Consider the following 56943-nt stretch of genomic DNA (forward strand, 5'->3'; position numbering starts at 1 on the left):
CTATTGTCTTGTCGTCAGAATAGCCCTTCCCGGGCAAATATTGGAGACCGGCGTGGCCGTAATCGTACCTTTCGAAACTCCCGGCGCGTCGATCGAAGAGCTGGTTGCCCTTGTCGCCCCTGACATGGAGCGCGTCAATGCGACCATACTGTCGCGGACCGGCTCCGAGGTGACCATGATCCCGGAGGTGGCCAACCACCTCATCTCCTCCGGCGGCAAGCGCCTGCGGCCGATGCTCACCCTCGCCATGGCCAACCTCGCCGGTTACACCGGGGACGGCCATATCAAGCTCGCCGCCTCCGTCGAGTTCATGCATACAGCAACCCTGCTGCACGACGACGTCGTCGACGAGAGCGAGATGCGGCGCGGCAAATTGTCGGCGCGCATGCTCTGGGGCAACGAGGCGAGCGTGCTGGTCGGCGACTTTCTGCTGGGACAAGCTTTCCGCATGATGGTCGAGGTCGGCTCGCTGCGCGCGCTCGACATCCTCTCGGCAGCGGCCGCAACCATCGCCGAAGGCGAGGTGATGCAACTCGCGGCCGCCAAGAACACCGCGACCACCGAGGACGAATATCTCGCCGTGATCCGCGCCAAGACCGCAGAATTGTTCGCGGCCGCCTGCGAGGTTGGGCCGGTACTCGCCAACCGTCCGAAGGCCGAGCAGACCGCCTGCCGCTCGGTCGGCATGAATCTCGGCATCGCCTTCCAGCTCGTCGATGACGTGCTCGACTATGGCGGCAAGAGCGCCAAGCTCGGCAAGAACACCGGCGACGATTTCCGCGAAGGCAAGATCACGCTGCCCGTGGTGCTCGCCTTCCGCCGCGGCAACGACACCGAGCGCGCCTTCTGGATCCGGGCGCTGGAGCGCGGCGAGATCGGCGACACCGATCTCGATCACGCCATCGGGCTGATGAACAAGCACCGCGCGCTCGAGGACACGCTGAGCCGCGCCCAGCACTACGGCGCCATGGCCGTGGATGCGCTGGCGCTGTTCCCGCCCTCGCCGATGAAGAGCGCGCTGGAGCAGGTCGTGGCGTTCTGCCTGGCGCGGTCGCATTAGGCGCGACGGCCTGACGCTCCTATTGATTCAGCACCACCGTTAGCCCCGTCATCCTGAGGCGCGATGCATGGGACGCAACGCGTCCCATGGAGAGCCTCGAAGGATGGACGGCCGAGCTGCAGCCGGGCCCTCACCCTTCGAGGCTCGCTCAGCGGCGCAGTTGCGCCGCCGAGCCCGGACCTCAGGATGACGACGATATGTAGGAGCTTGCTGTATCGACATCGTCATTGCGAGCGTAGCGAAGCACTCCAGAATCCCTCCACAGAGACTGACTGGACTGCTTCGCTGCGCTCGCAATGACGGAGCAAGGTTCGTAGGCGTCAGTCTCCAATCCACATTCGAAATCACGGACGCGGCTTCGCGTTCCAGGTCACTTCTTACCCGCACCTGCTGCAGGCCAGTCAGTTACTTGCATTTTGCAAGTTACTCACCTACCTTCCCGGCCATGCAGCCCAAATCCCCCTCCATCCTGGAATGCCCGGTCGGCCGCGCCGTGGAGACGGTCGGCGAGTGGTGGAGCATTTTGATCCTGCGGGACGCGTTTCAGGGCGCAACAAAGTTCGACGAGTTTTCGCGAGGCCTCGGGATCGCGCCGAACATCCTGTCGCGGCGCCTTGCCCATCTCACCGAGAGCGGGATGTTCGTGCGCCGTCGCTATCATGAGCGGCCGCCGCGCTACGAATATGTGCTGACGGACAAAGCCCGGGATTTCTTTCCCGTGGTCGTGGCGCTGCTGGCCTGGGGCAACAAGCATCTCGCGCCGGAAGGCGAATCCGTCGTGCTGGCAAGCCGAGACGATCGCCGCCCACTCGATCCGGTCGTGGTCGATGCCGCCGACAAGCGTCCGATCACGCTCGCCACTGCCACCGTCATCGCAGGGCCCCGCGCCAGCCGCGGTATGCGCAAGCGGCTCGTTTCGCTCAAGGCCATGAACCCGGCCGTTGCGCCGGTGGGAGACTGACATGCGTCGCATCGTGGTGACGGGACTGGGGGCGGTGTCACCGCTCGGCTGCGGCGTCGAACTTGCCTGGCGGCGGCTCCTCGCCGGCCAAAGCGGACTGCGCGCGCTGCCTGAATGGGCGCAGGCGCTCCCCGCACGCATCGCCGGTCTCGTGCCCGACAAGACCGACGACGCGGAGGGCGGCTTCGACCCAGCGCAGGCCGCCGCGCCAAAGGACCAGCGCAAGATGGACCGCTTCATCCTGTTCGCGCTGCTCGCCGCCGCCGAGGCGATCGCGCAGGCCAAATGGACGCCGCAGGACACGGCGGCGCTGGAGCGGACCGCAACGATCATCGCTTCCGGCGTCGGCGGATTCCCGGCGATGGCGGAGGCGGTGCGCATCACCGAGCAACGCGGCGCGCGCCGCCTCTCGCCATTCACGATCCCTTCGTTCCTCGCCAATCTCGCGGCGGGCCAAGTCTCGATCAAATACGGTTACAAGGGAGCGCTGGGCGCGCCGGTCACTGCATGCGCCGCAGGCGTTCAGGCAATCGGCGATGCCGCGCGCATGATCCGCGCGGGTGAAGCCGACATCGCGATCTGCGGCGGCGCGGAGGCCTGCATCGATATCGTCAGCCTCGGCGGCTTCGCAGCGGCGCGCGCGCTGTCGAGTGGGTTCAACGACGAGCCCGCACGCGCCTCGCGCCCGTTCGATCGCGACCGCGACGGTTTTGTCATGGGCGAAGGCGCAGGCATTGTGGTGATCGAAGCGCTGGAGCATGCGCTGGCGCGAGGCGCATCGCCGATGGCAGAAGTCGTCGGATACGGTACCACCGCGGACGCCTATCACATGACATCGGGTCCGCCGGACGGCGACGGCGCGAGGCGTGCCATGGAGATCGCGCTCCGGCAGGCGCGGCTCGCGCCCGCTGACGTGCAGCATCTGAACGCACATGCAACATCGACGCCCGCCGGCGACGAGAGCGAGCTTGGCGCGATCGCCGGGCTGTTCGGCCGCAATCGAACCATCGCTGTGAGCGCGACCAAATCGGCCACCGGCCACCTGCTCGGAGCCGCCGGTGGCCTGGAGGCGATCTTCACCGTCCTCGCCTTGCGCGACCAGATCGCGCCGCCGACGCTCAATCTCGAAAATCCCGATACGGGCGCGGACGGTATCGACATCGTCTCCGGCACCGCTCGACCGATGCCAATGCAGCACGCCATCTCCAACGGTTTCGGCTTCGGCGGGGTGAATGCCAGCGTGATCTTCCGCCGGTTCGATTAGACGAGAGGGCTTGCAATCGCCGCAAGCTTCGCTACGAAAACAGGATGAGCGACACGAATTTCTGGCTGTTCCTCGCCGCCGCCATCGTCATTGCGCTCGTTCCCGGCCCGGGCATCTTCTATGTCGCGGCGCGGACCTTGTCGGAAGGGCGGACAAGCGGATTTGCCTCGACGGCCGGCACGGCTCTGGGCGGCATGGTTCATGTGGTCGCGGGCAGCCTCGGCATCTCCGCCATCATCCTTGCGAGCGCCGAGCTCTTTGCCGCCGTGAAGTTCGCGGGCGCGCTCTATCTGGTCTGGCTCGGCATCCGGACCTTTTGCAGTGCCGGCCGGCTCCAGACGCTGGAGGCGGAGCCCGTCGGCGACAAGCGCGCCTTCCGCGACGGCGTGCTGGTCGAGGCACTGAACCCGAAGACAGCGGCGTTCTTCCTGGCCTTCATCCCGCAGTTTCTCGAACCGTCCGCCGCCAGCCCCACGCTGCAATTCATCCTGCTCGGCGCGATCTCGGTGACGCTGAACACGCTCGCCGATGTCGTCGTCGTGCTGATGGCCTCCCTCACCCGCGCGCAACTGATCGGCCGGCCGCGACTCGTGCAGCGCTTGACGCAAGGCTCCGGCGTTTTCATCGCAGGTCTCGGCCTCTCCCTCGCGCTGGCGCGGCGGCCGGTGCAAAGCTAGCGAGCCGCAGGGCCGTGGCATGATGCTCGCTCCAAAAAGTCGCTTCTACGAGTCTCACGGCCTGCGGCTGCATTGTGCCGACTGGGGCAATGAGGGAGCGCCAGTCGTCATCCTGGTCCATGGCGGCCGCGATCATTGCCGGAGCTGGGACGTCATCGCGCGCGCGTTGCAGCCGCATTTTCACGTGCTCGCGCCAGACCTTCGCGGCCACGGCGATTCCGACTGGACCAAAGGCGGCAGCTACGCGCTGACGGAATACGTCTACGATCTGACCCATCTCGTCCGTGCCATCGCCGCGCCAGAGGTTATCCTCGTCGGCCATTCGATGGGCGGGATGGTGAGCCTGATCTATTCGGCATCGTTTCCGGAGCAGGTATCTGCGCTGGTGATTCTCGACGGCGTGACCGTCCTGCCGGATGCGCAAAAGGCTCCGACGCACGAGCGCATCACCAAATGGGTCGGCCAGCTCGACAAATTGCATGACCGCGCACCGCGCTCCTATCGCACGATCGAGGACGCTGCGGCGCAGATGAGAACCTACAACAAACGCCTGTCGCGCGAGCTGGCGCTGCACCTTGCAACGCACGGGGTGCGGCAAAACGAGGATGGCAGCTATCGCTGGAAGTTCGATCCCTACCAGCGCGTCACAGCGCCGCAGCGGCTCTGGCCGGATGATCACGTCGAACTGTGGGGGCGCATCACCTGCCCCACGCTGCTCTTGAACGCGGACGAGAGTTTTCTCGCCGCCTCGAAAGCGGCGGGCCTGGAGCGCTACTTCCGACAAGCGCGCATCGAAATGATCTCCGGGGCCGGACACTGGCTGCATCACGACCGACCGAAAGAGGTGCTTGGCGCGATCCGGCGGTTTCTCGGGGTGGCGGATGAAGGCGGAGGCTTGGCTCAGCCTCAGTAGGGTTTGCAAAGGCGCGACAGCGCCGTGCCCACCATGCATCCAGATCGGGGGACGGAAGTGGTGGGCCCGCTTTCGCTTTGCCCACCTTACGGCGGCAGAGCTTAACTCAACGTCCCCGCATGCACCCACCAGGTGGGGTGGTCGCGGCGGATCGTCTCGGCTGCGGCATGCGCCTCGGCAGGTCCGCCGAAGATCGCAAAGCAGGTGGCGCCCGAACCCGACATGCGGGCGAGCTTGACGCCGGCACAGGCGCGCAAGGAATCCAGCACGTCACCGATCACCGGCTCGATGCGCATTGCGGGGGCCTCGAGATCGTTGGCGACGGTCGCAAGCACGTCGACCCAGTCTGCGGTCGAGGCGCCCTCCTCCGGCCAGGCCGGCGCTTCGAGGACGTCGGTGGCACCGACCAAAAGCTCGCCGTTGCGCAGGCCCAGCGCCTGGAACACGTCCTTGGTCGCCACCGGCACGCGCGGGTTCACCATCACACTGGGCATGCTCGGCAGCATCAGCGGCAGGAGCTGCTCGCCAACGCCGGTCATGTCGCAGGCGCGCGAGAGCAGACACACCGGCACATCTGCGCCGGTCGCAAGTGCGACCTCCTGCAAGCGGGGATCATCGAGCGACAGATCGTTGAGGCGCGCGAGCAGCCGCAAGGCGGCCGCGGCATCCGCCGAGCCGCCGCCGATACCGGCTGCGACGGGAAGCACCTTGTCGAGCGCGAAGGCGCCGAGCTTCAGGTTCGGTACGGCCTCAGTGAGAAGCCTTGCCGCCTTGAGCACGAGATTGTCGGCGGTGTCGCCACAGGCTGCAGCCAACGGACCCGCGGTGGTGAGCTTCAGCTCTTCGCCCGGCTCGAGCGTAAGACGATCGGCGCAATCGGCGAATGCGACCACGCTTTCGAGATCATGATAGCCGTCGGTGCGACGGCCGACGACGCGAAGGCTCAAATTGACCTTCGCGCGCCCCTCTTCAATCAACGCCGGCATCGGCGACCAACCCCCAACTCTATTCTTGCGCATGATCTTATCGGAAAACCGCTACACACTTTTCCGGATCATGCGCGCCCCGATCAACCGCCCTTGCCGTCGTCCTTCTTCTTCTCTGCCTGCGCGGCCGAAGAATTCGAATTGTCGTCGGTCAGACCGTTGGCGATCTTGGCTTCGATCTTCGGCAGATCATCCGGCTCGGGCTTCAGATCGCGCGCATGCGACCACTGGAATTTGGCTTCCAAAGCGCGGCCGATGCGCCAGTAGGCGTCGCCGAGATGGTCGTTGATGGTGGGATCCTCGGGCTTCAGGTCGATCGCACGCTCGAGGTTCTTCACCGCCTCCTCGTAGTTGCCGATGCGGTAATAGGCCCAGCCGAGCGAGTCGACGATATAGCCGTCGTCGGGCCGCTGCTCGACGGCGCGCTTGATCATCTTCATGCCGTCGTCGAGATTGACGCCCTGGTCGATCCAAGAATAGCCGAGATAGTTGAGGACATGCGGCTGGTCGGGCTGGAGCTCGAGCGCCTTCTTCATGTCGGCTTCCGCCTTGCCCCACTGCTTGGAGCGCTCCTCGCAGATGCCGCGATAGTAGTACCAGACGCTGTTGGACTTGTCGGCGCCGGCCGGTAGCACCTCGATGCCTTGCGAATAGGTCGCACCGCAATCACCGAACTTCTTGCGGCCGCGCTCGATATTGCCGAGCGCCATGATGGCTTCGAGATCCTTCGGATCTTCCAGGACCACGGATTTGAGGATTTTGATCGCCTCGTCGGTCTTGTCGGCGGAGTCGAGATCGACCGCGAGCTGGATCTGCGCGTTGCGCTTCAACGGCGAGCTCGCCGGCACGCGCTCATAGACCTTGATCGCCATCTGCGGCCGCTTCACCGATTCATAGAGGTCGGCGAGCGAGAGCAGGGCGAGCGGATGGCTCGGCTGGAGATAGAGCGCGAGCTGGAGATAGACCAGCGCGAGGTCCTCGCCGCCGCGACGGGTCAGCGTGGCGCCGATGCCGTAGAGCGCTTCGGCCGCACCTGCTTGCGCAGAATCGATCAGCGGCGGCATCTTCTTGCCGGCACGGGTCTCGCGCAGGCCCTCCTGGATCAGCGGATGACGGGCGAGCTTCTTGTCGAAGGCCTCGTAGACCGTGGTCGCGGCGGCCGCATCCTTGTTGCGCGACAGCCAGCGCGCATAGGCTTCCGTGATGCGCAGCATGGAATCGTCGAGCTTGTAGGCGCGCTCGAAGCGGGTTCCGGCGTCCTTCTCCTTGCCCGCGAGCTCGAGGATCATGCCGGCATGGAGGTCCTTGAACAGCGGATACCATTCCGGGCCGGTCAGCTTGTCGATGCTGGCGACGGCGGCCTTCGAGTCACCCGCGCCATAGGCGGCCCAGCCGGACAACAGCGTCGCGACCAGATCGGTGATCGGCCCGCGGATCGACTGGTTGATGTTGCTCTGGGCGGTCGCATATTTCTTCATCTTCAGGTCGTGCACGCCGACCACGAGGCGCGCGACCCGGTTCGACTTGTCGATCGTCAGGATGCGCTCGGCGAGCTTGACGGCTTCGTCGATGTCGCCATCCGCGACGGAGGAGATGAAGGCGCGGTCGAGCAGCTCGTTGTTCTTGGGATCGGTGCGCAGCGCCGAGCGGTAGAAGGCGGCCGCGGACGAGGCGTCACGTTCGACGCTGGCGTGGCGCGCAGCGAGATAGCTGCCTGCGCCGGTGAGCGACTTCAAATCATTCCGGGTCGGAAACTGCACCGCCGTGTCGGCCGGATGATCCGGCGTCTGCGCCAGGACCGCACCGGGGACCGCGACGATCGCAGAGCCAGCAAGGGCGATGGCAGCAGCAGTCCAGCGGTTGAAACGATTTGAAAACATCAGGGCTCGCCTTAAGTTTGGAAAGTCGGGGTCGTCTCGCTTGCAAACGCGACCGGTGGCATCGGGACCCGGAACCGTCATGGCCGGGAACAATGCCGCTTTTGGCGCCCAATCGCAAGGATTCGGCGGGGTTTTCGGAAGCCGATTCGGCGCTCGCCCTTACCGGCCCTGTCCGCCCCAAGATCCTGCCCAAGACGCTTTTACTATGGCCTTATCGTGGCCGCGGACGGTGATCCGCGGCCAGTGCCCCTCACGCAATCGTGCGGCAGTTTGCCCGAATCCTACATGGCCTCGTAGTTCGGCCCGCCGCCGCCCTCCGGCGGAACCCAGGTGATGTTGCCATTCGGATCCTTCACGTCGCAGGTCTTGCAGTGGACGCAATTCTGGGCGTTGATCTGGAAGCGCGGAGCCGCGCCCTCCTCCACCCATTCATAGACGCCGGCCGGGCAGTAACGGTTCGAGGGACCGGCAAAGACGTCGTGCTCCGAGGTCTTCTGAAGGTTCATGTCCGCAACCTTCAGATGAACCGGTTGGTCCTCTTCGTGGTTGGTGTTGGACAGGAAGACCGACGACAGCTTGTCGAAGGAAATCTTGCCGTCCGGCTTCGGATAGTTCTTCGGTGCGTGGATCTTCGCCGGATCGAGCGTGGCGCGGTCGGGCTTGGCGTGCGACTGCGTGCCGAACAGCGAGACACCGAACAGCGTGTTGCACCACATGTCGAAGCCGCCGAGCGCGACACCGAGCACGGTGCCGAACTTCGACCATAGCGGCTTGACGTTGCGCACCAGGAACAAGTCCTTGCCGACCGAGGACGAGCGCCACGCGTTCTCGTATTCAACCAGTTCGTCATTGGCGCGGCCCGCGGCGAGCGCGGCCGCGACATGCTCGGCGGCGAGCATGCCCGAGCCCATCGCGTTGTGCACGCCCTTGATGCGCGGCACGTTGACGAAGCCCGCGGCACAGCCGATCAGCGCGCCGCCGGGAAAGCTGAGCTTCGGCACGGACTGGTAGCCGCCTTCGGTGATGGCGCGCGCACCATAGGCGAGCCGCTTGCCCCCTTCAAAGGTGCCGCGGATCGAGGGATGGGTCTTGAAGCGCTGGAACTCGTCGAACGGCGACAGATACGGATCGTCGTAGTTGAGATGCACGACGAAGCCGACAGCGACGAGATTGTCGTCGTAATGATATAGGAACGAGCCGCCGCCGGTCTTCATGTCGAGCGGCCAGCCGAAGGAATGCTGGATCATCCCCTTCTGATGTTTGGCGGGATCGATCTGCCAGACTTCCTTCAGGCCAATGCCGAATTTCGCCGGCTCGCTCTTCGCGTCCAGCGCGAACTTGGCGATGAGTTGCTTGGTCAGGCTGCCGCGCGCGCCCTCAGCGAACAGCGTGTACTTGCCGAGCAATTCCATGCCGCGGGTAAAGGAGTCCTTCGGCTTGCCGTCCCTGCCGATGCCCATGTCGCCGGTGGCGATGCCCTTCACCGTACCGTTCTCGTCATAGAGCACTTCGGCGGCTGCAAAGCCGGGATAGATCTCGACGCCGAGCGCTTCGGCTTTCCGCGCCAGCCAGCGGCAGACATTGCCGAGCGAGCCGATGTAGCAATGATGATTGTTCATCAGCGGCGGCATCACGAAGTTCGGCAGCTTGATCGCGCCGCCCGCCGTCATCCAGTAGAAGCGGTCGTCCTTGACCTCTGTTTTCAGCGAGCAGTCGGGATCATTCCGCCAGTCGGGAATCAGCTTGTCGAGGCCGGCCGGATCAATCACCGCACCCGAAAGAATATGCGCGCCGACTTCCGAGCCCTTCTCCACCACGACGATGTTGAGATCGGCGTTGAGCTGCTTCAGCCGGATCGCGGCCGACAGGCCCGAGGGGCCGGCGCCGACGATGACGACGTCGAATTCCATGGATTCGCGCGGGGGAAGTTCTTCGGTGCTCATCTGATCTCAGCCCTTGAGACGGTCCTTGGTCGTTTGCGCCCCCTTGTTTCCGATTTTTCCGGGCAGGACAACCTCGGAAATGCGTTTCGCTGGGATGCAAGGGCCCCTAAACTGACCTAAATGTCATAAGTTGCCATGATCAACGAACCCGCCCCCACCGTCCGCGAGCTGCTGGCCTTCTATCTGGAGGCCGGCGTCGACTGCGCGCTTGCCGAGGAACCGATCGATCGGCTCGCCGAACCGGAGGCGCCGCCCCCGGCCGCGCGCGCGGTTCAACCGGTCGAGGCGCCGCGGCCCGTCGCAGCGCCCGCCGTGATGCGCGGCGAGGCTGCGCCCGCGCCTGACGTTGCGATTGCGTCAGCGCGCGAAGCGGCGCGGACGGCGCCGACGCTGGAAGCGCTGCGCGAGCTGATGCAGAATTTCGACGGCTGCGCGCTGAAGAACACCGCGACGCAGCTGGTGTTCGCCGACGGCAACCCGGAAGCGCGCATCATGTTCGTCGGCGAGGCGCCGGGTCGTGATGAGGACATCGAAGGCCTTCCCTTTGTCGGGCGCTCGGGAAAGCTGCTCGACCGCATGATCGGCGCGATCGGGCTCGACCGCAGCAAGGCCTATATCGCCAACGTCATTCCGTGGCGGCCGCCCGGCAACCGCACGCCGACGCCGCAGGAGACGCAAACCTGCCTGCCCTTCATCCAACGCCAGATCGAGCTCGTGAATCCCGACGTGCTGGTGACGCTCGGCAATCCCTCGACGCAGACGCTGCTCTCAACGCGCGAAGGCATCATGCGCACCCGCGGGCGCTGGTTCGACTACGACACGGGCGGACGCGTCATCCGCGCATTGCCGACGTTCCATCCGGCCTATCTGCTGCGCTCGCCGTCCTACAAGCGCCTGGCCTGGCAGGATCTGCGCACGATCGCGAAGGTGCTGGCGACGTCGTGAGGGTCGCCATGCCCCCTCCCCGTCATTGCGAGCGCAGCGAAGCAATCCAGACTATCACCGCGGTGGGATTCTGGATTGCTTCGTCGCTTCGCTCCTCGCAATGACGACGGAGAGAGTACGAGAGCACCTCACGTCCCCTTCGGACGCACGATGGCCCAGCCGATACGCAGGAGCGGCTGGCGGCCGTTCACCAGCCACTCGAAGGCGCGCGGCACTTCGGGCACGATGCCGGGGAAGCGTTTCGCAATCTCCGGCGGCGGGGTTCCGGCGGTATCGGAGGCGCGCCAGACCACGACGCCGCCGGTCTCGCTGAACCTGGCCGGCGTGAACCAGGGCGTGCGCTGCGGCTCGGCGTCGATGAGGAGATGCGGCCGTCCGGAATGCAGCGCGATCAGGCTCGCAAGCTGCGTCTCGCCGGCGACTGCGCGCAGACGCTGGTTGGTACGCCGGGCAAAGCTGTCGTCGAAAAAGTCCGAGATCGCACGCGCCGGCATCGAGGTCGCCATCTCGCCGGTCCCGGTCCAGGGCATCAGGAGAACCGCGAGCACGACGCCCGCGGCGGGCGCGGCGACGGCGGCCGCCCACACCATGCGCAGCACGCGGGCGCGGCGCATCGCGATGAGGTCGCCGGCGGCGACGATCACGGCAAGGCCCGACATCAGCAGCACGACGCCTGCCCCGCCAGCGACGCTATCGAGCCCGAACACGCCGGAGATCAGCACAGCGCCAAGCCCGGGCGCCAGCGCGAAGAAGTAGACGAAGTGACGCGCCAGCGGCTCGACCGGCGGCCGGTAGATGATGGGCGCGTCCTCAGTTTTACCGGCGAACCAGCTGGTGTTGAGGAAGGTCAGCACCGGGATCGCGACCGCGCCGAGCACGAGGCCGCCGAACAGCCAGGCCGTGTTGATCGCATGTGCCTTCAAATCCTGGACCTGCGGCAAGGCCGGCATGGACAGCGTCTCGGCACGCATCAGCCAGATCGCATAGGGCAGCACCAGCACGGCAACGACGATGAGCGCATAGATCGGATCGAGCACGCGCAGCGTCCTGCGGCCGCCTTCGGTCGCAACCGCGAAGATGGCGAGCAGCAGCAACAGGCCGATGGCGGCCGGCGTCGTCAGCAGCAGCAGACCGGCAGCGATCGACCAGGCGAACCATGCGTTGCCGCGGCGCTGGCCGATCAACTGCCAGGAGTGCAGCAGGAGCAGCGCCCACAGCGGGCGCGCCAGCACCATCGGACCGAAGTCGAGCGCGGGCGATGAGAACGCCAGCACCGTCATGGTCAGGAGCACGGCAAGCACCGCCTGCTGGGTGCCGACCACGGCGCGCGCCAGATGATAGAGCGCAATGAAGGTCGCGATCTCGCACAGCTCGGCCAGCACATAGACGCCGGTCATGTGGCTGCCGGCGGCGCGGTAGGCGATGTCGGCGAGCCAAGAGGCGAGCGGCGGCCCGAGTTCGGTGCCGACTTGATATTCGCGGCCGAAGGCAAGGAGCGTGGCGAGATTGCCGGGCGGGCCGCGGTAGAAGACCAGCGCCACGAACAGCCACATCGCGGCCTGCAGCAGCACCACGATCCACACCACCAGCCGTGGCCGGGCACGGATCAGCTCGATGACCAGGGAGGTAAACCGCATGCAACGTCCGAAATGATGCAGCCAACCCGTTCAAGCCGGCGCGTCCATGTTTGATAAAGCGCGCTGCGCGCCGTGGCAACCAGCTCGTCTGCCTCTCCCCGTTCTTACGGGGAGCGGTGAAGGGGGAGTGAAACCCGCTGCTAAAGCGCGATGAGATCAGGATGAATCGTCATCGCGCTTTAGGTTGTTGTTTGCGCATGATCTCCGCGCAAACGCGTTCCGCGTTTGTCGCGAGGGGAAACCGCTTCGCACTTTTCCGGATCATGCTTTAGAGATTGGTCGAAACGTCGACCTGTACCTCTGCCTCAACCTGCACAACCACCTCATCCACCGCCGTGAACAGGTCGCGCTTGGGTTCGACCGTCCAGGGCATGTGCTTCTCGCGCGCGGCGACGACGGGGGCGAAGAAGCTGCGGTGATGGATGGAGGGACCGAGGCGATCCAGCGCATCCAGGTGCTCTGGCACCGCGTAGCCCTTGTGCTGCTCGAAACCGTAGCCCGGACAATCACCCGCCAGCGCGCACATCAGCCGATCGCGCGTGACCTTGGCGACAATCGAGGCCGCCGCGATCGAGAGCACCAGGCCGTCCCCGCCGATCACCGCCTCGCAGTCGCAGGACGTATCGAGCTTGTCGCGGCCGTCGACGAAGACGTGGCGGGGCGCCTCGGGAAGCGCCACCACTGCGCGCTTCAGCGCCCAGAGCGAGGCGCGCAATATATTGTCGCGGTCGATGCGCGCCGGCGAGGCGACGGCGACAGAGACCTGCGCGGTTGCGCAGATCTTGTCGAACAGCTTTTCGCGCTCCTCGGCCGTCAGGCGCTTGGAATCGTCGATGCCGCGCGGGATCCGGTTCGGGTCGAGGATCACGGCGGCCGCGACCACAGGTCCCGCCAGCGGCCCCCGCCCCGCCTCGTCGCAGCCGGCGACCGGCCATACGCCGCGCTTGATCAGCGCGCGCTCGCGGCGAAAGCTCGGCGGCGCGATCGCGATGACGCCCTTGACGGTGCCCTTGGGCTCCTTCGCGGCCGCTTTGGGCTCTTTCTTCGCGGCGTCCTTGGCCGGCTTGCTGGCGGATTTGTCCCGAATCATGGCCGGGATCGTGCGCACGCGGCTCAGGCCGGCGCAACCGGGAACTCGGGATAATTCCCGTTATTCAGACGCCAGCCCATCCTCCGTCATTTGCGAGGAGCGACGAAGCAATCCGGACTGTCGCTGCAGATGCATTTCTGGATTGCTTCGCTGCGCTCGCAATGACGATGTGGAGGCATTTTGCGCCTTCGCCCTAGAACAGGCTCAGCTGCTCGCCGCCGCGCTTCGGCTTGGCGAAGTGGTCCGTTGTCAGCTTGGAGCGGCGCTTGTTCAGGCCGAGGCGCTCGCAGGCGATCTCGAAGCGGCGGCCGATGGTCCAGGCCATGGGACCCGTGCCCTTCATCCGCTCGCCCCATTTCGAGTCGTAGTCGCGACCGCCGCGCATGTCGCGGATCAGGGTGAAGACGTGGCGATAGCGATCCGGATAGTTCGCCATCAGCCATTCGCGGAAGAGGTCGCGGACCTCGAGCGGCAGCCGCAGCAGCACGTAGGAAGCTTCCTTGACGCCCGCATGCGCGGCCGCGTCCAAGATCCGTTCGATCTCGGAATCGTTCAGCGCAGGGATCACGGGAGCGACCATCACGGTCGTGGGGATACCGGCCTCCGTAAGCTGCTTCAGCGCCTCCAGCCGCTTGGGCGGTGTCGAGGCGCGCGGCTCCATGGTGCGCGCCAGCTTTGGATCGAGCGTCGTGACCGAGATCGCGACCTTGGCAAGGTTGCGGCTGGCCATGCGCGAGAGGATATCGATGTCACGCGTTACCAGCGCCGATTTCGTCACGATGCCGACGGGATGACCCGCGCGCTCCAGCACCTCCAGGATGCCGCGCATGATCTTCCGCTCGCGCTCGATCGGCTGATAGGGATCGGTGTTGGTGCCGATCGCGATCATCCGCGGCTCATAGCCGGTCGCGGCGAGTTCCTTCTCCAGGAGCGCCGGCGCCTCGGGCTTGGCAAACAGCTTTGACTCGAAGTCGAGCCCCGGCGAGAGCCCGAGATAGGCGTGGGTCGGCCGCGCGAAGCAGTAGACGCAGCCATGCTCGCAGCCGCGATAGGGATTGATGGAACGGTCGAAGCCGATGTCGGGGGAGTCGTTGCGGGTGATCACTTTGCGAGAGGTATCGACCGCCACCGTGGTCTTGAACGGCGGCAATTCCTCCAGGCTCTGCCAGCCGTCGTCAAAGGCAACGCGCGCCTCGGCCTCATAACGGCCGCTGGCGTTGGACTGGGCGCCCCGCCCGCGCCTGCGCTCGCGGTCGATCGCGACGGCAAGCTCAGGAAAGGCGGAAGGCGCACCCGCCGGCTCGGAGGGCGCCGTGACCGGCGGGTGCTTGAGGGCATGAGAGGATGCTCGACTCATGAAGCCAAGATAACACGCAAAAGGAACAAATCAAGAACATCAATTCAAAAACCGCAAAACAACCCCATGCAAAGTAGCCGCCCAAACTTCGCGCGCGGAATTTTGACCTCCCGCAAAGGGTGCCGGCCGCAATGACGTTTGATGCCGAGCGTTGGCAACGGATCGATCGCAGCGGAACCGTGTTGGTGACGATCGACGCAACAGGGTCAGCTTTATCATGACAAGCAAACAACAAGAGCGCGCCAGCGCGGGCGATATCGACCTGCTCGATCGCTACTGGCGCGCCGCAAACTACTTATCCGTCGGGCAAATCTACCTTTTGGACAATCCACTGCTGCGCGAGCCGCTGCGGCCCGAGCACATCAAGCCGCGCCTGCTCGGCCATTGGGGCACGACACCCGGGCTGAACTTCATTTATGCCCATCTCAACCGCGCGATCCGCACACTCGATCTCAGCGTGCTCTATATCTGCGGTCCCGGTCATGGCGGCCCGGGCATGGTCGCCAATACCTATCTCGAAGGCAGCTATAGCGAGATCTATCCAGACATCGGGCGCGACACGGACGGATTGCGCAAGCTGTTCAGGCAGTTCTCCTTCCCCGGCGGCATTCCGAGCCACGCGGCGCCGGAGACGCCGGGCTCGATCCATGAGGGCGGCGAGCTCGGCTACGCGCTGGTCCACGCCTATGGCGCGGCGCTCGACAATCCCGATCTGATCGTCGCCTGCGTCGTCGGTGACGGCGAAGCCGAGACCGGGCCGCTCGCGGCGTCCTGGCATTCGAACAAGTTCGTCAATCCCGCGCACGATGGCGCGGTGCTGCCGATCCTGCATCTCAACGGCTACAAGATCGCCAACCCTACCGTGCTCGGACGGATGCGCGACGAGGAGCTCCGCGATCTCTTCCGCGGGTTTGGCCACGAGCCGCTGTTCGTCGAGGGTGACGATCCCAAGACGATGCACCGGATCATGGCGGACGCACTCGACGTGGCGCTGGCAAGCATCCGCTCGATCCAGCAGCATGCGCGCGAAACAAGGACCACGATCGAGCGGCCGCGCTGGCCGATGATCGTGCTGCGCTCACCGAAGGGCTGGACCGGCCCCAAGGAGGTCGACGGGCTGAAGGTCGAAGGTTTCTGGCGCGCCCATCAGGTGCCGGTCGCCAATTGCCGGGAAAATCCCGCGCATTTGAAGGTGCTCGAAGGCTGGATGAAAAGCTACGCGCCGGAGGAGCTGTTCGATCGCAACGGCGCGCTCATTCCCGAGCTTCAGGCGCTCGCGCCGGAAGGCGATCGCCGCATGGGCGCCAATCCGCATGGTAATGGCGGGCTGTTGAAGCGCGAGCTGAAGCTGCCCGATTTCCGCAGCTTCGCCATCGAGGTGAAGGAGCCGGGCAAGACGGTCGCGGAGGCGACGCGCGAGCTCGGCAAATTCCTGCGCGACGTCGTCAGGCTGAATGCGGATGCGCGCAACTTCCGCATCATGGGTCCGGACGAGACCGCATCAAACCGGCTCGACCCCGTGTTCGAGGCAACCGAACGGGTCTGGATGGAGCCGACCGAACCTTATGATGTTCACCTCGCCCAGGATGGCCGCGTCATGGAGGTGCTGAGCGAGCATCTCTGCCAGGGTTGGCTCGAGGGCTATCTGCTCACCGGACGCCACGGCTTCTTCTCCTGCTACGAGGCCTTCATCCATATCGTCGACTCCATGTTCAACCAGCACGCCAAATGGCTGAAAGTGTCGCGCGAGCTGACGTGGCGTCGGCCAATCGCCTCGCTCAATTATCTCCTGACCTCGCATGTCTGGCGCCAGGACCATAACGGCTTCAGCCATCAGGACCCCGGCTTCGTCGATCTCGTCACCAACAAGAAGGCCGACATCGTCCGCGTCTATTTCCCGCCGGACGCCAACACGCTGCTGTGGGTTGCCGATCACTGTCTGCGCACCTACGACCGCATCAACGTCATCGTTGCCGGCAAGCAGCCCGCGCCGCAATGGCTCGCCATGCAGGACGCGGCGACGCATTGCGACGCCGGCATCGGAATCTGGACCTGGGCCGGCACGGAAGCTGCCGACGGCGAGCCCAACGTCGTGATGGCCTGCGCCGGCGACGTGCCGACGGTGGAGACGCTCGCCGCGGTCGATCTCTTGCGCAAGGCGCTACCGGATCTGAAGATCCGCGTCGTCAACGTCGTCGACCTCATGACGCTGCAACCGAAGGAGCAGCATCCGCACGGCCTCAGCGACCGCGATTTCGACTCGCTGTTCACGCGCGACAAGCCGGTGATCTTCGCCTATCACGGCTACCCCTATCTCATTCATCGCCTCACCTACAGCCGCGCCAACCACGCCGGCATGCATGTGCGCGGCTTTGACGAGGAAGGCACGACGACGACGCCGTTCGACATGGTCGTGCTCAACGAGCTCGACCGTTTCCATCTCGCGATCGAGGCGATCGAGCGTGTGCCGCGCCTCGCGACGAAGGCGGCAGACGTCAAGCAGCAGTTCCGAGATGCTCTGCTCAAGCATTCGGCTTTCGTGCGCGAGCACGGCGAGGACATGCCGGAGATCCGCAACTGGGTGTGGCCGAACAGTCGGGGCGTGACGACGTGACCCGAAGCAGTCGTCACGCGGTTCAAAGATCAAGGCCCTGGCGAATGTCCCGGCGCCGTCGGCGCGGTAATGATTGCTATCTGCAAAACCTGCAAGGTAAGGTAGAGTGACAGGCTCATCCAGAAATGAGCCGGGTGGGAGGAATCGCATCATGAATTTACGCAGTGCTCTTTGCGCCGCCTGCTTGGCTGGCCTCGTCGCCGGCAGCCCGGCAATGGCTGGAACCAACGACATCCTGATCGGCCTTGACAGCAAGATCACCTATGGTCCCGAGGGCCAGGTGAATGGCGCTCCGGGCAACGATGCTGTGCTGGTTTTGGACATTTCCAATCCCGCCAAACCCAGGATTCGCGCGAGCCTACCGCTGGCGAACTCTCTGCTGGGCCCGCCCACGAACCTGCAAATCACACCAGACGGCAAGCTGGGCCTGGTCGCCAATTCCGTGGTTCACGTCCAGGAGGGGAGCTCCTGGAAAACGGTCCCGGATGACAAGCTGTACGTGATTGACCTCACCGCAGATCCGCCGAAGTTGATCGACACGGTTACTGTCGGGCGGCAGCCCTCCGGTCTATCGATCTCAAGGAAGGGCGATCTAGCATTGATTGCCAACCGAGACGGCAAGAGTGTCTCTGTCGTCTCCATCCAGGGTTCAACGGTCAAAGCCGTCGGCGAGGTACCGGTGGAGCAGCAGGCTGCGGCTGTTGTCATCGCACCCGACGGCAAGCGCGCCTTCGTCTGCCTCAACCTCGCGAACAAAATCGGCGTTTTGACGATCGATGGACAAGACGTGACCTACGACAAGTCGATGGACATTCCATCGGCATTCAATCCCTACAACATCGACATCACGCCAGACGGCAAGTACGTCATCGCATCGAACACCGGCGCACTGAGAGACAACGCAGATACCGTGGTGACCATCGAAGCGACAGGTCCACATCCCCACGTCGTCGATGTGATGAGCCCCGGCATCGGACCGGAAGGCTTCGCCGTCGCGCCCGACGGGAAGACCGCAGCCACCCCGCTGCTGCTCGGCACCGCGGCCAAGGATAGCGACTGGTTCAAGACCAAAGCCGGCGAGCTCGTGCTGATGTCGATCGGCACCGGCGGCAAGCTGACGGTGACTGCGCGCGCACCGCTCGGCGGCCTGCCAGAGGGCATCGTTTACAGCCCGAACAGCGATTACCTCTATGTGGGCAACTACATCGACCAGGATTTGCAGGTGTTTGCCCTCGCCGATGGAAAGTTGACCGAGGCAGGTCCGATGCTGAAGCTGCCAGGGCAGCCGGCGTCCATGCGCGCGCCAGCACGGTAGAGCGTTGCGTTCCGATTCCGCGGACTCAGTCCACGGAATTGGTTTCCGATTGCGGCAGCAACCACGCCGGCACAGATGTGCGCGGCGTTGCCGAGGAAGGCACGACGACCACGCCGTTCGACATGGTCGTGCTCGACGAGCTCGATCGGTTTCGTCTCGCGATCGAGGCGATCGAGCGCGTGCCCGGACTCGCGGTGCAACGGCCGAGCCGCTCAGTCCCGAGTCCTTCGGCGCCCCTCATTTCTGTCCGACGCGGATCCGTGCCGTAGCGCCCGCAGGGCGCCAATGAAGAGCAGTGCGGCGACTGGCCAATGAAACCAGATTCTGTGCAGGCCGGTGAAAACATTGATCAGAATCAGAAAGCCTGAAACTGTGAGAATTGCTGCAACGGGGCGAGGCAGGGTCGCTAACCGATCCGAGATCGAGCTCATCCAGGTGGATGGCTCGTATCGATCGCGAATCCGTTGAGCGCCAGCTTCCGAGGCTGCAACTGCTCCAACTTGGGTAGCAGGGCTTCCACTACCACCAGTTCGGCCACCCACGGTCACTCGATACGTGGTTACGGGGGCCACGTTCTTCATCTGTTGCTGGCCGAGACAGTCAAAGCCAAGAGATAGTTTGTTGTGCACTTGATCGTAGACGGAAGCGGAGATCACGACGCCACCGGGCTCGGCGAGTTCTTGCAGCCGCGCCGCGATGTTGACCCCGTCGCCAAAAATGTCGGAACCATCCACCATCACATCGCCTAGATTGACGCCGATGCGAAACCGCATCTGGGGCGCGTGAGGTGGTGGGGCCGAATTCTGACTGGAAACCTCCTGCTGAATCTCGACCGCACATTGCACGGCCTCGACCACGCTGGCGAACTCGGCGATCACGGCATCGCCCCAAGTATTCACGATTCGCCCGTCGTGGCGCTCCACCAATCCTGCAATGGCAGTGCGGCAGCGGCGCAGCATCTCCAGCGTTCCCGCTTCGTCTGCTCCCATCAGGCGAGAATAGCCGTGCACATCCGCGCACAGGACAGTGGTCAGCCGCCGTTTCACCTTGTCATCAGTCATCGACCATATGGTACCTCACTGACCGCCGAATGCACCAGGCATCGTCTGGCGCGACAGCGGTTAGATGGCCGTGCATGGCCATCGCGTCATTTGCTGCGCCTGCACAAAAGTCCATCGCTATTGGAGCAAAGCAGACACGACCGAATATTATTACGTGCCCCCTAGTCTAGTGAGTTCCAGCAAAGATCTGGATACAGCCGATCACGACCTCGATCACGATCAGCACCACCACGGCCACCTCCAGCCGCAGCGATCGCTGCGTGTCGATGATGTCGGTCAGCGCGTTGGCGGTCTCGGAGATGGCCTTGAGCTTGCGCTCGAGCGTGTCGAGACGCTCCTTCAATTCATACTCGTCCTCGAGCCGCGAATAGAGGCGATCGAGCCCGGGCTTCTCCCAGAGCACGTCGGGCTTCTCCGCGACGGCAACGCGGCCCGCGACGCGCTGCTGCACGAGCAGCGCGTTGCCGATCAGTTGCAGGATTCCCTTGCGACGGCGCGGCGTGCGGCCGTGCTGGGCAAGCTCGCGCGCAAACGGCTCGATGACGTCGAAGACGGCGGCGACGCGGCGCTCGTCGCGGGCGAGCGCCGTACTCTTGGCGAGCGCATCTGCGATCAGGAGGAGCCGGTCCTCGGAGAATTTACTGAGAAAGATCGGTCCGCCCGGCTGGATCACCTCGGCGTTTTCGTCGTTGCAGAGTTGCGCCTGCGCGGTCTCCTCCTCGTAGGGGCTGAACTCGCCGATCACGCGCGGCTTCAATGTGTCGATCAGGACCTTCTCTTCCGAGGGCAATAGTCCGATCAGCACCACGACGCCGTAGCGGAAGATCACGGCGAGTCCGGCATGGACGCGGAATGCGACCGGCGTCGACGACACCAGCGTTCCGATCTCCAGGCCCGCCGCATTGATGCGGTCGCCCAGCATCAGGGCGCGAATCCGCAAGGCAGGCGCGGCGTCCGCCTTGGGCGATGTTGCGGCCGTGCCAACAGTCAGTTGATCGGCGTTCACACAAATATCCTAGCTGGCACTACGGTCAGGCGATAGGCAACTGCGCTGGAGTCATCGAAGACCTCCAGAACGCGATCGCAGATCGTGCAGCGAAATTCGCCGCATTCACGTTTGAGCGATGATAGCGTGATCCGGCGGAATCCGGCGCCGCATTTCGGGCAGATCAGGTCACCTTTTTGCATGATTGCTCGTCCAGGCCTGACAGGACCGCGCGCGACAAGGGCGGCCATTCTTGAGAGCGATGCGAACGGTCGCACTGCCCCGAAAATGTCCACGATGAAATCAGGTCGCATGCGGCGCGCGGCTGCTGAAACATTCCGCAATAATACGGCCGGCGTGCGACGGGCTTGGCTGCGGCCGGCTGCACGGTTTACCATCCCGCGACACCGCAGCACCAACGCACCGGCAAATCGTTGCGTCCGGCACCACGGCACGGTTATACGCTATAACAATTGCGCTTTTTCCACAGCTTGAGACAATTGAAGCCTCAACATGTTGAGCGTCATCATACCGACGGAAGGCATCGAGCAGCCGACGGTCGCAACTCTGGCCGCGCTGGTCCCGGGTGCTGCTGCCGGCCTGATCAAGGAAGTCCTGCTCGTCGACGGCACGCGTAACGGCGTGATCGAGCGCGTCGCCGACGTCGCGGGCTGCCGCTTCATCGGTTACGAAGGCTCCTCGCAGGGCGCGGCGCTTGCCGCCGGCGCGCTGCAGGCGCGATCGCCCTGGCTGATGTTCCTGCACGCCGGCGCCGTGCTCGAGACCGGCTGGATCGAAGAGACCACCCAGTTCATCCAGGTCGTCTCCGCCAGCGGACGCGACCGCGCGGCCGTGTTCCGCTATGCACGTTCGCCCTACGCCGATACCGGCCTGCGCGACATCCTCCGCCTCGTGGCGCGCAAGATCGTAGGGCCCTTCGGCGATCAGGGCCTCCTGATAGCGCGCGACCATTACGACCGGATCGGCGGCTACCCACCCCAGGCTCGCCGCTCCGAGGCCCGGCTGCTGCGGCGGCTCGGCCGATCGTCCCGGACGCTGTTGCGGAGCAAGATCGTCAGCATGGCGTGATCCAGAAGATACTTGCCAAAGTCAAATAATTGATTGACAATGGCAAGTATTGGAGGTGCCCCATGTCGTCCGATATGTCATCCAGCCTGTCATCAAGCGCGCCCTCTGGCGCTTCGGCCGGTCAGGTCTCCGACGACCAGGTGGAGGCGGTTCGTGCCTTCAACCGGTTCTACACCCGCAAGCTCGGCGTGCTCGATCAGCAATTGCTGAAGACGCCGTTCTCGCTCAGCGAGGCGCGCGTGCTCTATGAGCTCGCCCATGGCGGCGAGCGCTCGGCCAAGGAGATCGGCATCGAGCTCGGGCTCGACCCCGGCTATCTCAGCCGTATCGTGCAGAATTTCGACGAGGCCGGCCTGATCGCGCGCAGGCCGCTTCCAACCGACCGGCGGCAATATCAGTTGAGCCTGACCGCGAAGGGGCGCCAGGCCTTCGCCAGACTCGAGCGCTCGTCGCAAGAGGACGTCGCCGCTATGCTGCGGCCGCTCACCGGGGCCGATCGCAAACGGTTGACGGGTGCGATGGAGACGGTCGAGCGGTTGCTTGCCATGCCGCGCGCCGAGCCGGCGCCCGCCTCCTTGCGCGATCCACGCCCCGGCGACATGGGCTGGGTGGTGCAGAGCCACGGCGCGCTCTATGCGAGCGAATACGGTTTTGATGCAGGCTTCGAGGCGCTCGTTGCCGAGATCGTGGCGAAATACATGACCTCCTTCGACGCCTCGCGCGAGCGCTGCTGGATCGCCGACATCGAAGGGCGCCCGGTCGGCTCGGTGTTCCTGGTGAAGGCCAGCGACGACGTCGCCAAGCTGCGCCTGTTGCTGCTCGATCCCGCCGCCCGCGGCCGCGGCCTTGGCCAGCGGCTGGTCGCCGAATGCGTCTCCTTCGCGCGCGCCTGCGGCTATCGGCGAATGACGCTGTGGACACAAAGCATTCTGGTCGGCGCGCGCAAGATCTATCAGGACGCGGGCTTCAAGCTGGTGGCGAGCGAGCCGCATCGCAGCTTCGGCCAGAATTTGATCGGCGAAACCTGGGAGCGCGATCTCTGATGCGCGCGCGGCCCGAAGCTGCGCGCCGCGTCACCGCAGAACTGGTCGATCTCTACAAGCGCCGCGCCCGGCGCTTGCGACGCGATGCCTGCCGCGAGCTATGGCGCGCGATGTGGTGTTCGCTGACACGGAAGAGCAAGAATATCGCTTCAGCCAGAGCGGTGCGCGTTGATGTGCCCTCGCCCCTTGTGGGAGAGGGCAGCTCCGCCGGAAGACACAGGCTCATTGGGGTGAGGGGTCTCTCTCCGCGAGATCAACTTTGACTATTGATCGCGCGGAGAGAACCCCTCATCCGGCGCCATAGCCGATGCGAAGCATCGGCGTTCTCAAGAACGGCGGCCGTAGGCCGCCTATGCCACCTTCTCCCGCAAGGGGAGAAGGGAAAGCACCGCAATTGCCTCACGCACACACCGTGCGTGACTACACCGTCGCGCCTTGCGCCTTCGGCCTTCGCAAATGCTCGTCGAGGCGCGGCATGATCTCGACGAAGTTGCAGGGGCGCGTGCGATAGTCGAGTTGGGCGGCGAGGATGCCGTCCCAGCCGTCGCGGCAGGCGCCGGGCGAGCCGGGAAGGCAGAAGATGTAGGTCGCACCCGCAACGCCCGCGGTGGCGCGACTCTGGATCGTCGACGTGCCGATCTTGGCGTGGCTCATCATGTGAAACGCGATCGAGAAGCCGTCCATGCGCTTCTCGAACAAGGGCTCAATCGCCTCCGGCGTCACGTCGCGTCCGGTGAAGCCGGTGCCGCCAGTGGTGATGACGACATCGACGCCGGCGTCTGCAATCCAGCGGCGGATGACGGCGCGGATCGCCTCGACGTCGTCGGTGACGATCTCGCGCGCAGCAAGATGATGGCCGGCAGCGCTGATGCGATCGGCGAGTGTCTGGCCGGACTTGTCGTCAGCGAGCGCGCGCGTGTCGGAGACGGTCAGCACCGCGATGTTGAGCGGGATGAATTGTTTTGTCTCGTCAATCGACGCCATTGGATCACATCTCCTTACCCATTCTCCGACGTCATCCTGAGGTGCGACGATAAGCGCGCCTCGAAGGATGAGCCGGGGGGCTCGTCATCCTTCGAGGCTCGCCAGGAGGCGAGCGCCTCAGGATGACGCTACGACCAGTTTACAACGACCCATTCCCGAACGTGTTGCAGGCCTGCACCGTGCCCTGCTGATAGCCGGTCATGAACCAGCGCTTGCGCTGCTCCGCCGAGCCGTGGGTGAAGGAGTCGGGCACGACGCGGCCCGTGGCCTGGCGTTGCAGCGTGTCGTCGCCGATCGCACTGGCCGTGGTCAGCGCCGCGTCGATGTCGCCCGGTTCGAGGAAGTTCGGACGCTTCTTCGCCTCGCGGTTGACCCAGACGCCGGACAGGCAGTCGGCCTGTAGTTCCACCTTCACCTGGAGCGCGTTGGCTTCGGCCTTGGAGCCGGCCTGCTGCTGCAGCCGCGTCACGCGCGGAATGATGCCGAGCAGATTCTGGATGTGATGGCCGGCCTCATGGGCGATGATGTACGCCGTCGTGAAATTACAGGCGGACTTGCCGGAGCAGCCGCGGAAGCGTGTCTCGACCTCGCGAAAGAAGCCGGTGTCGAGGAAGATGGTCTTGTCAGGCGGGCAGTAGAACGGTCCCATCGCCGACTGCGCCATGCCGCAGCGGCCGCCATTGGTGGCGTTGCGGAACAGGACGATCTTGGGACCGGTGTAGGACTGGCCGCTGGCCTGGAAGATTTCGCTCCAGCGATCGTCGATCTCGCCCAGGATGCCGGAGATCATGCTGCCCATCTCGTCGGTCGGAGCGCCGCGCTTCACCTGCCCGCCCGATGCCTGGCGATCGGTCTGGTAGCTCGGCGCCTGGCCGCCGCCTGTGAGGATCTCGGCGCCGCCGATCAGGATGCGCGGATCGATGCCGAAGGCGTAGCCGAGCAGGCCGAGCACGATGATGGTGCCGATGCCGAGGCCGCCGCCGCCCATCGGCAGACCGAAACCACCGCCGCCACCGCCACCAAACCCACCACCACCCTCGTCGCGACGATCCTCGATGTCGTCGCTGCGGCGGAAATCATCGTAACGCATGGCGGCTTCCCTCAAGTCCTTAGATTGCACCCGCGGGGCACGCAACAGCGCAAGACCTACCCGCGTCACAAACGTAAAATTTCCGTTCTGTTAATCAATATCCTGCTCGGCAAAAATTGCCTAGTGCGGCACCGCGCCGACGGCTGCAATTTTTTCCGGGAGAGCAGCATTTTTTCCGAGAGAAAGTTTGGCGCGAGCGAGGCGATCGCAACCGCGCGAACGCGAAAGATGCTGCAAAACACGAGTGATCCGCACATCTTTGCCTGCGCGATGCGCGATGTCGAAGCAATCGCGAGACGATGCGAGTTAAGTCGTTTTTTACTTTGCGCGGTCAATGTAGCGGCCAGTCGGTTGTTTGGTCCCGCGTCGCCGACAGCGTCGCCTGAGTCAGAGTTCTTGAGTCATGGTTGTGTCGCGTCGCGGGGCGTCTGCAAGGGCGCCCCGCACAAATTTTGAGTCCGCATCGCATCGCATCATCGTCGGCGATTGCGTCGCCGAGATGTCGAAGCTGGCATCCGGTTCGGTCGATCTGGTGTTCGCAGATCCGCCCTACAATCTTCAGCTCAAGGGCGATCTCAAGCGCCCCGACGAATCCCATGTCGATGCCGTCAACGACGCCTGGGACAAGTTCGATTCGTTTTCGGCCTATGACGACTTCACGCGCGCCTGGCTGCTCGCCTGCCGCCGCGTGATGAAGCCGTCGGCCACGATCTGGGTGATCGGCTCCTATCACAACATCTTCCGCGTCGGCGCGATCATGCAGGACCTCGGCTTCTGGCTCCTCAACGACATCGTGTGGCGCAAGTCCAACCCGATGCCGAATTTCCGCGGCCGCCGTTTCACCAATGCGCACGAAACCATGATCTGGGCCGCGCGCGACGAGAAGGCCAAGGGCTACACCTTCAACTACGAAGCGCTGAAGGCGGCCAACGAGGACGTGCAGGCGCGTTCCGACTGGCTGATCCCGCTCTGCACCGGCGACGAGCGCCTCAAGGGCGCCGACGGCAAGAAGGTTCACCCGACGCAGAAGCCGGAAGGCCTGCTCGCGCGCGTGCTGCTGTCGTCGTCCAAGCCCGGCGACCTCGTGATCGATCCCTTCAACGGCACCGGCACCACCGGCGCCGTCGCCAAGCGACTCGGCCGCAGCTACATCGGCTTCGAGCGCGAGCACACTTACGCCAAGGCCGCCGAGGAGCGGATCGCGGCCGTCGAGCCGCTGCCGGAAGAGAGCCTCGCCCCGTTCATGACCGCGCGCGAGGCCCCGCGCGTGGCGTTCTCCGAGCTGATCGAGCGCGGCATGATCATGCCCGGCACCAAGCTGTTCGACGCCAAGAAGAAGCTCGGTGCGCTCGTTCGCGCCGACGGCGCCATCATGCTGGGCGACAAGGTCGGCTCGATCCACCGCATCGGTGCGGTGGCGCAGGGCTCTGCCGCCTGCAATGGCTGGACCTACTGGCACGTCGAGACCAAGCAGGGCCTCAAGCTGATCGACGAGCTGCGCGCCGAAATCCGCTCCGGCATGGCGGAGTAACGCCCCTTTCCCGATCGTCATTCCGGGGCGCGCGTCAGCGCGAACCCGGAATCTCGCGTCACAATCTCCAGATTCCGGGCTCTCGCTTCGCGAGCCCCGGAATGACTGGAATACTTGAACCACTGAGCTCCCGGGACTACATTCAGGCGTCAGTTCCCGTCTTGACCGGTCGAGCCATGCGACGACAGTCCGAGACATTGCTGCTTTTGCCGCTGCTGCCGATCTTCCTGGTCGGCATGTTTCCGATGCTGATGATCGGCCTATTGGGCTTTGCCGGACTCGCTCTGTTCGGCGTGCTCCTCGTCTGTGCCGGGCTCGCCAGCGGCAACGAGGCTCACGACACATTCAATCACGACGTCATCGTCCACGGTTATCCCAAAGGCTCCGAGCGCGCCGCGCGGGCCTCCGATGTGCATGCCGCGACACGGCTTGCGCACCGCGTCGAAGCTGCAGGTCTCGGCGTGATCATCGTCGCCATCCTCGGTTTTTTCTACGCCGGCTGACCTGCACGGCGCGCAGGCTCCATCCACGAACGCGTCACTTGTGCTTCCCGCAAGGGTTCGGGCAAGAACGGGCCGCCGGCGGCAATGATGCTGCGCCCGATCTCGGCTCACAAAGGACTGGGGAGACTCTCGATGCTCAAATTCTATTTCAACGGCTCGCCGAACCCGACCAAGGTCGCGCTTTATCTGGAAGAGTCCGCCCTGCCGTTCGAGCCGGTCGCGGTCGACACCCGCAAGGGCGAGCAGTTCACGCCCGAATTCCTCAAGATCAATCCCAACGCCAAGGTGCCGGCGATCGACGATGACGGCACCATCGTGTTCGATTCGAACGCCATCCTGCTCTATCTCGCCGAGAAGACCGGCAAGTTCCTGCCCGCGCCCGCCGTTCGCGCGCAGACGCTGTCATGGCTGATGTTCATCGCGACCGGGCTCGGCCCCTATTCGGGACAGGCGGTGCACTTCAGGCACTTCTCGCCCAAGGACCAGGACTACGCGCACAACCGCTACCAGTACGAGGGCCATCGCCACTACCAGATCCTCGACGATCATCTGGCGAAGAATCGCTACATGGTTGGCGACAGCTACTCGATCGTCGACATGGCGATGTGGGGCTGGGCACGCATGGCCGCCTTCGTGCTCGGCGAGGACGCAACCGCGAAATACCTGAACGTCAAGCGTCTCGTCGACGAGATCTCCGCGCGACCAGCGGCTGCGCGCGCCATCGCGCTGAAGGACAAGTTCGCCTTCAAGACCGTGATGGACGACGAGGCCCGCGACAACATGTTCAAGCACATGAAGACGAAGGTGGCCTGACCACCCGTGACGGGTCGCGCGTCTAAAGCGCGGCCCGGCCCCGCCGGCGCCGCCCGCGATCAGGCGGCGTGCACCGAGTTCAGGAACTTGGCGACCTCGACCTTCAGCCGGCTGCTGTCCGCCGACAGCGACTTGGCGGACGCCAGCACCTGCGAGGATGCCGAGCCGGTCTCGGAGGCGCCGCGCTGCACGTTGCCGATATTGGTCGACACGCGCTGCGTTCCGCGCGCGGCATGCTGAACGTTGCGCGAGATCTCCTGCGTCGCCGCGCCCTGCTCTTCCACGGCAGCCGCGACCGCGGCTGAAATCTCCGACAACCGCTCGATGGTTCCGCCGATCTCCCGGATCGAACCGACCGACTCCTCGGTCGCCGCCTGGATGCCGGAGACCTGCTGGGCGATCTCGCCGGTCGCCTTCGCGGTCTGCTCGGCCAATGCCTTGACCTCGGTCGCAACGACGGCAAAACCGCGGCCGGCTTCGCCGGCACGCGCGGCCTCGATGGTGGCGTTCAGCGCCAGAAGGTTGGTCTGGCCGGCGATCGTGCTGATCAGTTCGACGACGTCGCCGATCCTGGCGGCCGCCTTCGAGAGCTCGCCGACCCGCTCGTTGGTCCTGCCCGCCTGCGCCACGGCTTCATTGGCGATGCGGGCCGATTCCTGCACCTGGCGCGCGATCTCGCCTACCGACGATGAAAGCTCCTCGGTCGCGGACGCGACTGCCTGCACGTTGGCGGAGGCTTCCTGCGAAGCGGCCGCGACCTCCGTCGAGAGGTCCCGGGCCCGCGAAGCGGTCGTGGTCAGCGTGCCGGCCGACGCTTCCAGCTCGCCGGACGCCGATGAGACCGCCTCCACGATCTCGCCGACCGCCTGCTCGAACTGCTCGGCGAGCTCGACCATGTCGGCCTTGCGCTGCTCCGCCTGACGCACCTCGAGCTCCTTCTGCTCGGTGCGCAAGCGCTCGGTCTCGACCATGTTGTCCTTGAATACCTGGATCGCCTTGGCCATGTCGCCGATCTCGTCGCGATTGCCGCGTCCGGGGATCTCGGTCCTGAGATCGCCGCCGGCGAGCGATCCCATCGCGCGGGTCATCGAGGTGATCGGTCCGACGATGCTGCGGGCGATCAGGAAGGCGATGATGCCGCCGAACAGGAGGGCGACGGCGCCAGCCGCCTCCTGGACCGACGTCGTGCTCGCGATGACACCCTCGGCGGCTGCGCGCGAGGCCTGATTTTCGGTCTTCAATCCGCTTTCCGCGACCTTGAGCTTGTCGATGCTTCGGATGATCAGGGGCGCGAGATTGTTGTTGTAGATGTCGTCCGCCTTGAGCATCGCGGCGGACGTCGTCTCAAAGGCGTTCTTGTTGATCGTCAGCGATGCCTTCACCGGCGCGATCGCGGACTGGACCGCCTCCGGCAGCGTGGCACTCTCGAGCGCGGCGAGTTTTTGTTGCGTATTCTCGACGCTCGTCCTGAAGGCCGAAGCCCCCTTGCTGTCGCGCAAGGCCAGGAAGCGCCAGTTTGCAATTCGGACAAGAACGATCTTGGATTCGAGATCCGCGACCGCGGCCGCGACTTCGGCATCGTGGGAGATGCGCGCAGCGATGACCAGCTTGGCGGTCTTTGCGGCCAGATCGTCACCACCCGGCAACAGGGTCGCCCTGCCCGTCCTCATCTCGTTGACGGCGTCGCCGAGATCGTCGCACAGGGTCCGCATCTTTGCGATATCGCCGATGAGATCGCTATAGAGCTTTCGCCGCTCCTCGGAGAGCGTCGCTTTCGCGCCCACCTGAAGCAGTTGGGTCGCCGCAGCCTCCCGGTCTCCAGCCTCCTTGAGAGACGGCTCGTTCCCGTCGTGAATATAGCGAAGGTTGGCTCGCTGGATCGCCTGGAGGTGGTTCGATATTTCCAGGACCCGCGCCGTGCTGTCCGAGAGAGCCGCCGCCTTTGCGACCTGGTCCTGGACAGCCCACAGGTTCCAGACCGCCACTGCGGCCATGATCAGGCCAACTGCCACGAGAGCTGCGAAGCCGACGTAAAGACGCCCCCTGATCTTCAAACGAACGCCCGCCATTTCCTCTGTCCACCCAAGCAAGAGACGCGGGGCAGCCGGACGAACCTGAAATCGCCAGGCGACTCCCTTGCAGCCGTTGATTGCCCGTCCGGCGACTCACGGTCTGCGGCGACACAATGCGTGACACTTGTTAATTGTGTCCTTCACTCGCTTCGCGTGGACGCCGGTGGAACTCGGGCAGGACAACGCAATGAGCAGGCGGGCGGTCTTGCACAAAACCGGCCGAAAGGCTCGAACGGCTAACGGATCGGACGCAGGCTCGTGCGGACAAGCGCATCACGAACGCTTGTCCGCAACCGTGAGACAACGCGACCCGGATCAGCCCGCGGCCCGGCTTGCCGCTTCCGGAAACGGGCCCAGCGCCTTCTCGGTCAGGACCGAGTCGCAGTACTCCCGGATCTCCTTGATCCTGCCGTCCTCGATGCGAAACACCAGGCAATAGTCGTTGTCGTAGCGAATGCCTTCCTTGGTGACGTTGTCGCCCTTAGCCTCGACCACGACGAAGTCGCCGTCGGCGATGAAACGGTGGGCCACCGTGCGCGTCCGGTCGACGAGGCGCGAACGGACATGGCCGTGCAGGTCGTTGAGGATGGCGTCCCTGCCCGCGAAGGTCCGCGACCAGGAGTATTGTCCGGTCACGACCCATTTCGCGTCGTCGGCAAGGCTCTCTATGAACAGCGCACGGTCGCGGGCGGCCGGATCGGGGTCTGCGGCGGCGGCGAAGATATCCTGCATCAGTTTCTTGTTGGCGGCGGCGCTCATGGCGGCTTCTCCTTTGCTTGAGTTCGCCGGGATCATCACCGCCTCATGCAAATTCTTCCAATCGATAGTGAATATGATATCTATTCACCTCATGAATTTGAATTCGCTTGACCTCAATCTGCTGAGCGCGCTCGACGCGCTCTTGCGCGAAACCAATGTCAGCCGCGCGGCCTTGAGGATCGGGCTGTCGCAGCCGGCAACCAGCCACGCGCTCCAGCGCCTGCGGGACATTTTCGGGGATCCGCTCCTGGTGCGCACCGGCGCGCGGATGGAGCTGACGCCGCGGGCGCAGGCCCTGCGCGCACCGCTTGTGCAGGCGCTCGACCAGGTGCGCGGGCTCTTCGTATCAGAGGAATTCGACGCCGCGCGCAGCGAGCGGCAGTTCCGCTTGATGATTCCGGACCTCGCCGTCGAGCTTCTGATGCCACCTTTTATGGAGAAGGTGACGCGCCTTGCACCCAACGTCCGCATCGACGTGGTGCCATGGCGGGGACCTGCGATCTTCCACGCCGAGTTCGCCCGCACCATCGATCTCGTGATCTCGATCGGCAACGCCTTCAAGGGATTTCACCGGCAACTGCTCTATACCGATAGCGATGCGCTTGCCGTGCGGCGCGGCCATCCCGTTGGCGCAAGGCTGAAACGGCGCGAAACGTTCCTAGACGCGCGTCACGTCGCGGTCATCATCCGCGGCCAGGCCGAGGACCTGATCGACACCTGGCTGCGCACCAAAGGCATCGAACGGCACATCGCGCTCGTCGTGTCAGGCTATCTCGAAGCGCTGCATGTTGCCGCCCGCACCGATCTCGTCGCCTTCGTGCCCCGCCGCCTGATCGCGGCGCTGTCAAGGCAGCTCGCGCTCTCAACCGTGACGCCGCCGCTCGATCCCGGCATCGACGAGCAGTTCATGTTTTATCCGACCCGCGCGCAGATGGATCCCGGCTCGATCTGGCTGCGACGGCTGATGCTGGAGACCGGACGGGAATTGGAGAAGCGGAAAGCTTCGCAGCTTCAGGTGGGCTAGCTTCGTAGGGTGGGCAAAGCGAAGCGTGCCCACCACTTCCGTTGTAGCCTGGCGAGATGGTGGGCACGGCGCTACGCGCCTTTGCCCACCCTACAATCCGAGGTCTCAGGCCTTGTGCGCGTCCATCACCTTGCGCACGGCAGGCCGCTCGGACATCCGCTTGAAATGATCGGCGACCTTAGGTGTCGCCTTGATGTCGACGCCGTCGCCTTCGAGCCAGAGCGACAGCGTGTAGAGATAGGGATCACAGATCGTATACTGCTCGCCCATCACCCAGGGGGCCCCGAGCATCTTCTGCTCGATCAGCGAGAAGCAGGCACCCATGGTCTTCGGGATCATCCGTTTCATGTCCGCGAAGGAGGTCTCCTCCGTCGCCCAGCGCGCGCCGCGCATCTTGTGGGCATGCGCCACGTGCACCGTCGAGCACAGATAGGAATTGAACGACTGCGCCTGCGCGAGCGCAAAGGCATCGTCGAGCGGCGCAAGCTTGGCCTTGGGAAACACTTGCGCGATGTAGGCGAGCATCGCCGGCGTCTCGGTGAGGACCCCGCGATCGGTCACCAGCGACGGCACGCGTCCTTTCGGGTTGATTGCGAGATAGTCCGGGCTGTTCTGCTGATTGGTTTTGAAGTCGATCCGCTCGGCCCTGTAGTCGGCGCCGGCCTCTTCCAGGGCGATGTGGGAGGCGACCGCGCAGGTGCCGGGGGTGTAGTAGAGCTTGAGCATGGGAGACCTCGTACCGAAAGGGGAACGTTAACGGCAGGCCGGCGCGGCGTCCATAGGCCGTTCTCTTCGCAGTTGCCGACGGCCGCCTCGCCGTGCGAAGACGCCGCAACGGGGGATTTGACATGACGGTACTCATCGCCGGCGGCGGCATCGGCGGGTTGACGCTCGCGCTCAGCCTGCACCAGATCGGTGTGCCCGCAAGAGTGTTCGAGAGCGTCGCCGAGCTGAAACCGCTCGGCGTCGGCATCAACGTACTGCCGCATGCGGTGCGCGAATTGATCGAGCTCGGCTTGATGGAGAAGCTCGATGCGAGCGGCGTGCGCACCCGCGAGCTCGCCTATTTCTCCAAGCACGGCAAGCCGATCTGGAGCGAGCCGCGCGGGCTGGAGGCCGGCTACAAATGGCCGCAATTCTCGATCCATCGCGGCATTCTCCAGCAGCTCCTGCTCGACACCGCGGTCGAGCGGCTCGGCCGCGAGAACATTCTGACCAGTCATCATCTCACCGACTGGCATGAGACGGCCGACGGCGTCCGCGCCGACTTCATCGACAAGGCGACCGGCAAGCCTGCCGGCACGTATGAGGGCGCGCTGCTGATCGCGGCCGACGGCATCCATTCCGCCGTGCGCGAAAAGCTCTACCCGCAGGAGGGGCCGCCGATCTGGAACGGCCGCATCCTCTGGCGCGGCGTGACGCCGGCCAAAGCCTTCCTCACCGGCCGCACCATGATCATGGCCGGGCACGAGATCCTGAAATTCGTCTGCTATCCCATCACCAAGGCGCCGGAGTCGTCCGGCAACCACCAGATCAACTGGGTCGCCGAGCGGCATATGCCGCCGACCTATCAGTGGCGGCGCGAGGACTATAACCGCACCGCGCGGCTGGAGGAGTTCTTGCCGTGGTTCGAGAGCTGGCAGTTCGACTGGCTCGACGTGCCCGGCCTGATCCGGAACTGCCCGCACGCCTACGAATATCCGCTGGTCGACCGCGATCCCGTTTCGCAATGGACGTTTGGCCGCGTCACGTTGATAGGCGATGCCGCGCACCCGATGTATCCGATCGGCTCGAACGGCGCCTCGCAAGCGATCCTCGATGCCCGCGTCATCACGCGCGAGATCCTGGCGCATGGGCTGACGAGCGCGGCGCTGTTAGCCTATGAGGCCGAGCGCCGGCCGGCGACGACCGATCTTGTGCTGCTCAACCGCAAGAACGGTCCGGAGCAGGTGATGCAACTCGTCGAGGAGCGCGCGCCTGATGGCTACGGCGTCGTCACCGACGTGCTGTCGCAGAAGGAGCTTGAAGACATCGCCGCGAACTACAAGCGCGTCGCCGGCTTCCAGGTCGAGGCCCTCAACGCCAAGCCGCCGCTCGTGCCGCGGCACGCCGATGCGAGGCGCACGAGCACCTAGGTCGTCGCCGCACGATCCGCAATGCCGTTGACGGGCGCGAGTTACCCGGAGCGACGACCACCCAACACCGACGACATCCGCTTCAGCTTATTGATGGCGCGAATGGCGTAACCGAGCCCAGCCGGATTGGTCTGGCGCAGGAAGGCGACCTTTTTCACATACTTTTCGATGTGCCATTTGGCGTGCGCGCCCTCGCGGAAAAAGACGACGTCGCCGACACCATAGCGTTTCGGCGGCATGCCATCGCTCTCGATCACCATCGATCCTTCAAGGATCATGATCGTCTCGTCGAGATCGTAGTACCAGTTGAACTTGCCTTCGGTGCAGGACCAGATCAGGGTCGTGGCAGTGCCGCACGCGCTGGTCGACAGCAGGTGCGAACGCGCCTGCGGGTTTCCTTCAATGATCCATGATGGCTCTATCGGGGACGGCTTGAGATCGACGTTGCAATGGCCGGTCTCAATAAGCGCAAGCGACATGGCTCACCTCAAGGCCTTAAGTAAAGGACGGCTTTCAAAATTATCCCGTTTAACCTTTGTTAATTTTCTATCGGCCACGGGCAACCTACAATCAAAGCTTCCGCAAAGAATATGAAGTGGCCACTTTGCCGCAACCAGGTCGACGATGTATCGAACATCGCGATTCGCCTGCAGATTGGCTGTATCCGCCTCTCTCTTTTGCCGCTGCGACAATATGCGCGCATCGAAATGCTCGCGCTGTTGGGGTCGGCAACGATCGGCATGCTCATTGTGCGCGCAAGGAATCCGCGAGCAAATCCTCTCATTGCACGCGCGGGTAGACCCTGTTCCAGGCTGGGAACGTGAAGCAGGTCCACCGCGCCTGTATCAGCGAACCACTTTCGCCGCATCGAGCAGGCGCTCGCTGGCGGTGGCGGTCGCAAGCAGCGTGCCGTCTTCGGCCACCAGCTTCCCTTCGACGAATGCGATCGTCTTGCCGAGCTGGGTGACCCTGGCCTCAGCCACGATCGGCCCGGGCTTGGCCGGCGCGAGAAAGTTCACGGTCATGCTGACGGTCGTCGTATAGAGCCTGCCCTCGCTCATCACGAGCACGGCCGGACCCATCGTATCGTCGAGCATCGCGGACAGCATGCCCCCCTGGATGAAACCGGCCGGGTTGCAGAATTCCGGCTTGCCCTCGAAGCCAAGCTGGATCCAGCCCTCCTCGGGCCGGGCGTCCAAAAGGCGCCAGCCCAGGAGCTTGGCACAGGGTGGCATGTTGAAATCGTCGAGCGCAGTCTTGACCATCGGGAACCTCCGTTTCGGTTCCGATAGCGCAGCGCTGCTGCCAGCATCCTGTCAGGAGTGCGCGAGAAGCTAGAGATCAAGCCCGTGCGCGATCACCTTGCGCATGAGGTTGGGCAGCGCTTCGTCAGCAAGGGTTGCGATCGGAACCCACCGCATGCCCCCTGGCGCACGGCTGCGGCCGTCGACCTCGGCGGTGTAGACAACGAGCTCCAGCGGAAAATGCGTGAACACGTGGGTGACCACGCCCAGCTTGCGCTGCCAGCGCGTGAGGCCCTTGATCTCAGGCGCCTGCGCGCGCGCGGCCTTGTCGTCCTGGCCGGCGAGCCAATCCGAGCCCGGCACCTCGGTCATGCCGCCGAGCAGACCCTTTTCGGCCCGCGAGCGGACCAGCAGCTCATCGCCACGGACGACGACGAAGGCCGCTCCTCTCCGCAGCGTACCGCTCTTCTTCGGCGCCTTGCGCGGAAACGTCTCCTGCGTGCCTTGCGCCCGCGCGACGCAATCCTCGTTCAACGGGCAGAGCGAACACGCCGGCTTCTTCGGCGTGCAGATCGAGGAGCCCAGATCCATCAGCGCCTGCGCGCTGTCGCCGGCGCGAGACTTCTCGTCGCCAGCACGGGTCTCGGCGAGCAGGGTCGCCGCCAATTGCTGGATCAGCGGTTTTGCCTGCGGCAATTCCTCCTCGACGGCGTACAGACGCGACACCACCCGCTCGATATTGCCGTCAACCGGCATGGTGCGCCGATCGAACGCGATCGCGGCGATCGCCGCCGCAGTGTAGGGCCCAATGCCCGGCAGAGACCGCAAACCTTCTTCGCTATCGGGAAACACGCCGCCATGGTCGCGCGCCACCGCGACCGCGCAGGCATGCAGATTGCGCGCCCGCGAATAGTAGCCGAGCCCCGCCCACATCCGCAGCACGTCGTCCTGCGAGGCGCGGCCGAGCGCGGTGACGTCAGGCCAGCGCGCGAGGAATTTTTCGAAATAGGGCCCGACCGCCTTGACCGTGGTCTGCTGGAGCATGATCTCCGACAGCCAGACGCGGTACGGATCGGGCGTCTCGCCCGCCGCCGCCCGCCATGGCAGGCGGCGGCGATGGCGGTCGTACCACTGCAGCAGCGCGAAAGGGCGCGCGGAGACTTCCGACCGAACTGGTTGCGATTTCGCCCTCAGGGCGGGTTTGGAGCTCATGCAGACACTGTATCGACGTCGCACCGAACTCTCCACGTCATGCCCGCGCCTGTCGCCGGCATCCACGCCTTTCTTCACGGCACAACGTGGATGGCCGGGCATAGGCGAGCGGAAGCGACACCGTCCCTTGGACGGCTATGCCCGGCATGGCGCCGGATAGCTTCTGGTCAGCGTCGCCGGATGATATAAGGAAGCCATGTCCAAGCCCGGCCCCATCAGTGCAAAGCCGCTGTCGATCCTGCTCAACGACGTCTTCGCCGAGGCCTATGCCAAGCAGGGCTTTGCCGCGCGCGAACTGGTGACGCGGTGGGGCGAGATTGCCGGCTCCGAGATCGCCGCGCATTCGGAGCCGCTGAAGATGCAATGGCCGCGGCCGGTGGAGGGCCAGCCGCAGGAGCCGGCGACACTGGTGCTGCGGGTCGAGGGGCCGATGGCGCTGGAGATCCAGCACTCGGCCGACGTCATCCTGGAGCGGGTCAACCGCTTCTTCGGCTGGAATGCGGTCGGCAAGCTCGCCTTCCGCCAGGCCCCCCTATCCAGCCGCGGCCGCCCGGCGCGACCCCGCCCGCCCGACGCCGCGGCGGTGGCAAAGGTGGCCGAGACCCTCGGCAATATCGACGATGAACAATTGCGGGACGCGCTGGCCCGGCTGGGTGCCGCAATCAAGCGAAATTGAGCCTCATTCCGCCGCTAATCTGGAGCGGATATTGCGGCCCGCCATTGCCTCCATTGCGGTTTCAAGCTAGCGACAGGCCGCTCAATCGGGGAACTTTGGGCGTGCCCACGCCAATTTCGGGAGTTGGACCTTTGATGATCACCCGCCGCGTCTTCACCACGATGCTTTCGCTGACCGGACTTGCCGTGGCTGCCGGGTTGTCGCCGCTGCGGCTTATCACCGAGGCCATGGCGCAGAGCGCCTCCGATGTCGCCAAGCCGGTGTCGCTGCCCGACATGGCGCTCGGCCCGGACAACGCCGCCGTCACCATCACCGAGTTCGCCTCGATGACCTGCCCGCATTGCGCGGCCTTCAACGAGCAGGTGTTCCCGAAGATCAAGAAGGAATTCATCGACACCGGCAAGGTACGCTACATCTTCCGCGAGTTCCCGCTCGACATCAAAGCCGCCGCCGGCGCGATGCTGGCGCGCTGCATCGCCAATGGTGATGCGCCGAAATATTTTGCCGTCACCGACATGCTGTTCCGCTCGCAGGCCGACTGGGTGACGAAGAACACCACGGAGACGCTTGCCCGGATCGGCAAGCAGGCGGGCCTCTCGCAGAGCCAGGTCGAGGCCTGCCTGAAGGACCAGGCGCTGCTCGACAAGATCGCCGCCGACCAGAAATATGCGAGCGAGGTCCTGAAGGTCGATTCGACGCCGACGTTCTTCATCAACGGCGAGAAGATCAAGGGCGAGGCCTCGTTCGAGGAATTCGCGAAGAAGATCAATCCGCTGTTGAAGAGCTGATCTTCACGCTTGATCCTGATTCGCGCCTCAAAAGCCTTGGGAAAAGCGTTGCTGGCCGGTTGCCCTTGAGCACCGGCACAGCCATTGTCGCTTGTGCATAAGCCGCTCGAAGCGGTAGCCCAGACACCGACATTTGCCTTCTATGGTATTGTCACGGCAGGGAGATTCGCGTCCTGCCAACAGAGAAGCGTGTTTTATGAAGATCACTCGCCTGCGCCTTCATGGCTTCAAGTCCTTCGTTGAGCCCACCGACTTCGTGATCGAAGCGGGCCTCACCGGCGTCGTCGGACCGAACGGCTGCGGCAAGTCGAACCTGGTCGAAGCGCTGCGCTGGGCGATGGGCGAGACCTCGCACAAATCGCTGCGCGCCGCCGACATGGACGCGGTAATCTTCGCCGGCTCCGGCAATCGTCCCGCGCGCAACCACGCCGAAGTGACGATGACGATCGACAATGCCGATCGCACCGCGCCGGCGGCGATGAACGACAGCCAGCTTCTCGAAATCTCCCGCCGCATCGAGCGCGAGGCCGGCTCGGTCTATCGCATCAACGGCCGCGACGTGCGCGCCCGTGACGTGCAGATCCTGTTCGCCGATGCCGCCACCGGCGCGCGCTCGCCCGCCCTCGTCCACCAGGGCAAGATCGGCGAGATCATCCAGGCCAAGCCCGAGCAGCGCCGCCGCGTGCTCGAAGATGCCGCCGGCGTCGCCGGCCTGCACGCCCGCCGCCATGAGGCCGAGCTGCGGCTGAAGGCGGCCGAAACCAACCTCACCCGCGTCGAGGACGTGATCGGCCAGCTCGCAGGGCAAATGGAAGGCTTGAAGAAGCAGGCCCGTCAGGCCGTGCGCTATCGCGAGGTCGCGGCCAAGGTCCGCAAGGCCGAGGCGACGCTGTTCCATCTGCGCTGGATCGGCGCGCATGCCGAGGTCAATGATTCCGGCCACACCCATGATCTCGCCGTGCGCGAGATGGCCGAGCGCACCCAGCATCAGGCCGAAGCCGCTCGCATCCAGGCGATCCGCGCCGCCGGGATGCCGGCGCTGCGCGATGCGGAAGCGCGCGCTGCGGCAGGCCTGCAACGGCTTACCAATGCACGCGAACTGCTCGACCGCGAGGAAGAGCGCGCCAAGGAGCGCGTTACCGAGCTCGAGCGCCGGCTGGCCCAGTTCGAGGGCGATATCGCCCGCGCCCAGCAGCAGACCATGGACGCCGACGTCGCGCTTCAGCGGCTCGACGCCGAGGATCTGGAGCTGAAGGAAGAGATCAAGTCGCGCGTCGAGAAGCGCTCCGGCGTCGATGAGCGCGTGTCCGAGGCCGAGGCGACGCTGACCGAAGCCGAGCAGCAGTTCTCCGAGCTGACCACGGCGCTCGCCGACCTCACCGCCAAGCGGAATCAACTCGAAGCCAACGTCCGCACCCACCGTGACAAGCTCGCCCGGCTCGACCAGGAGATCGCGAACGTCGCGGCGGAGGAGCAGAAGCTTGCCGAGGAGACCGGCGGCTTCGGTGATCTCGACGAGTTGACCGCTGCGGTCGAGAACGCCGAGCAGACTCTGGCGGCCTCGGAGGCCGCAGCGCAGGACAGCGAAGCCGCGCATGTGGCCGCGCGACAGACGCTGGAATCCTCGCGCTCGCCGCTGAACGAGGCCGACAAGCGCGTGCAGCGCCTGGAAACCGAGGCGCGCACGATCTCCAAGATCGTCAACGGCGAGACCAAGAATCTGTGGCCACCGATCATCGATGGCATCACCGTCGACAAGGGCTTTGAAAAGGCGATCGGCGCCGCACTCGGCGACGACCTCGATGCCCCCGTCGATCCCTCCGCGCCGATGCGCTGGACCAATGCCGGTGTCACCGAAGGCGATCCGGCCTTGCCCGAGGGCGTCGTGCCGCTCTCGAGCCACGTGCAGGCGCCGATCGAGCTGGCGCGTCGTCTCGCCCAGATCGGCGTGGTGCCGCGCGAGCGCGGCGCCGAGCTCGTCTCGAAACTCAAGACCGGCCAGCGGCTGGTCTCGCCGGAAGGCGACGTCTGGCGCTGGGACGGTTTTGTCGCGGCGGCTCACGCGCCGACCGGCGCCGCGCGGCGGCTCGCCGAGCGCGCCCGCCTCGTCGACATCGAGAACGAGCTCGAGCAGGCCCGCATCGACGCGCAGATCAAGCGCCAGGCGCTGGAGAATGCCGATTCCGAATTGAAGATGGCCGCCAGCACCGAAGGCGCCACCCGCGAGGCCTGGCGCGCCGCGCAGCGCGAGCTCAACGCCGCGCGCGAGCGCCACGCCACCGCGGAGCGCGAGATCAACCGTCGCGCTGCGCGCAAGTCGGCGCTGTCGGAAGCGCACAGCCGCCTCGCCGCCGACCGCGCCGAGGCCGAGGCCGCGCATGAATATGCGGCCGCCGCGATCTCCGAGCTGCCGTCGAGCGAAGACACCGAAGTCCGGCTCGCCGCCGTGCGCAGCGACATCGAGGGCCATCGCCGCATGGCCGCCCAGGTCCGCGCCGAGGCGCAGGCGCTGGCGCGCGAGGCTGAGCTTGCCGACCGCCGCGTGCAGGCGATCCTCGCCGAGCGCACCGAATGGCAGAACCGCAAGGAGAGCGCAGCCTCCCACATCGACACCATCCAGGCCCGCATTACCGAGGTCTCGATCGAGCGCAGCGATCTCGAGAACGCGCCCGCGGTGTTCGCCGAGAAGCGCAGCGCGCTGATCAACGAGATCGAGTACGCCGAGAATGATCGCCGCGTTGCCGCCGACGCGCTCGCCGAAGCCGAAACGGCGATGGCCGAGACCGATCGCGTCGCAAAGCTGACGCTCGAAGCCTTGTCGAGCGCCCGCGAGGCGACAGCGCGTGCCGAGGAGCGCATGGAAGGCGCGCGGCGCCGGCTGGAAGACATCGAGCGCGAAATCCGCGACATGCTGGAGGTCGAGCCGCAGGCCGTTGCCGGCCTTGCCGAGATCGAGCCCGGCGCCGAGCTGCCGTCGCTGCACGAAATCGAGGAGGACCTCGAAAAGATGCGCCGCGACCGCGAGCGTCTCGGCGCTGTGAACCTGCGCGCCGAGGAAGAGCTCAAGGAGGTCGAGACTCAGCACACCAGCCTGACCACCGAGCGCGACGACCTCGTCGAAGCCATCAAGCGGCTGCGCCAGGGCATCCAGAGCCTCAACAAGGAGGCCCGCGAGCGGCTGTTGACCTCGTTCGAGGTCGTCAACAACCACTTCAAGCGCCTTTTCGTCGAGCTGTTCGGCGGCGGCGAAGCAGCACTGCACCTGATCGAAAGCGACGACCCGCTCGAGGCCGGCCTCGAGATCATCGCAAAGCCCCCGGGCAAGAAGCCGCAGACGCTCTCGCTGCTCTCGGGCGGCGAGCAGGCGCTGACCGCGATGGCGCTGATCTTTGCGGTGTTCCTCACCAATCCATCGCCGATCTGCGTGCTGGACGAAGTCGACGCGCCGCTCGACGACCACAACGTCGAACGGTACTGCAACCTCCTGCACGAGATGACCAGCTCGACCGACACGCGCTTCATCATCATTACGCACAATCCGATCACCATGGCGCGGATGAACCGGCTGTTCGGCGTCACCATGGCCGAGCGCGGCGTCTCGCAGCTCGTGTCGGTGAGCCTGGCCGAGGCCGTGGACATTCTCGACCAGAACGTGGCGTGACGATTTCTGCGTCATTCCGGGGCTCGCCACCGGGTCCGCGCAAAGCGCGGCCCGATGACAGGCTCCGCGAGAACCCGGAATCTCGCACCATAAGCATTGACGTCATCATCCGCCAAGGCGGATGATCCAGTACGCCGCGGCTTCTCAGTTAACTGTCACTGTCTCGGAATACTGGATGCCCCGCCCGCGCGGGGCATGACGATGGAAGATGATTTCACCGACGCTCCCCGCCGAGCTCAAAGCCGCACTTGATGCCAAGCTCATAGGCTTTTCCCGCACCGATGCCGCGCAGCGGGCCGGGCGCATCTCGAACACCTATCGCGCAGGCGGCGGCTCCGGCACGATCAAGTCGGACGCCGATGCGCTGGCCTATGCACTCGCGCGCATGCCCGCGACCTATGCCGCCGTGGCCGCGAGCCTCAATGCGCTAACCGAGATCGCGCCGGAGCTTGCCCCGGAAAGCCTGCTCGATGTCGGCGCAGGTCCGGGCACCGCGAGCTGGGCGGCCGCGGAAGCCTTTGCTTCGTTGCAATCCTTCACCCTGCTCGACGCGAACCGCACATTGAGCAGCCTGGCGCTCGAGCTTGCGCAGGACAGCAGGCGACTGGCCGACTGCCGCTATTTGCCGGGCGACGCGGGCACGAACCTCGCAGAAGCGGCGCCCGCCGATCTCGTCGTCGCGAGCTACGTGATCGGTGAGCTCAGTGAGCACGACCAACGCGCGCTCGGCAAGGCCATGTGGGCGAAAGCCCGGCACGCTCTCGTCGTGATCGAGCCCGGCACACCGGCCGGCTATGCGCGCATCCTTGCGCTACGCCAGCAGCTGATCGCATCGGGCGCGCATGTCGCGGCGCCCTGCCCGCACGACAAACCCTGCCCGCTCACAGCGCCCGACTGGTGCCATTTCGCCCAGCGCCTGCCGCGCTCGCAGGCGCACCGGCAACTCAAGGGCGCCGAGGTCCCCTTCGAGGACGAGAAGTTCATCTATGTGGCGCTGACCCGCGCGCCTGTCCCCGCGCGCTTTTCGCGCGTGCTGGCAGAGCCTGATATCGGCAAGGCCGAGATCACGGCAAAACTCTGCACCGAAGAGGGCGTCGAGCTTGCGAAGGTGCCGCGCCGGGACAAGGCGGCCTATGCGGGTGCCCGTCGCTGGCGCTGGGGCCATGCCGTCATGGCCGAAAGTTAACTTCGATCGGTGCTTTTCCCTTGAACTGGAATGGGCCCGCGCCCGACCAAGCCTTACTTGCCTTTTGCCTGCCTTCTCGAGCCGGCCTGCCGCCCGGCGTCATTTTAGTCTACGCTATCCGCCTTCTTCCCCCTTCAGGAGTTCTCCATGTCGACCGGCTGGATCGTTCTCGGCGTCATCGTCGTCCTCGTGCTGTTCGCCTTCGGCGCCTATAACCGCCTGGTGGCGCTGAGCCAGCGCGTCGGCCAGGCCTTTGCCGATATCGATGTGCAGCTCAAGCAGCGGCATGACCTGATCCCGAACCTTGTCGAGACCGTGAAGGGCTATGCCGCGCATGAGCGCGGCACGCTCGACGATGTCATCAAGGCGCGCAATTCGGCGATGTCGGCGCAGGGGCCGGCGCAGGTGTCCGCGGCCGAGAACCAGCTCTCCGGCGCGCTCGGCCGGCTGATCGCGCTATCGGAGGCCTATCCGGATCTCAAGGCCAACGCCAATTTCCAGCAGCTCGCGAGCGAGCTCTCCGACCTCGAAAACAAGATCGCGGCGAGCCGCCGTTTCTTCAACAACGCGGTCCAGGAATACAACACCGGCATCCAGCAGATGCCCGCCGCCTTGTTCGCCGGCATGTTCGGCTTCACCCGCAAGGAGTTCTTCGATCTCGGCGCAAGCCGCACCGAGGTCGAGGCGGCGCCGCAGGTCAAGTTCTGATCTGAAACGATAGACCGGCAGGACAGCGCGCCATGGCCGCGTATGGTCTCTACACGCATATCGCCTCGAACAAGTTTCGTTCGATGGTGCTGCTCGCGGGGCTGTTCCTGCTGGTCTACGTGCTGGTCTACGCCGGCGCGCTGATCGCCGAAGTCGTCATCAACGGCAATCAGCCCGTCGCCTACTACCTGACCCGCGCCTTCTCCGACCTGATCAAGGCATCGCCCTTCGCGACCGCCGCGGCGATCGCCTGGATCGTGATCGCCTATTTCTTCCACCAGTCGATGATCGACGCCGTCACCGGCGGACGCGACGTGACAAGGCAGGAAGAGCCGCGGCTCTACAATCTCCTCGAAAATCTCTGCATCTCGCGCGGCATCACCATGCCGAAGCTGAAGATCATGGAGAGCCCGGCGCTGAACGCGTTCGCGACCGGCCTCAACCCGCGGCAATATGCGATCACCGTCACCACGGGTCTGATGAAAGCGCTGAACGACCAGGAGATCGAGGCGGTGCTGGGCCACGAGCTGACCCACATCAGGAACGGCGACGTACAGCTGATGGTGGTCGCCGTGATCATCGCCGGCGTGGTCGGCTTCTTCGGCGAGTTGTTCTTTCGCCTGTTCACCAGCTTCAACTGGAGCTCCGGCTCCGGCGGCTCGTGGTCGTCGGGTTCGTCCTCCTCGTCGCGATCGTCCTCCTCCAGCGACAGCAAGAGCTCCGGCGGCGGCGCGGTGGTGGTCATCATCATCGCGGTCGTGCTGATCGTGGTGGCGTGGCTGGTGTCGCAGGTGGTGAAGCTCGCGCTGTCGCGTTCGCGCGAATTCCTGGCCGATGCCGGCTCGGTCGAACTCACCAAGAATCCCGACGCGATGATCTCGGCGCTGCGCAAGATCGACGGCCGCGGCGAGCTGCCGGGCGCGACCTCCGCCGTGATGGAGCTTTGCGTCGACAATCCCCGCGAGGGCTTCGCCGATTTGTTCGCGACCCACCCTTCCGTGGACTCGCGGGTCAAGGCGCTGGTCAATTTTGCCGGTGGCCATGATCCGGGCCCGCTGCCGCCGCCGTCGGAGGAGTCCGAGGAATCAGACACGCCGACGGAACGCCAGGATACCCCGCCGGCGCTGCCCAGCGGCCCGTGGAACGATTCCGGCACGCCGGCCGATGCCACGCAGGGCACGGCACCCAGCCGATCCGGAACCCCCGCCGACAATCCGATGGGGCCCTGGGGTCGTCATTGAACGCATAATTTGCCACGTCGCGAGGCCGGACGCGGAGCGATCCCGTTGCGATTGGGAAAAACCTCGGGAATTGCCGCAACGAGGCCGCGAGGAATTGAATTCTCCCTTGTTTCTGCCATGTTCGCGCCCAACAGCAGACTCGGGACATCGATTTGCGACCCGGCCGATCGCAACCAGCGATCGGCGGGCGCGCGTTAGGGGACAGCAATGGCAAAGCCGGCAGTGGTTGTGGTGGGCGCGGACAAGGGCGGGGTCGGCAAGACCACGGTTTCGCGTACCTTGCTCGATTATTTTTCCGCCAACAACGTGCCGACCCGCGCGTTCGACACGGAATCCCCGCGCGGAACCCTGAAGCGCTTCCATCCCGACATCACCGAGATCGTCGATATGACGACGACGGCCGACCAGATGAAGATCTTCGACACGCTCAATGCGGTGAGCCCGTCGGTGACCGTGATCGACGTCCGCGCCGGCCTGCTCTCGCCGGCGCTGGCTTCGCTGCGCGACATCGGCTTCCTCGACGCCGCCAAGGCCGGCCAGATCACCTTCGCGGTGTTCCATATCCTGGGGCCCTCGATCGCATCGCTGGAGGAGATCGCCGAGACGGCGGGTTTCATGACCGGCGCGAAATATTTCCTGGTGAAGAACTTCATCAACGACACCCAGTTCTTCCAGTGGGACCAGGCGACCTACAACTCCTACTTCCACCGCATCAAGGACGCGACCGAGCTGACCATCCCCAAGCTCAACGAAATGGCCTATGAGCAGGTCGAGGTCTCGTCCGTTCCGTTCCTGAAATTCGTCGCCAACAAAGGCATCCACGACGAGGCCGCGAACTATTCGTTCGTGCTGCGCGGCTATGTCCGGCACTGGCTGGCGAACGTCTGGAGCGAGTTTGACCGCATCCGGCTGACCGACATCGTCGGCTCCAAGCCCGCCGCCCGCAGCAGCGAAAAATAGTTGCGGGCAAGCCGCGGATGCGGCTGGATTGGGCGCCGGACCCGCCTGATATAGCTGCTAATGGCCGCCACGCCCGTCTACATCATCTGCTCTCCCCGACCACAGGTCGGCAAGACGCTGCTTGCGCGCTTGCTGACCGAATTCCTGCTGCTCAAGAACGGTGATGTCGCGTCCTTCGACGTCAATCTGAAGGAGCCGTCGCTGCTCGACTATCTGCCGAAGGTCACCGAGACGGCCGACGTCATCGATACCTACGGCAAGATGCAGCTCATGGACCGCGTCATCGTCGATGACGGCCTCGCCAAGGTCATCGACCTCGGCTTCCACGCCTTCGACGAGTTCTTCAAGATGACCGACGAGATCGGCCTGTTGAAGGAAGCCGCACGGCGCCACGTGGCGCCGATGATCCTGTTCGTCGCCGACACCGACCGCGTCTCCGGCCGCGCATACGAGATGCTGCGCGCACAGATCCCGCGGATCAACCTGATCGTCGTGGACAATGAATACGTCGTGCGCGGCGAACTGCCGCCCGCCATGGCCGGCGGCAGGCTGTTCCGCCTGCCAGCGCTGCCGGGCTTCCTGAAGACCTATATCGACCGGCTGACCTTCTCCTTCACCGGCTATCTGCGCCAGGAGAAGGATTCGTCGACCGAGCTGCATCAGTGGATCCGGAGGAATTATCTCGCCTTCCGTGAGCTCGAGCTCAGCCTGATCCTGCAACAGTCCTAATTTTTTACCCGGGTAATATTGACCGGCCGCCCGGCGCTCTGTATGACCCCGCGCGACACCCTCCCCCGCGAGACCCAAGCCCATGAGCATCGACCGAAAGGCCGCGATCGCCGCCTACAAGGAGCGCAAGACCGCCGTCGGCATCTACGTCGTCCGCTGTGCGGCGACGGGCGAAGCCTGGGTCGGCCAGACGCTGGATCTGGAGAAGATCCCCAACCGGATCTGGTTCACGCTGCGCCAGGGCGGGCATCCCTGCCGCGCCCTTCAGGCAGCCTGGAACGCGCATGGCGCCGCTGGTCTCAGCTTCGCTGAATGCGAGCGGCTGGACGAGGAGGAGATGAGCTATGTCCGCGATGCGCTTCTGAAGGAGCGCATGCTGCATTGGCTGTCGGAGCTGAGGGCGGAAGCGATCTAAGCGCTCAATGCCCTTCGAACGTCATCAGCGTGCGCACCGGCACGTCCATGGCGCGCAGCTTGGCGGCGCCGCCGAGCTCCGGCAGGTCGACGATGAAGCAGGCCGCCACCACGTTGGCGCCGATCTGCCTGAGCAGCTTCACCGCGCCCTCGGCAGTGCCGCCGGTGGCGATGAGGTCATCGACCAGGATCACGCGCTCGCCGGGCGCGACCGCATCCACATGCATTTCCATCTCGTCGATGCCGTATTCCAGCGAATAGGCGATACGCACCGTGGTGTGCGGCAGCTTGCCTTTCTTGCGGATCGGCACGAAGCCGGCCGAGAGCTGATGCGCCACCGCGCCGCCGAGGATGAAGCCGCGCGCCTCCATGCCGGCGACCTTGTCGATCTTGTTGCCGGCCCCGGGATGCACGAGCTCGTCGACCGCGCGGCGGAAGGCGCGCGCATCCGCGAGCAGGGTCGTGATGTCGCGAAACATGATCCCGGGCTTTGGATAGTCCGGGATGCTGCGAACGCTCGCCTTCAGATCGTAGTCAAAGGTCATTGGTGCCTCTCAATCGACGCCCGCATTCAGCCGGAATGCGTTCTCGACAATTCTTAAACCGACCTCGCCGCCGAGCGACATCAGCGATTCCGGGTGGAACTGCACGCCGGCGACCGGCAACGTCTTGTGCTCGAGCGCCATGGCGACGCCGTCCTCGGTGCTCGCTGTCACGGACAGGACATCCGGCATGCTGTCGCGCTCAACATACAGCGAATGATAGCGGCCGATCACGATCTCGTTCGGCAGATTGCGCATCAGGCGCCCACCCCGCACCTGAACCCGTGACGGCCGGCCGTGGGCGGGATGCGTCAACTGCCCGAGCTCGCCGCCAAAATATTCACCGATCGCCTGCACGCCGAGGCAGACGCCGAACACCGGCAGCTTGTTCTGAAGCGCCGCGTCGATGGTCTTTTTGATCCCGAAATCTTCGGGCCTGCCTGGTCCGGGCGACAGCACCAGCAAATCCCATGTCTTCTGCTTGAGCATGTCGAGCGCATGCACATAGCGGACCACCGTGACGCTGGCGCCGACCTGGCGGAAGTAATCCGCGAGCATGTGCACGAAACTGTCGTCATGGTCGATCAAGAGCACCCGCTTGCCGCTTCCGGTGGCATCCGGCGCAAAAGTCGACAGCGGCTTGGGCGGATCGCCGCGCAGCGCCTGGAACAGGGCTGCGGCCTTCACCTGGCATTCGCGATCTTCCGCGGCAGGATCGGAGTCGAACAGGCAGGTGGCACCGACACGCACCTCGGCAAGGCCATCCTTCATGCGGATGGTGCGGATGGTCAGGCCGGTGTTGATGCTGCCGTCGAAATTCACCGCGCCGATCGCACCCGCATACCAGCGGCGCGGCGAGCGCTCGTGATCCTCGACGAACTGCATCGCCCAGAGCTTTGGCGCGCCGGTGACGGTGACGGCCCAGGCATGGGTGAGGAACGCATCCAGCGCATCGAAGCCGGGACGCAACATGCCTTCGACGTGGTCGACGGTGTGGAACAGCTTCGAGTAGGTCTCGATCTGCCGCCGCGCCAGCACCTTGATGGTGCCGGGCACGCAGACGCGCGCCTTGTCGTTGCGATCGACGTCGGTGCACATGTTGAGCTCGAACTCGTCCTTCTCCGAGTTCAGGAGCTGGCGGATCTGCTCGGCATCGCCGATCGCATCCGTGCCGCGCGCGATGGTGCCGGAGATCGGGCAGGTCTCGACGCGACGGCCGTCGGAACGCACGAACATCTCGGGCGAGGCCGATACCAGAAACTCGCCGTCGCCGAGATTCATCAGCGCGCCGTAAGGTGACGGGTTGATGACGCAGAGACGCTGGAACACTTCCGCCGGTGAACGCTCGCAGGGTTCGGCGAAGAGCTGTCCCGGCACCGCTTCGAAGAGATCGCCGCGCGCAAAGGCCGCGCGCGCGGTCTCCACCGTCGCCTGATATTCGCCGGGCGCATGATCGGCAAAGCCCTGCCGCGGCGTCTTGAGATATGGGCTGTCCGCGGTCTCGCGCGGCAGGCCCTCGGTCGATCGGCCCTTCCAGCTGAAGTCGTAGCTCAGCACCACGCCGCGACCGGTGGCGCGGTCATAGGCGAGCAGGCGATCGGGGACATAGAGCACGATGTCGCGCTGGTCCTTCTCTCGCGCACGCTTCTGCACGAGGTCCTCGATCTGGAAGACGAGATCGTAGGCAAAGGCGCCGAACAGGCCGAGCAGCCCGTCATCATTGGCGGAGAAGGCGCTGACGAGATCGCGCACCAGCGACATCACGCTGGCGCGACGCGTGCGCTGGTCCTCCTCGACCGGCGCATCGCCGCGGATGATGTGGCCGGCAAGCCGCGAGGCCGTCTTCTCGGAGATGACCACGCAGGGCTCGCGCAGCACGTCGGCGAGGAAGGCGATCAGCACCTGCCCGCGCGCATTCAACGCTTCCAGCTTGAAATTGACGCCCACGGTCTCGAGCTTGAGCGGCGGGTCGGAGAAGCCGAGGTCAAAGCTCTCGTAGCGGCCGGGCACGGTCGTGCCCGACGACAGCACCACGCCGCGGCGGCGGTCGAGCAGGCTGACGAGATCGTCGAGCCGGTTGGCGCCGCCGCTGAACTGCTCCGCCACGCGCGTGATCGCAAGACCCGCGCGGGTCACATAGTCGCTTCTGGCCGGGAGGGCAAAGACTGTCCTGTTCATGTGATCCTCTTGGGCTCCTCTTACGAGACTTGCCGAGGGAACGCCACACAGGACAAACGATCAGGCCGCCGCGCTGCGTTGGCGACCTTCGACGATTTATGGAAAAGAAATCGCACCGGCCACCTCTTAGGAGGTGCGCCACCAAAGACGGGATGGGCGGACGACAGTGCTCATAGGGAACTACACACCATGGCGCGGGGACGGCGTCAAGATGCCTTCCACCTGCCGTAGCCCGGATGGAGCGCAGCCTAATCCGCGGCCGCCAGCATGATTTGAGGCACCCGGATTGCGCTGCGCTCCATCCGGGCTACGGCACCCTCACCTAGTACGCCCCGACCTCATATCCGACCGCGCGGAATCCGGTCTCTGGGGCGTAGCGGAATTCGAACGTGAATTCGGAATTCGTGTCGTGCCAGGTCAGTGCGCAGTGGCCATCAGGCAGCGACAGGAGCTTTGCGGTGTGCAGATGCTTGCGCATGGCGGGCGTGAACAGCGCGTCGTAGCGTTGCAGGAATTCGGCCTCGCTCTTGACCGGGCCGCTCTGAACGTCGTGCTTGCCTTCCGCCGACCAGTACTCGACGGGGAAGGAGATCAGCTTGACGATGCGGTTCTTGTCGTTCGCATTCGCCGCGCCTTCGAAGTCAGTCCGGAATGCCCCGAATTCCGGCCCGTTGCACGCGGGATCCTTGGCCCAACAAGGCGCCGCAAGGCCGGTGGCGAACAGTGATGCGATCAGGAAGGCTTTCATAGGGGATGCTCGGCGCCAATGTGTTGGCTCCGACGCGGCAGAGTGCCTGACCGCGCCAGAGCGGCCGCCCGACACCGGCCGGCCTGTCTTGTGTCGCATCAGCGCGCCGCTGCGTTCATCCCAGATGCTTCTTGAAGAACTCCGTGGCACGGCCCCAGGCGAGCTCGGCGGCTTCGCGGTCATGCACGGCCTGCCGCTGCTCGTTGACGAAGGCGTGCTCGGCGTCATAGCGGAACAGCTCCAGCGGCTTGCCGGCGGCCTTCATGGCCTTTTCGAAACCACCGACGAGCTCCGGCGTGCACCAATCGTCCTTGTTGGCGAAATGCGCCTGGAGCGGGATCTTGACGTCGGCGGGCTTGGCGGCCTGCTCCGGCGGGATGCCGTAGAACACGACGCCGGCTGCAAGCTCCGGGATCTTGGTGGCGCCGATGATGGTCACGGCACCGCCGAGGCAAAAGCCGGTCAGGCCGACCTTGGCGCTGTTGCGCGAAAGATATTGCGCAGCGCCGCGCACGGTCTGCGTGGTGGCGTCCATGAAGTCGAGCGAGTTCATCTCGCGATTGGCCGCATCGGTGTCGTGATAGGGCACCACCTTGCCCTTGTAGAGGTCTGGCGCGAGCGCATCGAAGCCGGCGAGCGCAAAGCGGTCACACAGTCCCTTGATCTGGTCCGACAGCCCCCACCATTCCTGGATAACGACCACACCCGGCGCGTTGCCGCGCGCGGCATTGGCGAGATAGCCCGACGCATCCTTGCCGTCCGGACGCTTGAAGGTGATGACGGTGCCCATGCTTTCCTCCGACGAGTTTCAGGGGTCGTTACGGGTATTTTGGCGGGTGCGGGCACGATAGGCAATCGCTTCAAGCAACACAGTCTCGTGCCCCGGATGCAATGCAGTGCGCCGCCCTTCGCGGCGTGGTGCATTGCTGATCCGGAGCCCAGCCGTGGATACGCTGGGTCCCGGCTCTGCGCAGCAGCGTTGCACGCTGCAGCGCGTCCGGGACGCGAACGCAGCCAACAAAAAAGCCCCCTTGTGGGGGCTTTTCCATTTCTATGGCTATACGGCCTCAGTGCGCGTCGGCCCAGACCTTCTTCTTGGTGAAGTACATCAATCCCGCGAAGATGATCAGGAACACGAACACCTGGAAGCCGAGCTGCTTGCGCGCTTCCATGTGGGGCTCTGCGGCCCACATCAGGAACGTCGTGACGTCCTTGGCATATTGCGCGACCGTAGTCGGCGAGCCATCGTCATAGGTGACCTGGCCGTCGCTCAGCGGCTTCGGCATCTTGATGGCGTGGCCCGGGAAGTATTTGTTGAAGTAGGAGCCTTCCGGAATGGTCACGCCCTCCGGCACCTTGTCCTCAAAGCCCTGGAGCATCGCAGCGACGTAGTCCGGGCCCTGCTCCTGGTACTGGGTGAAGAAGTCGAAGATGAACCAAGGGAAGCCGCGCTCATAGGACCGTGCCTTGGTGATCAGCGACAGGTCGGGCGGCGCAGCACCGCCATTCGCCGCGCGAGCCGCCTGCTCGTTCGGGAAGGGCGAGGGGAAGTAATCCGCCGGGCGGCCCGGGCGCTCGAACATCTCGCCCTGGTCGTTCGGGCCGTCCTTGACCTTGTACTCGGAGGCAAAGGCCGATGCCTGCGCGACGGAATAGCCGGGTCCGCCGGCTTCCGCGAGGTTGCGGAAGGCGATGTAGGACAGGCCGTGGCAGTTGGCGCAGACCTCCTTGTAGACCTTCAAGCCGCGCTGCAACGCGCCGCGGTCAAACTTGCCGAAAGGGCCTGAAAACGACCATTTCTGCGCTGGCGGCTTGTCCGTGCCTTCGGCGGCGCGGGCATCCTGCAATGTACCGGCAAACAGCGCGCCGGCCGCGACGAGTGCGACGACGACAGAGGCCGCAACCTTTCGACCATTCGCCAGGACCGACTCGGAGATCGAGTTCGGCACCGGCCGCGGGGTCTCGATGCGGGAGAGCAGCGGCAGCACGATCAGGAAGTAGGCGAAGTAGCAGACCGTCAGGACGCGGCCGGCAATCACGTAGATGCCTTCGGGCGGCTGCGCGCCGAGATAGCCGAGCAGGATGCAGACCACGACGAAGATCCAGAAGAACTGCTTCGCCAGCGGACGGTACTTCGTGGATCTGGTCTTGGCGCTGTCGAGCCAGGGCAGGAAGGCGAGCACGATGATCGCCGAGAACATCGCGATGACGCCGGCGAGCTTGTTCGGGATCGAGCGCAGGATCGCGTAGAACGGCAGGTAGTACCATTCGGGCACGATGTGCGGCGGCGTCACGCCGGGGTTCGCCGGGATGTAGTTGTCGGCGTCGCCGAGATAGTTCGGCATGTAGAAGATGAACCACGAATAGAGGAGCAGGAAGCAGGACACGCCGAAGAGGTCCTTGATCGTTGCATGCGGCGTGAACGGTACTGTGTCCTTTTCCGTCTTCGGCTCGACGCCGTCAGGATTGTTCTGGCCGGCGACGTGCAGCGCCCAGACGTGCAGGACGACGACGCCAGCGATCAGGAACGGCAGCAGGTAGTGCAGCGAGAAGAAGCGGTTCAGCGTCGGGTTGCCGACGGAATAGCCGCCCCACAAGAGCGTCACGATGCTCTCGCCGACATAGGGAAAGGCTGAGAACAGGTTGGTGATGACGGTGGCGCCCCAGAAGCTCATCTGGCCCCACGGCAGCACGTAGCCCATGAAGCCGGTCGCCATCATCAGCAGATAGATGATGACGCCGAGGATCCACAGCACTTCGCGCGGCTCCTTGTACGACCCGTAATAGAGGCCGCGGAACATGTGGACGTAGACGGCGAAGAAGAACATCGACGCGCCGACCGCATGCATATTGCGCAGCAGCCAGCCGTAATTGACGTCGCGCACGATCAGCTCGACCGAGCGGAAGGCGAGATCGGCATACGGCGTGTAGTGCATCGCCAGGATGACGCCGGTCAGGATCTGCATCCCGAGCATGAAGGACAGGATGGCGCCGAAGGTCCACCAGTAGTTCAGGTTACGCGGCGTCGGATAGGCGACGAACGAGGAGTGCATAAGACCAAAGATCGGCAGGCGCCGCTCGATCCACTTCAGTGCCGGATTGCTCGGCTGGTAGTCGGATGGTCCGCTCATGATGCGATCCTGAGGAATTTTGACGCAATGGCTCAAGGCTCCGGGCTTTTCAGCCCGGATAGCTCAGCCGATCTGGATTTTGGTGTCGGAGACGAACTGATAGGGCGGCACCGGCAGGTTAGCGGGTGCGGGCCCCTGGCGGATACGCCCCGAGGAATCGTACTGCGATCCGTGACAGGGGCAGAAGAATCCGTCGTAATTGCCCTCATGGGCGATCGGGATGCAGCCGAGATGGGTGCAGATGCCGATCACGACCAGCCACTGCTCGTGCCCGGCCTTGACCCGCGCCTCGTCGGATTGCGGATCGGGCAGGCTCGCGACGTTGACTGCGCGCGCCTCTTCGATCTGCTTCTTGGTGCGGTGGCTGATGTAGATCGGCTTGCCGCGCCAGAACACCTTGATGTCCTGGCCCTCGGCGACCGGGGTCAGATCGACCTCGATCGGCGCGCCGGCGGCGATCGTCGAGGCGTCCGGATTCATCTGGGAAATGAACGGCCAGAGCGTCGCAACGCCCCCCACTGCCGCTGCTGCCCCCGTTGCAACGAAAAGGAAATCACGGCGTGTCGGATGGTCCGCCGAAGACGCTGTCGTCACGATTCCAACCCTTTCTTCTTATGCGACCGGCGGAACCGCCCCAGGGGGCGCCCAAAGGTCCCCAGAACAGGCTGCCGGCGCCCGCGGCCCCCCGCGGCGGCAGAACTTTGCTTGATCCGCGACAAAACGAGCGAAACAGCAGTCCAGAATCGTTCTATTGGCACCCTTGCCGGGCGAGCGCAAGCCCGCTATCGGCGCCGAAGCGTGCAATGCACGAATTCCGCGGCAGGCGATGTTTTATTGAGACATTTCCGGCCCGCAACCAGCCCCGTCCACGCCCATGCAGATAGCGCTTTTCCAGCCCGACATCCCCCAGAACACCGGCACGATTCTCAGGCTCTGCGCCTGTCTGGACATGGCCGCCCATATCATCGAGCCGGCAGGTTTTCCCGTCTCCGACCGCTTGTTCCGCCGGGCGGGAATGGACTATCTGGACCAGGTCAGCGTGACCCGTCACGACTCCTGGTCGAAATTTCAGGCATGGCGCACGGAACAAGGGTACCGGCTGCTGCTGTTCACGACCAAAGGCGCGACCAACTATCTTGATTTTCGCTACCAGCCGTCGGACATCCTGCTGCTCGGGCGCGAGAGCGCCGGGGTCACCGACGAGGTGGTCGCGGCCGCGGATGCGCGGCTCGTCATCCCGATCAAGCCGGGGCTGCGCTCGCTCAATGTGGCGATGACCGCGGCGATGGCTGCAGGCGAAGCGCTGCGGCAGGTCCGCAACCTCTAGGCCATTTTAAGGAGAGCATGGTGAGTTACGCGGTCAAGGAGATCTTCCTGACCCTGCAAGGTGAAGGCGCCCATGCCGGGCGCGCTTCCGTGTTCTGCCGTTTTGCCGGCTGCAACCTCTGGAGCGGCCGCGAGGCCGACCGCGCCGGTGCCATCTGCCAGTTCTGCGACACGGATTTCGTCGGCACCGATGGCACGTTGGGCGGACGCTACGCCACCGCGGAGGACCTTGCGGCGACGATCGCCGCGCAATGGACGGGAACCGGCAGTAACCGTTATGTCGTGCTGACCGGTGGCGAGCCGCTCTTGCAGGTAGACGCCCCGCTCGTCGATGCGCTACACGCGAACGGCTTCGAGATCGGGGTCGAGACCAACGGTACGATCCTCCCGCCCGATGGCCTCGACTGGATCTGTGTCAGTCCAAAAGCGGGAAGCGACCTCGTCGTGCGGCGCGGTCACGAGCTGAAGCTGGTCTATCCGCAAGCGCAGGCGCTGCCGGAAGCTTTCGAAGGCCTCGCCTTCGAGCGGTTCTCGCTGCAACCGATGGACGGACCTGAGGTGGCCGAGAACACCGCGCGCGCCATCGACTATTGCCTGCGCCACCCGCAATGGCGGCTCAGCGTGCAAACACACAAGACGCTCGGCATCAGGTAGCCTGGCATCAGACAGGATTGACGTTCACAAGATGTGGGAATTGACCAAATCATTCCGCTTCGAGGCGGCGCACTCGCTGTCGGGAACGACCTTCGGCGCGGCGAGCGAAGAGATTCACGGCCACTCCTTCCGCGCCGAGGTGAGCTTGCGCGGCACGCCGGATCCCGTAACCGGCATGGTGGTCGATCTCGGCCTCCTCCAGCGCGCGATCGAGGACGTGCGGCTGACGCTGGACCACAAGTTCCTCAACAAGATCGAGGCGCTGGGCATCCCGACGCTCGAAAATCTCTCGCGCTTCGTCTGGGAGCGCCTTGAGCATCTCGGCGGACTGACCCGCGTCAGCATCCATCGCGACAGTTGCAACGAGAGCTGCACCTATTACGGTCCGCAAGGCTAAATTCGTAGGGTGGGCAAAGCGACGCGTGCCCACCTCTTCGGCGACCGCAATGGCGGTTGCAGAAGTGGTGGGCACGGCGCAAACGCGCCTTTGCCCACCCTGCGCGACACTCCGCTTGGCTAGCGACGGGAATGCAGATGGACGTTTCGACGATTGAAGATCGCAAGACGCGTGCACGGACCTGGTTTGAGTCCCTGCGCGACGACATCTGCGCAAGCTTCGAGCGGCTCGAGGATGACGCGCCGCAGGCGCTCTATCCCGGCGCGGCCGGCCGCTTCGTGCGCACGCCCTGGCAGCGCACCGACCACACCGGCGCGCCCGGCGGCGGCGGCGTAATGTCGATGATGTACGGCCGCCTGTTCGAGAAGGTCGGTGTGCACTGCTCGACGGTGCATGGCGAGTTCGCGCCAGAGTTTCGCGCGCAGATCCCGGGCGCGGCGGACGATCCGCGGTTCTGGGCGTCGGGCATCTCGCTGATCGCGCATATGCGCAATCCGAACGTGCCGGCAGTGCACATGAACACGCGCTTCGTCGTCACGACGAAAGCCTGGTTCGGCGGCGGCGCCGATCTGACGCCCGTGCTCGACCGGCGGCGTACGCAGGAGGATGCGGACACGATCGCCTTCCACGGTGCGATGCGGGAAGCCTGCACCGGGCCGAACGGCGTCGCCGACTACGACAGGTACAAGACATGGTGCGACGAGTATTTCTATCTGCCACACCGGAAAGAAGCCCGCGGCATCGGCGGCATCTTCTACGACTGGCATGACAGCGGCGACTGGGAAGCCGATCTCGCCTTCACCCAGGACGTCGGCCGCGCCTTCCTGAAGATCTATCCGGAACTCGTGCGGCGCAATTTCGCGACCGCCTGGACGCCTGCCGATCGCGAGGAGCAGTTGGTCCGGCGCGGACGCTATGTCGAGTTCAACCTGCTCTACGACCGCGGCACCATCTTCGGGCTCAAGACCGGTGGCAATGTGGATTCGATCCTGTCCTCGCTGCCGCCGGAAGTGAAATGGCCATGACCGCGATGAAACCCCTCCCCCGCGCCATGCTGATCGACATGGATGACACCATCCTGTCGGCCTATGGTCGTCCCGAGATCGCCTGGAACACGATCGCAACCGAGTTCGCGGCCGAACTTGCACCGCTGCCGCCGGAGCAGGTCGCCGCAGCCGTGCTGACGTTTGCGCGGAATTTCTGGGCCAATGCGGAAGCCGCCTGGCGGCTCAAGCTCGGCGAGGCGCGGCGGCTGACGGTGAAGGGCGGCTTCGCGGCGCTCGCCGCAAGCGGGCACCGCGCCCTGCCCGACGATCTCGCCATTCGCCTGGCCGACCGCTTCACCACCTATCGCGAGGAGGAGATGTTCGTCTTCCCCGGCGCGCATGAGGCCATCGACCGGCTGAAGGCGCTTGGG

Annotated in this window: 52 protein-coding genes and 1 pseudogene (1 of these 53 only partly in view); 30 read left to right on the forward strand and 23 right to left on the reverse strand. The window is 64.8% G+C overall.

The genetic code is table 11. The annotated features are described in order from the left end of the window. Positions 1–52 precede the first annotated feature (52 nt). The 5 genes from NLN62_RS05645 to NLN62_RS05665 all read left to right on the forward strand — a co-directional run bounded on the left by NLN62_RS05645 (position 53) and on the right by NLN62_RS05665 (position 4875). A complete protein-coding gene (locus NLN62_RS05645; protein WP_027524290.1) occupies positions 53–1060 on the forward strand; it encodes a polyprenyl synthetase family protein in 1008 nt (335 codons plus the stop codon). A 445-nt stretch (positions 1061–1505) separates the two neighbouring features. Next, positions 1506–2021, forward strand: a complete 516-nt coding sequence (locus tag NLN62_RS05650) for a helix-turn-helix domain-containing protein (protein WP_254107867.1) — start codon at positions 1506–1508, stop codon at positions 2019–2021. 1 nt (position 2022) lies between these two features. Continuing rightward, on the forward strand, positions 2023–3285 hold the full coding sequence (gene fabF / locus NLN62_RS05655) for a beta-ketoacyl-ACP synthase II (protein WP_254107868.1): 1263 nt from the start codon (positions 2023–2025) through the stop codon (positions 3283–3285). A 44-nt stretch (positions 3286–3329) separates the two neighbouring features. Then, a complete protein-coding gene (locus NLN62_RS05660) occupies positions 3330–3962 on the forward strand; it encodes a LysE family translocator (RefSeq protein ID WP_027524288.1) in 633 nt (210 codons plus the stop codon). A 22-nt stretch (positions 3963–3984) separates the two neighbouring features. Continuing rightward, positions 3985–4875, forward strand: a complete 891-nt coding sequence (locus NLN62_RS05665; protein WP_035663014.1) for an alpha/beta fold hydrolase — start codon at positions 3985–3987, stop codon at positions 4873–4875. Positions 4876–4976: 101 nt separating this feature from the next. On the opposite strand, the gene NLN62_RS05670 is transcribed toward NLN62_RS05665, so the two are convergent. From NLN62_RS05670 to NLN62_RS05680, 3 genes are all read right to left on the reverse strand, one after another. Then, a complete protein-coding gene (locus tag NLN62_RS05670; protein ID WP_254113347.1) occupies positions 4977–5861 on the reverse strand; it encodes a 4-(cytidine 5'-diphospho)-2-C-methyl-D-erythritol kinase in 885 nt (294 codons plus the stop codon). A gap of 83 nt (positions 5862–5944) precedes the next feature. Further along, the gene (locus NLN62_RS05675; RefSeq protein WP_027524285.1) at positions 5945–7741 is read right to left on the reverse strand and encodes a tetratricopeptide repeat protein; all 1797 of its coding nucleotides are present in this window, start codon (positions 7739–7741) and stop codon (positions 5945–5947) included. A gap of 281 nt (positions 7742–8022) precedes the next feature. Next, positions 8023–9684 carry an electron transfer flavoprotein-ubiquinone oxidoreductase gene (locus tag NLN62_RS05680; RefSeq protein WP_254107869.1) on the reverse strand — a complete coding sequence of 554 codons (1662 nt, stop codon included), beginning with the start codon at positions 9682–9684 and terminating at the stop codon, positions 8023–8025. A gap of 135 nt (positions 9685–9819) precedes the next feature. Between NLN62_RS05680 and NLN62_RS05685 the strand changes: the two genes are divergently transcribed. Then, a complete protein-coding gene (locus tag NLN62_RS05685) occupies positions 9820–10629 on the forward strand; it encodes a uracil-DNA glycosylase family protein (RefSeq protein WP_027524283.1) in 810 nt (269 codons plus the stop codon). 128 nt (positions 10630–10757) lie between these two features. Here the strand turns inward: NLN62_RS05685 and NLN62_RS05690 are convergent, their stop codons facing one another. The 3 genes from NLN62_RS05690 to NLN62_RS05700 all read right to left on the reverse strand — a co-directional run bounded on the left by NLN62_RS05690 (position 10758) and on the right by NLN62_RS05700 (position 14713). After that, positions 10758–12266, reverse strand: a complete 1509-nt coding sequence (locus NLN62_RS05690) for a glycosyltransferase family 39 protein (RefSeq protein ID WP_027524282.1) — start codon at positions 12264–12266, stop codon at positions 10758–10760. A 268-nt stretch (positions 12267–12534) separates the two neighbouring features. Further along, complete coding sequence (locus tag NLN62_RS05695) at positions 12535–13356, reverse strand: ribonuclease HII (protein ID WP_254107870.1); 822 nt, start codon at positions 13354–13356, stop codon at positions 12535–12537. A 193-nt stretch (positions 13357–13549) separates the two neighbouring features. Continuing rightward, positions 13550–14713 (reverse strand): PA0069 family radical SAM protein, encoded by a 1164-nt coding sequence (locus NLN62_RS05700; protein ID WP_027524280.1) that lies wholly within the window; start codon positions 14711–14713, stop codon positions 13550–13552. Between the two features lie 217 nt (positions 14714–14930). On the opposite strand from NLN62_RS05700, the gene NLN62_RS05705 reads away from it, so the two are divergent. The 3 genes and pseudogenes from NLN62_RS05705 to NLN62_RS53295 form a co-directional block, all read left to right on the forward strand. Beyond that, on the forward strand, positions 14931–17327 hold the full coding sequence (locus NLN62_RS05705; RefSeq protein ID WP_254107871.1) for a phosphoketolase: 2397 nt from the start codon (positions 14931–14933) through the stop codon (positions 17325–17327). 151 nt (positions 17328–17478) lie between these two features. Continuing rightward, positions 17479–18642 carry a YncE family protein gene (locus NLN62_RS05710; protein ID WP_254107873.1) on the forward strand — a complete coding sequence of 388 codons (1164 nt, stop codon included), beginning with the start codon at positions 17479–17481 and terminating at the stop codon, positions 18640–18642. A 56-nt stretch (positions 18643–18698) separates the two neighbouring features. Further along, positions 18699–18842: pseudogene (locus NLN62_RS53295) on the forward strand (hypothetical protein); the annotation flags it as partial. Positions 18843–18854: 12 nt separating this feature from the next. Here NLN62_RS53295 and NLN62_RS05720 read toward each other — a convergent pair. The 3 genes from NLN62_RS05720 to NLN62_RS05730 all read right to left on the reverse strand — a co-directional run bounded on the left by NLN62_RS05720 (position 18855) and on the right by NLN62_RS05730 (position 20891). Continuing rightward, positions 18855–19703 (reverse strand): adenylate/guanylate cyclase domain-containing protein, encoded by an 849-nt coding sequence (locus NLN62_RS05720; protein ID WP_254107875.1) that lies wholly within the window; start codon positions 19701–19703, stop codon positions 18855–18857. A gap of 166 nt (positions 19704–19869) precedes the next feature. Beyond that, complete coding sequence (locus NLN62_RS05725) at positions 19870–20709, reverse strand: RMD1 family protein (protein ID WP_254107877.1); 840 nt, start codon at positions 20707–20709, stop codon at positions 19870–19872. Beyond that, complete coding sequence (locus NLN62_RS05730) at positions 20706–20891, reverse strand: hypothetical protein (protein WP_254107881.1); 186 nt, start codon at positions 20889–20891, stop codon at positions 20706–20708. Before NLN62_RS05730 ends, NLN62_RS05725 begins: the two co-directional genes overlap by 4 nt. A gap of 310 nt (positions 20892–21201) precedes the next feature. Between NLN62_RS05730 and NLN62_RS05735 the strand changes: the two genes are divergently transcribed. Beyond that, complete coding sequence (locus NLN62_RS05735; RefSeq protein WP_027524274.1) at positions 21202–21777, forward strand: glycosyl transferase; 576 nt, start codon at positions 21202–21204, stop codon at positions 21775–21777. A gap of 74 nt (positions 21778–21851) precedes the next feature. Continuing rightward, on the forward strand, positions 21852–22820 hold the full coding sequence (locus NLN62_RS05740) for a helix-turn-helix domain-containing GNAT family N-acetyltransferase (RefSeq protein WP_027524273.1): 969 nt from the start codon (positions 21852–21854) through the stop codon (positions 22818–22820). A gap of 420 nt (positions 22821–23240) precedes the next feature. On the opposite strand, the gene moaB is transcribed toward NLN62_RS05740, so the two are convergent. Both moaB and NLN62_RS05750 read right to left on the reverse strand, forming a co-directional pair. Next, positions 23241–23804, reverse strand: coding sequence for a molybdenum cofactor biosynthesis protein B (gene moaB / locus NLN62_RS05745; protein WP_254107884.1), 564 nt, complete (start codon positions 23802–23804; stop codon positions 23241–23243). A 139-nt stretch (positions 23805–23943) separates the two neighbouring features. Next, positions 23944–24894 (reverse strand): neutral zinc metallopeptidase, encoded by a 951-nt coding sequence (locus NLN62_RS05750; RefSeq protein ID WP_027524271.1) that lies wholly within the window; start codon positions 24892–24894, stop codon positions 23944–23946. Positions 24895–25297: 403 nt separating this feature from the next. Here NLN62_RS05750 and NLN62_RS05755 point away from each other — a divergent pair, with 403 nt between their 5' ends. The 3 genes from NLN62_RS05755 to NLN62_RS05765 all read left to right on the forward strand — a co-directional run bounded on the left by NLN62_RS05755 (position 25298) and on the right by NLN62_RS05765 (position 27741). After that, a complete protein-coding gene (locus NLN62_RS05755; RefSeq protein WP_305881662.1) occupies positions 25298–26425 on the forward strand; it encodes a site-specific DNA-methyltransferase in 1128 nt (375 codons plus the stop codon). A 176-nt stretch (positions 26426–26601) separates the two neighbouring features. Continuing rightward, the gene (locus tag NLN62_RS05760) at positions 26602–26928 is read left to right on the forward strand and encodes a hypothetical protein (protein ID WP_027524269.1); all 327 of its coding nucleotides are present in this window, start codon (positions 26602–26604) and stop codon (positions 26926–26928) included. Positions 26929–27060: 132 nt separating this feature from the next. Then, on the forward strand, positions 27061–27741 hold the full coding sequence (locus NLN62_RS05765; RefSeq protein WP_254107891.1) for a glutathione S-transferase family protein: 681 nt from the start codon (positions 27061–27063) through the stop codon (positions 27739–27741). 59 nt (positions 27742–27800) lie between these two features. Here the strand turns inward: NLN62_RS05765 and NLN62_RS05770 are convergent, their stop codons facing one another. Together NLN62_RS05770 and NLN62_RS05775 are read right to left on the reverse strand one after the other, a co-directional pair. Then, positions 27801–29810 carry a methyl-accepting chemotaxis protein gene (locus NLN62_RS05770; RefSeq protein WP_254107895.1) on the reverse strand — a complete coding sequence of 670 codons (2010 nt, stop codon included), beginning with the start codon at positions 29808–29810 and terminating at the stop codon, positions 27801–27803. Between the two features lie 318 nt (positions 29811–30128). Then, positions 30129–30572: a nuclear transport factor 2 family protein gene (locus tag NLN62_RS05775; protein ID WP_254107897.1), complete on the reverse strand. Its 444-nt coding sequence runs from the start codon at positions 30570–30572 to the stop codon at positions 30129–30131. Positions 30573–30663: 91 nt separating this feature from the next. On the opposite strand from NLN62_RS05775, the gene NLN62_RS05780 reads away from it, so the two are divergent. Beyond that, positions 30664–31596, forward strand: a complete 933-nt coding sequence (locus tag NLN62_RS05780) for a LysR family transcriptional regulator (protein WP_254107899.1) — start codon at positions 30664–30666, stop codon at positions 31594–31596. Between the two features lie 105 nt (positions 31597–31701). On the opposite strand, the gene NLN62_RS05785 is transcribed toward NLN62_RS05780, so the two are convergent. Next, the gene (locus NLN62_RS05785; RefSeq protein ID WP_254107901.1) at positions 31702–32322 is read right to left on the reverse strand and encodes a glutathione S-transferase family protein; all 621 of its coding nucleotides are present in this window, start codon (positions 32320–32322) and stop codon (positions 31702–31704) included. A gap of 122 nt (positions 32323–32444) precedes the next feature. On the opposite strand from NLN62_RS05785, the gene NLN62_RS05790 reads away from it, so the two are divergent. After that, positions 32445–33731 (forward strand): flavin-dependent oxidoreductase, encoded by a 1287-nt coding sequence (locus tag NLN62_RS05790; protein ID WP_254107903.1) that lies wholly within the window; start codon positions 32445–32447, stop codon positions 33729–33731. Positions 33732–33772: 41 nt separating this feature from the next. Here NLN62_RS05790 and NLN62_RS05795 read toward each other — a convergent pair whose 3' ends face one another. From NLN62_RS05795 to mutY, 3 genes are all read right to left on the reverse strand, one after another. Further along, positions 33773–34210, reverse strand: a complete 438-nt coding sequence (locus tag NLN62_RS05795; protein WP_027524262.1) for a cupin domain-containing protein — start codon at positions 34208–34210, stop codon at positions 33773–33775. 366 nt (positions 34211–34576) lie between these two features. Then, complete coding sequence (locus NLN62_RS05800; protein ID WP_027524261.1) at positions 34577–34996, reverse strand: PaaI family thioesterase; 420 nt, start codon at positions 34994–34996, stop codon at positions 34577–34579. A 69-nt stretch (positions 34997–35065) separates the two neighbouring features. Continuing rightward, positions 35066–36187: an A/G-specific adenine glycosylase gene (gene mutY / locus NLN62_RS05805; RefSeq protein ID WP_254107905.1), complete on the reverse strand. Its 1122-nt coding sequence runs from the start codon at positions 36185–36187 to the stop codon at positions 35066–35068. 196 nt (positions 36188–36383) lie between these two features. Here mutY and NLN62_RS05810 point away from each other — a divergent pair, with 196 nt between their 5' ends. The 9 genes from NLN62_RS05810 to NLN62_RS05850 all read left to right on the forward strand — a co-directional run bounded on the left by NLN62_RS05810 (position 36384) and on the right by NLN62_RS05850 (position 46551). Further along, positions 36384–36863, forward strand: coding sequence for a DUF721 domain-containing protein (locus NLN62_RS05810; RefSeq protein WP_027524259.1), 480 nt, complete (start codon positions 36384–36386; stop codon positions 36861–36863). A gap of 131 nt (positions 36864–36994) precedes the next feature. Beyond that, positions 36995–37651, forward strand: a complete 657-nt coding sequence (locus NLN62_RS05815) for a DsbA family protein (RefSeq protein WP_027524258.1) — start codon at positions 36995–36997, stop codon at positions 37649–37651. 196 nt (positions 37652–37847) lie between these two features. After that, complete coding sequence (locus NLN62_RS05820) at positions 37848–41312, forward strand: chromosome segregation SMC family protein (RefSeq protein WP_027524257.1); 3465 nt, start codon at positions 37848–37850, stop codon at positions 41310–41312. 208 nt (positions 41313–41520) lie between these two features. Beyond that, the gene (locus tag NLN62_RS05825) at positions 41521–42498 is read left to right on the forward strand and encodes a small ribosomal subunit Rsm22 family protein (RefSeq protein ID WP_254107907.1); all 978 of its coding nucleotides are present in this window, start codon (positions 41521–41523) and stop codon (positions 42496–42498) included. Positions 42499–42645: 147 nt separating this feature from the next. After that, complete coding sequence (locus NLN62_RS05830) at positions 42646–43206, forward strand: LemA family protein (protein WP_027524255.1); 561 nt, start codon at positions 42646–42648, stop codon at positions 43204–43206. Between the two features lie 32 nt (positions 43207–43238). Then, entirely contained in the window at positions 43239–44447 is a 1209-nt protein-coding gene (locus tag NLN62_RS05835) for a M48 family metallopeptidase (RefSeq protein WP_254107909.1), read from the forward strand. Positions 44448–44654: 207 nt separating this feature from the next. Next, on the forward strand, positions 44655–45407 hold the full coding sequence (locus tag NLN62_RS05840; RefSeq protein ID WP_027524253.1) for a hypothetical protein: 753 nt from the start codon (positions 44655–44657) through the stop codon (positions 45405–45407). Between the two features lie 60 nt (positions 45408–45467). Beyond that, positions 45468–46136, forward strand: coding sequence for a hypothetical protein (locus NLN62_RS05845; protein WP_027524252.1), 669 nt, complete (start codon positions 45468–45470; stop codon positions 46134–46136). An 82-nt stretch (positions 46137–46218) separates the two neighbouring features. Next, positions 46219–46551 carry a GIY-YIG nuclease family protein gene (locus NLN62_RS05850; protein ID WP_027524251.1) on the forward strand — a complete coding sequence of 111 codons (333 nt, stop codon included), beginning with the start codon at positions 46219–46221 and terminating at the stop codon, positions 46549–46551. 4 nt (positions 46552–46555) lie between these two features. Here NLN62_RS05850 and NLN62_RS05855 read toward each other — a convergent pair whose 3' ends face one another. The 6 genes from NLN62_RS05855 to petA form a co-directional block, all read right to left on the reverse strand. Then, positions 46556–47095 (reverse strand): adenine phosphoribosyltransferase, encoded by a 540-nt coding sequence (locus NLN62_RS05855; protein ID WP_254107910.1) that lies wholly within the window; start codon positions 47093–47095, stop codon positions 46556–46558. 9 nt (positions 47096–47104) lie between these two features. Continuing rightward, positions 47105–49270: an anthranilate synthase component I gene (locus tag NLN62_RS05860; RefSeq protein ID WP_027524249.1), complete on the reverse strand. Its 2166-nt coding sequence runs from the start codon at positions 49268–49270 to the stop codon at positions 47105–47107. 322 nt (positions 49271–49592) lie between these two features. After that, entirely contained in the window at positions 49593–50018 is a 426-nt protein-coding gene (locus tag NLN62_RS05865; protein WP_254107911.1) for a hypothetical protein, read from the reverse strand. 115 nt (positions 50019–50133) lie between these two features. Beyond that, a complete protein-coding gene (locus NLN62_RS05870) occupies positions 50134–50808 on the reverse strand; it encodes a dienelactone hydrolase family protein (RefSeq protein WP_254107912.1) in 675 nt (224 codons plus the stop codon). Positions 50809–51085: 277 nt separating this feature from the next. Next, positions 51086–53149, reverse strand: a complete 2064-nt coding sequence (gene fbcH / locus NLN62_RS05875; protein WP_254107913.1) for a cytochrome b/c1 — start codon at positions 53147–53149, stop codon at positions 51086–51088. Positions 53150–53212: 63 nt separating this feature from the next. Continuing rightward, positions 53213–53743: a ubiquinol-cytochrome c reductase iron-sulfur subunit gene (gene petA, locus NLN62_RS05880; protein WP_254107914.1), complete on the reverse strand. Its 531-nt coding sequence runs from the start codon at positions 53741–53743 to the stop codon at positions 53213–53215. 280 nt (positions 53744–54023) lie between these two features. Here petA and NLN62_RS05885 point away from each other — a divergent pair, with 280 nt between their 5' ends. From NLN62_RS05885 to NLN62_RS05905, 5 genes are all read left to right on the forward strand, one after another. Beyond that, complete coding sequence (locus NLN62_RS05885; protein ID WP_027522834.1) at positions 54024–54476, forward strand: tRNA (cytidine(34)-2'-O)-methyltransferase; 453 nt, start codon at positions 54024–54026, stop codon at positions 54474–54476. A gap of 20 nt (positions 54477–54496) precedes the next feature. Then, a complete protein-coding gene (queE, locus tag NLN62_RS05890) occupies positions 54497–55129 on the forward strand; it encodes a 7-carboxy-7-deazaguanine synthase (protein WP_254107916.1) in 633 nt (210 codons plus the stop codon). A 31-nt stretch (positions 55130–55160) separates the two neighbouring features. Next, positions 55161–55526, forward strand: a complete 366-nt coding sequence (locus NLN62_RS05895; protein WP_027522832.1) for a 6-carboxytetrahydropterin synthase — start codon at positions 55161–55163, stop codon at positions 55524–55526. A 137-nt stretch (positions 55527–55663) separates the two neighbouring features. After that, positions 55664–56551: an oxygen-dependent coproporphyrinogen oxidase gene (hemF, locus tag NLN62_RS05900; protein ID WP_254107917.1), complete on the forward strand. Its 888-nt coding sequence runs from the start codon at positions 55664–55666 to the stop codon at positions 56549–56551. After that, positions 56542–56943, forward strand: the 5' portion of a protein-coding gene (locus tag NLN62_RS05905) for an HAD family hydrolase (RefSeq protein ID WP_027522830.1). 336 nt of this gene lie beyond the right edge of the window; the window shows 402 of its 738 coding nt (coding positions 1–402); it begins with the start codon at positions 56542–56544; the stop codon falls past the right edge of the window. Before hemF ends, NLN62_RS05905 begins: the two co-directional genes overlap by 10 nt.

The sequence above is a fragment of the Bradyrhizobium sp. CCGUVB23 genome (genome assembly GCF_024199885.1).
In the GTDB taxonomy this organism is placed as follows: domain Bacteria; phylum Pseudomonadota; class Alphaproteobacteria; order Rhizobiales; family Xanthobacteraceae; genus Bradyrhizobium.

Bases quoted from the DNA above. Each gene is read 5' to 3' on its own strand.
- NLN62_RS05650 (WP_254107867.1), top strand. From the start codon at position 1,506: ATGCAGCCCAAATCCCCCTCCATCCTGGAATGCCCGGTCGGCCGCGCC.
- fabF (WP_254107868.1), top strand. From the start codon at position 2,023: ATGCGTCGCATCGTGGTGACGGGACTGGGGGCGGTGTCACCGCTCGGC.
- NLN62_RS05660 (WP_027524288.1), top strand. From the start codon at position 3,330: ATGAGCGACACGAATTTCTGGCTGTTCCTCGCCGCCGCCATCGTCATT.
- NLN62_RS05665 (WP_035663014.1), top strand. From the start codon at position 3,985: ATGCTCGCTCCAAAAAGTCGCTTCTACGAGTCTCACGGCCTGCGGCTG.
- NLN62_RS05670 (WP_254113347.1), bottom strand. From the start codon at position 5,861: ATGCCGGCGTTGATTGAAGAGGGGCGCGCGAAGGTCAATTTGAGCCTT.
- NLN62_RS05675 (WP_027524285.1), bottom strand. From the start codon at position 7,741: ATGTTTTCAAATCGTTTCAACCGCTGGACTGCTGCTGCCATCGCCCTT.
- NLN62_RS05680 (WP_254107869.1), bottom strand. From the start codon at position 9,684: ATGAGCACCGAAGAACTTCCCCCGCGCGAATCCATGGAATTCGACGTC.
- NLN62_RS05685 (WP_027524283.1), top strand. From the start codon at position 9,820: ATGATCAACGAACCCGCCCCCACCGTCCGCGAGCTGCTGGCCTTCTAT.
- NLN62_RS05690 (WP_027524282.1), bottom strand. From the start codon at position 12,266: ATGCGGTTTACCTCCCTGGTCATCGAGCTGATCCGTGCCCGGCCACGG.
- NLN62_RS05695 (WP_254107870.1), bottom strand. From the start codon at position 13,356: ATGATTCGGGACAAATCCGCCAGCAAGCCGGCCAAGGACGCCGCGAAG.
- NLN62_RS05700 (WP_027524280.1), bottom strand. From the start codon at position 14,713: ATGAGTCGAGCATCCTCTCATGCCCTCAAGCACCCGCCGGTCACGGCG.
- NLN62_RS05705 (WP_254107871.1), top strand. From the start codon at position 14,931: ATGACAAGCAAACAACAAGAGCGCGCCAGCGCGGGCGATATCGACCTG.
- NLN62_RS05710 (WP_254107873.1), top strand. From the start codon at position 17,479: ATGAATTTACGCAGTGCTCTTTGCGCCGCCTGCTTGGCTGGCCTCGTC.
- NLN62_RS05720 (WP_254107875.1), bottom strand. From the start codon at position 19,703: ATGACTGATGACAAGGTGAAACGGCGGCTGACCACTGTCCTGTGCGCG.
- NLN62_RS05730 (WP_254107881.1), bottom strand. From the start codon at position 20,891: ATGCAAAAAGGTGACCTGATCTGCCCGAAATGCGGCGCCGGATTCCGC.
- NLN62_RS05735 (WP_027524274.1), top strand. From the start codon at position 21,202: ATGTTGAGCGTCATCATACCGACGGAAGGCATCGAGCAGCCGACGGTC.
- NLN62_RS05740 (WP_027524273.1), top strand. From the start codon at position 21,852: ATGTCATCCAGCCTGTCATCAAGCGCGCCCTCTGGCGCTTCGGCCGGT.
- moaB (WP_254107884.1), bottom strand. From the start codon at position 23,804: ATGGCGTCGATTGACGAGACAAAACAATTCATCCCGCTCAACATCGCG.
- NLN62_RS05750 (WP_027524271.1), bottom strand. From the start codon at position 24,894: ATGCGTTACGATGATTTCCGCCGCAGCGACGACATCGAGGATCGTCGC.
- NLN62_RS05755 (WP_305881662.1), top strand. From the start codon at position 25,298: ATGGTTGTGTCGCGTCGCGGGGCGTCTGCAAGGGCGCCCCGCACAAAT.
- NLN62_RS05760 (WP_027524269.1), top strand. From the start codon at position 26,602: ATGCGACGACAGTCCGAGACATTGCTGCTTTTGCCGCTGCTGCCGATC.
- NLN62_RS05765 (WP_254107891.1), top strand. From the start codon at position 27,061: ATGCTCAAATTCTATTTCAACGGCTCGCCGAACCCGACCAAGGTCGCG.
- NLN62_RS05770 (WP_254107895.1), bottom strand. From the start codon at position 29,810: ATGGCGGGCGTTCGTTTGAAGATCAGGGGGCGTCTTTACGTCGGCTTC.
- NLN62_RS05775 (WP_254107897.1), bottom strand. From the start codon at position 30,572: ATGAGCGCCGCCGCCAACAAGAAACTGATGCAGGATATCTTCGCCGCC.
- NLN62_RS05780 (WP_254107899.1), top strand. From the start codon at position 30,664: ATGAATTTGAATTCGCTTGACCTCAATCTGCTGAGCGCGCTCGACGCG.
- NLN62_RS05785 (WP_254107901.1), bottom strand. From the start codon at position 32,322: ATGCTCAAGCTCTACTACACCCCCGGCACCTGCGCGGTCGCCTCCCAC.
- NLN62_RS05790 (WP_254107903.1), top strand. From the start codon at position 32,445: ATGACGGTACTCATCGCCGGCGGCGGCATCGGCGGGTTGACGCTCGCG.
- NLN62_RS05795 (WP_027524262.1), bottom strand. From the start codon at position 34,210: ATGTCGCTTGCGCTTATTGAGACCGGCCATTGCAACGTCGATCTCAAG.
- NLN62_RS05800 (WP_027524261.1), bottom strand. From the start codon at position 34,996: ATGGTCAAGACTGCGCTCGACGATTTCAACATGCCACCCTGTGCCAAG.
- mutY (WP_254107905.1), bottom strand. From the start codon at position 36,187: ATGAGCTCCAAACCCGCCCTGAGGGCGAAATCGCAACCAGTTCGGTCG.
- NLN62_RS05810 (WP_027524259.1), top strand. From the start codon at position 36,384: ATGTCCAAGCCCGGCCCCATCAGTGCAAAGCCGCTGTCGATCCTGCTC.
- NLN62_RS05820 (WP_027524257.1), top strand. From the start codon at position 37,848: ATGAAGATCACTCGCCTGCGCCTTCATGGCTTCAAGTCCTTCGTTGAG.
- NLN62_RS05825 (WP_254107907.1), top strand. From the start codon at position 41,521: ATGATTTCACCGACGCTCCCCGCCGAGCTCAAAGCCGCACTTGATGCC.
- NLN62_RS05830 (WP_027524255.1), top strand. From the start codon at position 42,646: ATGTCGACCGGCTGGATCGTTCTCGGCGTCATCGTCGTCCTCGTGCTG.
- NLN62_RS05835 (WP_254107909.1), top strand. From the start codon at position 43,239: ATGGCCGCGTATGGTCTCTACACGCATATCGCCTCGAACAAGTTTCGT.
- NLN62_RS05840 (WP_027524253.1), top strand. From the start codon at position 44,655: ATGGCAAAGCCGGCAGTGGTTGTGGTGGGCGCGGACAAGGGCGGGGTC.
- NLN62_RS05845 (WP_027524252.1), top strand. From the start codon at position 45,468: ATGGCCGCCACGCCCGTCTACATCATCTGCTCTCCCCGACCACAGGTC.
- NLN62_RS05850 (WP_027524251.1), top strand. From the start codon at position 46,219: ATGAGCATCGACCGAAAGGCCGCGATCGCCGCCTACAAGGAGCGCAAG.
- NLN62_RS05855 (WP_254107910.1), bottom strand. From the start codon at position 47,095: ATGACCTTTGACTACGATCTGAAGGCGAGCGTTCGCAGCATCCCGGAC.
- NLN62_RS05860 (WP_027524249.1), bottom strand. From the start codon at position 49,270: ATGAACAGGACAGTCTTTGCCCTCCCGGCCAGAAGCGACTATGTGACC.
- NLN62_RS05865 (WP_254107911.1), bottom strand. From the start codon at position 50,018: ATGAAAGCCTTCCTGATCGCATCACTGTTCGCCACCGGCCTTGCGGCG.
- NLN62_RS05870 (WP_254107912.1), bottom strand. From the start codon at position 50,808: ATGGGCACCGTCATCACCTTCAAGCGTCCGGACGGCAAGGATGCGTCG.
- fbcH (WP_254107913.1), bottom strand. From the start codon at position 53,149: ATGAGCGGACCATCCGACTACCAGCCGAGCAATCCGGCACTGAAGTGG.
- NLN62_RS05885 (WP_027522834.1), top strand. From the start codon at position 54,024: ATGCAGATAGCGCTTTTCCAGCCCGACATCCCCCAGAACACCGGCACG.
- NLN62_RS05895 (WP_027522832.1), top strand. From the start codon at position 55,161: ATGTGGGAATTGACCAAATCATTCCGCTTCGAGGCGGCGCACTCGCTG.
- hemF (WP_254107917.1), top strand. From the start codon at position 55,664: ATGGACGTTTCGACGATTGAAGATCGCAAGACGCGTGCACGGACCTGG.